The sequence below is a fragment of the Adlercreutzia muris genome (assembly GCF_008831045.1).
In the GTDB taxonomy this organism is placed as follows: domain Bacteria; phylum Actinomycetota; class Coriobacteriia; order Coriobacteriales; family Eggerthellaceae; genus Adlercreutzia; species Adlercreutzia muris.
This window is the reverse complement of sequence record NZ_WAJS01000018.1, coordinates 1-57,671: the sequence shown is the minus strand read 5'-3', so window position 1 is coordinate 57,671 and position 57,671 is coordinate 1. Positions and strand designations below refer to the sequence as shown.

At 65.3% G+C, this 57,671-nt stretch carries 46 protein-coding genes (1 of these 46 running past the window's edge); 39 read left to right on the top strand and 7 right to left on the bottom strand.

What is annotated here, in order from left to right:
* Both F8D48_RS11955 and F8D48_RS11950 read right to left on the bottom strand, forming a co-directional pair.
* On the bottom strand, positions 1-145 hold the beginning of the coding sequence (locus tag F8D48_RS11955) for a response regulator transcription factor (RefSeq protein WP_240806265.1). The gene continues 233 nt to the left of window position 1, outside the view; only the first 145 of its 378 coding nucleotides appear in the window; the start codon lies at positions 143-145; its stop codon lies off the left edge, out of view.
* Entirely contained in the window at positions 61-477 is a 417-nt protein-coding gene (locus F8D48_RS11950; RefSeq protein ID WP_240806264.1) for a hypothetical protein, read from the bottom strand. The genes F8D48_RS11955 and F8D48_RS11950 overlap by 85 nt, the downstream gene beginning before the upstream one ends.
* A gap of 206 nt (positions 478-683) precedes the next feature.
* On the opposite strand from F8D48_RS11950, the gene rpsB reads away from it, so the two are divergent.
* From rpsB to polA, 14 genes are all read left to right on the top strand, one after another.
* The gene (gene rpsB / locus F8D48_RS07045) at positions 684-1,493 is read left to right on the top strand and encodes a 30S ribosomal protein S2 (RefSeq protein WP_151430747.1); all 810 of its coding nucleotides are present in this window, start codon (positions 684-686) and stop codon (positions 1,491-1,493) included.
* Between the two features lie 31 nt (positions 1,494-1,524).
* Positions 1,525-2,385, top strand: coding sequence for a translation elongation factor Ts (gene tsf, locus F8D48_RS07040; RefSeq protein ID WP_135971187.1), 861 nt, complete (start codon positions 1,525-1,527; stop codon positions 2,383-2,385).
* A gap of 129 nt (positions 2,386-2,514) precedes the next feature.
* Complete coding sequence (gene murA, locus F8D48_RS07035) at positions 2,515-3,795, top strand: UDP-N-acetylglucosamine 1-carboxyvinyltransferase (protein ID WP_151430745.1); 1,281 nt, start codon at positions 2,515-2,517, stop codon at positions 3,793-3,795.
* Positions 3,796-3,807: 12 nt separating this feature from the next.
* Positions 3,808-5,322, top strand: a complete 1,515-nt coding sequence (locus F8D48_RS07030) for an LCP family protein (RefSeq protein ID WP_151430743.1) — start codon at positions 3,808-3,810, stop codon at positions 5,320-5,322.
* Between the two features lie 206 nt (positions 5,323-5,528).
* Complete coding sequence (locus F8D48_RS11945) at positions 5,529-10,241, top strand: hypothetical protein (protein ID WP_276490090.1); 4,713 nt, start codon at positions 5,529-5,531, stop codon at positions 10,239-10,241.
* A gap of 41 nt (positions 10,242-10,282) precedes the next feature.
* The gene (locus F8D48_RS07020) at positions 10,283-10,513 is read left to right on the top strand and encodes a NifU family protein (RefSeq protein WP_135971477.1); all 231 of its coding nucleotides are present in this window, start codon (positions 10,283-10,285) and stop codon (positions 10,511-10,513) included.
* A gap of 66 nt (positions 10,514-10,579) precedes the next feature.
* Positions 10,580-10,873, top strand: a complete 294-nt coding sequence (locus F8D48_RS07015; protein WP_135971476.1) for a hypothetical protein — start codon at positions 10,580-10,582, stop codon at positions 10,871-10,873.
* 131 nt (positions 10,874-11,004) lie between these two features.
* A complete protein-coding gene (locus tag F8D48_RS07010) occupies positions 11,005-11,235 on the top strand; it encodes a UDP-N-acetylmuramoylalanyl-D-glutamate--2,6-diaminopimelate ligase (protein ID WP_135971475.1) in 231 nt (76 codons plus the stop codon).
* The gene (lgt, locus tag F8D48_RS07005) at positions 11,235-12,086 is read left to right on the top strand and encodes a prolipoprotein diacylglyceryl transferase (protein ID WP_151430740.1); all 852 of its coding nucleotides are present in this window, start codon (positions 11,235-11,237) and stop codon (positions 12,084-12,086) included. Before F8D48_RS07010 ends, lgt begins: the two co-directional genes overlap by 1 nt.
* 253 nt (positions 12,087-12,339) lie before the next feature.
* Positions 12,340-12,720 (top strand): desulfoferrodoxin family protein, encoded by a 381-nt coding sequence (locus tag F8D48_RS07000; RefSeq protein ID WP_135971473.1) that lies wholly within the window; start codon positions 12,340-12,342, stop codon positions 12,718-12,720.
* 167 nt (positions 12,721-12,887) lie between these two features.
* On the top strand, positions 12,888-13,358 hold the full coding sequence (rpmE, locus tag F8D48_RS06995; RefSeq protein WP_135971472.1) for a 50S ribosomal protein L31: 471 nt from the start codon (positions 12,888-12,890) through the stop codon (positions 13,356-13,358).
* Between the two features lie 146 nt (positions 13,359-13,504).
* On the top strand, positions 13,505-14,848 hold the full coding sequence (locus tag F8D48_RS06990) for a glutamine synthetase family protein (RefSeq protein WP_151430738.1): 1,344 nt from the start codon (positions 13,505-13,507) through the stop codon (positions 14,846-14,848).
* Between the two features lies 1 nt (position 14,849).
* Positions 14,850-15,524, top strand: coding sequence for a winged helix-turn-helix domain-containing protein (locus tag F8D48_RS06985; protein ID WP_135971706.1), 675 nt, complete (start codon positions 14,850-14,852; stop codon positions 15,522-15,524).
* A 203-nt stretch (positions 15,525-15,727) separates the two neighbouring features.
* Complete coding sequence (gene polA / locus F8D48_RS06980; RefSeq protein ID WP_151430736.1) at positions 15,728-18,355, top strand: DNA polymerase I; 2,628 nt, start codon at positions 15,728-15,730, stop codon at positions 18,353-18,355.
* Positions 18,356-18,387: 32 nt separating this feature from the next.
* On the opposite strand, the gene F8D48_RS06975 is transcribed toward polA, so the two are convergent.
* Positions 18,388-19,353: a helix-turn-helix transcriptional regulator gene (locus F8D48_RS06975; RefSeq protein ID WP_151430734.1), complete on the bottom strand. Its 966-nt coding sequence runs from the start codon at positions 19,351-19,353 to the stop codon at positions 18,388-18,390.
* A gap of 395 nt (positions 19,354-19,748) precedes the next feature.
* Here F8D48_RS06975 and arcA point away from each other — a divergent pair, with 395 nt between their 5' ends.
* From arcA to F8D48_RS06895, 16 genes are all read left to right on the top strand, one after another.
* Positions 19,749-20,972 (top strand): arginine deiminase, encoded by a 1,224-nt coding sequence (gene arcA, locus F8D48_RS06970; protein WP_135971585.1) that lies wholly within the window; start codon positions 19,749-19,751, stop codon positions 20,970-20,972.
* A 116-nt stretch (positions 20,973-21,088) separates the two neighbouring features.
* Complete coding sequence (locus F8D48_RS06965; RefSeq protein ID WP_151430732.1) at positions 21,089-22,693, top strand: YfcC family protein; 1,605 nt, start codon at positions 21,089-21,091, stop codon at positions 22,691-22,693.
* Positions 22,694-22,985: 292 nt separating this feature from the next.
* Positions 22,986-23,306 (top strand): 50S ribosomal protein L21, encoded by a 321-nt coding sequence (rplU, locus tag F8D48_RS06960; RefSeq protein ID WP_016309052.1) that lies wholly within the window; start codon positions 22,986-22,988, stop codon positions 23,304-23,306.
* 21 nt (positions 23,307-23,327) lie between these two features.
* On the top strand, positions 23,328-23,588 hold the full coding sequence (rpmA, locus tag F8D48_RS06955; RefSeq protein WP_135970774.1) for a 50S ribosomal protein L27: 261 nt from the start codon (positions 23,328-23,330) through the stop codon (positions 23,586-23,588).
* Between the two features lie 145 nt (positions 23,589-23,733).
* Positions 23,734-25,131 carry a GTPase ObgE gene (obgE, locus tag F8D48_RS06950; protein ID WP_135970775.1) on the top strand — a complete coding sequence of 466 codons (1,398 nt, stop codon included), beginning with the start codon at positions 23,734-23,736 and terminating at the stop codon, positions 25,129-25,131.
* Complete coding sequence (proB, locus tag F8D48_RS06945) at positions 25,131-26,267, top strand: glutamate 5-kinase (protein WP_151430730.1); 1,137 nt, start codon at positions 25,131-25,133, stop codon at positions 26,265-26,267. Before obgE ends, proB begins: the two co-directional genes overlap by 1 nt.
* Positions 26,268-26,395: 128 nt before the next feature.
* Positions 26,396-27,697 (top strand): glutamate-5-semialdehyde dehydrogenase, encoded by a 1,302-nt coding sequence (locus F8D48_RS06940; protein WP_151430728.1) that lies wholly within the window; start codon positions 26,396-26,398, stop codon positions 27,695-27,697.
* A 3-nt stretch (positions 27,698-27,700) separates the two neighbouring features.
* Positions 27,701-28,492 carry a nicotinate-nucleotide adenylyltransferase gene (gene nadD, locus F8D48_RS06935; protein ID WP_240806263.1) on the top strand — a complete coding sequence of 264 codons (792 nt, stop codon included), beginning with the start codon at positions 27,701-27,703 and terminating at the stop codon, positions 28,490-28,492.
* The gene (gene yqeK / locus F8D48_RS06930) at positions 28,480-29,133 is read left to right on the top strand and encodes a bis(5'-nucleosyl)-tetraphosphatase (symmetrical) YqeK (RefSeq protein ID WP_151430725.1); all 654 of its coding nucleotides are present in this window, start codon (positions 28,480-28,482) and stop codon (positions 29,131-29,133) included. The genes nadD and yqeK overlap by 13 nt, the downstream gene beginning before the upstream one ends.
* Positions 29,134-29,228: 95 nt before the next feature.
* Positions 29,229-29,669, top strand: coding sequence for a ribosome silencing factor (rsfS, locus tag F8D48_RS06925; RefSeq protein ID WP_135970779.1), 441 nt, complete (start codon positions 29,229-29,231; stop codon positions 29,667-29,669).
* A 765-nt stretch (positions 29,670-30,434) separates the two neighbouring features.
* Positions 30,435-33,116 carry an AfsR/SARP family transcriptional regulator gene (locus F8D48_RS06920; protein ID WP_151430723.1) on the top strand — a complete coding sequence of 894 codons (2,682 nt, stop codon included), beginning with the start codon at positions 30,435-30,437 and terminating at the stop codon, positions 33,114-33,116.
* A 132-nt stretch (positions 33,117-33,248) separates the two neighbouring features.
* Positions 33,249-34,766, top strand: coding sequence for a cytochrome ubiquinol oxidase subunit I (locus F8D48_RS06915; protein ID WP_151430721.1), 1,518 nt, complete (start codon positions 33,249-33,251; stop codon positions 34,764-34,766).
* Positions 34,767-34,769: 3 nt separating this feature from the next.
* The gene (cydB, locus tag F8D48_RS06910) at positions 34,770-35,804 is read left to right on the top strand and encodes a cytochrome d ubiquinol oxidase subunit II (RefSeq protein WP_151430719.1); all 1,035 of its coding nucleotides are present in this window, start codon (positions 34,770-34,772) and stop codon (positions 35,802-35,804) included.
* A gap of 304 nt (positions 35,805-36,108) precedes the next feature.
* Positions 36,109-38,922 (top strand): preprotein translocase subunit SecA, encoded by a 2,814-nt coding sequence (secA, locus tag F8D48_RS06905; RefSeq protein ID WP_151430717.1) that lies wholly within the window; start codon positions 36,109-36,111, stop codon positions 38,920-38,922.
* Positions 38,923-39,104: 182 nt separating this feature from the next.
* Entirely contained in the window at positions 39,105-40,205 is a 1,101-nt protein-coding gene (gene prfB, locus F8D48_RS06900; protein ID WP_135970784.1) for a peptide chain release factor 2, read from the top strand.
* 30 nt (positions 40,206-40,235) lie between these two features.
* Positions 40,236-41,231, top strand: coding sequence for a PDDEXK nuclease domain-containing protein (locus tag F8D48_RS06895; protein WP_151430715.1), 996 nt, complete (start codon positions 40,236-40,238; stop codon positions 41,229-41,231).
* Positions 41,232-41,334: 103 nt separating this feature from the next.
* Here F8D48_RS06895 and F8D48_RS06890 read toward each other — a convergent pair whose 3' ends face one another.
* Together F8D48_RS06890 and F8D48_RS12270 are read right to left on the bottom strand one after the other, a co-directional pair.
* Entirely contained in the window at positions 41,335-42,678 is a 1,344-nt protein-coding gene (locus tag F8D48_RS06890) for a zinc-ribbon domain-containing protein (RefSeq protein WP_151430713.1), read from the bottom strand.
* Positions 42,679-42,868: 190 nt separating this feature from the next.
* Positions 42,869-43,291 (bottom strand): zinc-ribbon domain-containing protein, encoded by a 423-nt coding sequence (locus F8D48_RS12270; RefSeq protein ID WP_205717347.1) that lies wholly within the window; start codon positions 43,289-43,291, stop codon positions 42,869-42,871.
* Positions 43,292-43,935: 644 nt separating this feature from the next.
* Between F8D48_RS12270 and F8D48_RS06880 the strand changes: the two genes are divergently transcribed.
* The 6 genes from F8D48_RS06880 to F8D48_RS06855 all read left to right on the top strand — a co-directional run bounded on the left by F8D48_RS06880 (position 43,936) and on the right by F8D48_RS06855 (position 51,067).
* The gene (locus tag F8D48_RS06880; RefSeq protein ID WP_151430709.1) at positions 43,936-44,769 is read left to right on the top strand and encodes a transketolase; all 834 of its coding nucleotides are present in this window, start codon (positions 43,936-43,938) and stop codon (positions 44,767-44,769) included.
* 14 nt (positions 44,770-44,783) lie between these two features.
* The gene (locus tag F8D48_RS06875) at positions 44,784-45,761 is read left to right on the top strand and encodes a transketolase family protein (RefSeq protein WP_151430707.1); all 978 of its coding nucleotides are present in this window, start codon (positions 44,784-44,786) and stop codon (positions 45,759-45,761) included.
* A 43-nt stretch (positions 45,762-45,804) separates the two neighbouring features.
* Entirely contained in the window at positions 45,805-46,692 is an 888-nt protein-coding gene (ftsE, locus tag F8D48_RS06870; protein ID WP_440132288.1) for a cell division ATP-binding protein FtsE, read from the top strand.
* Positions 46,685-47,599 (top strand): permease-like cell division protein FtsX, encoded by a 915-nt coding sequence (gene ftsX / locus F8D48_RS06865; RefSeq protein WP_135970787.1) that lies wholly within the window; start codon positions 46,685-46,687, stop codon positions 47,597-47,599. Before ftsE ends, ftsX begins: the two co-directional genes overlap by 8 nt.
* Positions 47,600-47,680: 81 nt before the next feature.
* Positions 47,681-48,991: a S41 family peptidase gene (locus tag F8D48_RS06860; RefSeq protein WP_151430705.1), complete on the top strand. Its 1,311-nt coding sequence runs from the start codon at positions 47,681-47,683 to the stop codon at positions 48,989-48,991.
* Between the two features lie 21 nt (positions 48,992-49,012).
* Positions 49,013-51,067, top strand: a complete 2,055-nt coding sequence (locus F8D48_RS06855; protein ID WP_151430703.1) for a ribonuclease R family protein — start codon at positions 49,013-49,015, stop codon at positions 51,065-51,067.
* A gap of 109 nt (positions 51,068-51,176) precedes the next feature.
* Here the strand turns inward: F8D48_RS06855 and F8D48_RS06850 are convergent, their stop codons facing one another.
* Both F8D48_RS06850 and F8D48_RS06845 read right to left on the bottom strand, forming a co-directional pair.
* Complete coding sequence (locus F8D48_RS06850; protein ID WP_151430701.1) at positions 51,177-52,559, bottom strand: sodium-dependent transporter; 1,383 nt, start codon at positions 52,557-52,559, stop codon at positions 51,177-51,179.
* Between the two features lie 171 nt (positions 52,560-52,730).
* Positions 52,731-53,117, bottom strand: coding sequence for a YtxH domain-containing protein (locus tag F8D48_RS06845; protein ID WP_170272765.1), 387 nt, complete (start codon positions 53,115-53,117; stop codon positions 52,731-52,733).
* 257 nt (positions 53,118-53,374) lie between these two features.
* Between F8D48_RS06845 and ftsY the strand changes: the two genes are divergently transcribed.
* From ftsY to ffh, 3 genes are all read left to right on the top strand, one after another.
* Positions 53,375-54,868 (top strand): signal recognition particle-docking protein FtsY, encoded by a 1,494-nt coding sequence (gene ftsY / locus F8D48_RS11940; RefSeq protein WP_240806262.1) that lies wholly within the window; start codon positions 53,375-53,377, stop codon positions 54,866-54,868.
* A gap of 67 nt (positions 54,869-54,935) precedes the next feature.
* Entirely contained in the window at positions 54,936-55,586 is a 651-nt protein-coding gene (locus F8D48_RS06835) for a hypothetical protein (RefSeq protein WP_151430696.1), read from the top strand.
* Between the two features lie 23 nt (positions 55,587-55,609).
* The gene (gene ffh, locus F8D48_RS06830) at positions 55,610-57,028 is read left to right on the top strand and encodes a signal recognition particle protein (RefSeq protein WP_151430694.1); all 1,419 of its coding nucleotides are present in this window, start codon (positions 55,610-55,612) and stop codon (positions 57,026-57,028) included.
* Positions 57,029-57,671: the final 643 nt, after the last annotated feature.

The following is a 57,671-nucleotide window of genomic DNA, read 5'->3' as shown; positions in this document are numbered from 1 at the left end:
GGGCCGCCGCCGCGCCGCCGATGAGCTGTCCCGCCATGAGGCAGCAGGTGGGCCAGGCCATCACCCAGGGAGCCGGCAGGGCGAAGGACTTGGTGAGGTAGGAGCACAGGCTCCACATGATGAGGTGCACGTAGCAGAAGCCCACGAACTGGACGAACTCCCCGGGGGCCGGGGCGGCGGGGCGAGCGCGATGAGAAGGGCTCCGGTGGCCATGATGCTGAAGCCGACCTGGTAGATGAGGTGGTTGAAGTCCATCTTCACGAAAAGGGCCGTGAGGAGCAGCAGCACGGCGGCCGCGGTGAAGCTCAGGGCATTGAGGAGCGCCGTTCCCGCGTCCCCGGCCCGCAGCACGGCGCTGCCGAGCAGCACGCCGAGGGCCAGGCCGTGGAGACTCGCCGTCACGAGGAACTTGTAGGGCGTGCGCAGTACGGCGTTCATGCCGTGATCGAGCAGGGTCTCCCGGCTTTCCGCCCGCATTCGTTCCGCTTTCCCGATTTCTTCGCGCAATCCCTTGCATTAGCGGGGGATTGTGCTATTTTAGACAGGCTGTGTCCACCCACGGGACGGAACACGGCGGCAACTATCACACATGCTCGGGCGACCTGCCTCCGCGAGTGGCCACCGGAAAAAGGCTGCGGCAGACGGGGAAGACCTCGGGCAGAGGACTAACGAATGGAGCGATCATGACGAAAGTCAGCATCACCACGCTGCTCGATGCCGGTGCGCATTTCGGGCATCAGACCCGCCGCTGGAACCCGAAGATGAAGCCCTATATCTTCGGCAATCGCGGCGACATCTACATCATCGACCTCAAGCAGACCCTCTACGGCCTGGATGCGGCCTACACCTTCGTGAGCAACCTCACCCGCAAGGGCGGTACCGTGCTGTTCGTCGGTACCAAGAAGCAGGCCCAGGAGGCCGTGTCCGAGGCTGCCAACCGCTGCGGCATGCCCTATGTGAACGCCCGCTGGCTCGGCGGCATGCTCACTAACTTCACCACCATCCGCACTCGCGTGCGCCGCATGGAAGAGCTGGAGGCCATGGACGCCGACGGCCGCATGGCCCTGCTGCCGAAGAAGGAGCAGATCCTGCTGCACAAGGAGCTGGCCAAGCTCCAGACCAACCTCAACGGCATCCGCAACATGAAGAAGGTGCCCGACGCCATCTTCGTGATCGACACCAACCGCGAGGGCATCGCCATCCATGAGGCCCATCGCCTGCAGATTCCCGTGGTGGGCACCCTGGACACCAACTGCGATCCCGACGACGTGGATTACGGCATCCCGGCCAACGACGATGCCATCCGCTCCGTGCGCCTGCTCGCCGACTTCATGGCCGATGCCGTCATCGCCGGCACCGGCGCTGACGTGACCGCCGCTGAGATGGCCGGCGAGGCCGCTGCCGCCGAGGTCGCCACCGAGGCTGCCGCCGACGTGGCCGAGGGCGCTGCCGCCGAGGTCGTCGCCGACGTGGCCGCCGACGCCGCCGAGTAACTACCGATCCTGTTCCCCGAAGGAGGAATTCATGGCTAACATCACCGCCGCTATGGTGAAGGAGCTCCGCGAGATGACCGGCGCGGGCATGATGGAGTGCAAGAAGGCCCTGGCTGAGGCCGAGGGCGAGATGGAGAAGGCCGTCGACGTGCTGCGCACCCGCGGCCTGGCCGCCGTGGCCAAGAAGGCTGGGCGCGCCACCAACGAGGGTACCGTCATGGCGCTGGTCTCCGACGATTGCGCCACCGGTGCCGTGGTCGAGCTGAACTGCGAGACCGACTTCGTGGGCATGAACGAGAAGTTCAAGGCCTACGCTGAGAAGATCGCCCAGGCTGCTCTGGCCGCCAAGCCGGCCGACGTGGACGCTCTGGCCGCTGCCACCATCGACGGCGAGACCGTCGAGGAGGTTGTGACCGACTGCATCCACGTGATGGGCGAGAACACCCAGCTGGCCCGCGTGGCCGTGGTGGAGGCCCCGGCTGTGGCCGCCTACATCCACGGCGGTGGCAAGATCGGCGTGCTGGTGACCTTCGAGGTGGAGGGCATCGATCCGGCCGCCGAGGACTTCCAGAAGTGCGGTCGCGACATCGCCATGCAGGTGGCCGCCCTGAACCCGGTGGCCGCCACTCGCGCCGATGTGCCCGCCGATGTGGCCGCCCACGAGTTCGAGATCTACAAGGCCCAGGCCGCCGAGTCCGGCAAGCCCGAGAACATCCAGGAGAAGATGGCCGAGGGCCGCATGGACAAGTTCTACAAGGAGAACTGCCTTGCTGAGCAGGCCTTCGTGAAGAACCCGGACCTGACCGTGGCCGCCTACGCCGACGAGTGCGCCAAGGAGCTGGGCGGTTCCATCAAGATCACCGGCTTCGTCCGCTTTGCCCTGGGCGAGTAGCTGTCGCTGGAGTTTTTATTCCGATGAGAGAAAGGCCGCCTTACGGGGCGGCCTTTTTTCTATAATAATGGGACGTATGAACCCATGATGGACTACCGGGCGTTTCGGCGCCCGTACAAAGGACTAGAAATGAACCAGGAAGTCATCATCGTTCGGGGAAACCATGTCCTTTCCGGCGACGTGACCGTGGCCGGCGCCAAGAACTCGGCGCTCAAGCTCATGGCCGCCTCGTTGCTCGGCCAGGGCGTCTCCACTATTCACAACGTGCCCGTCATCTCCGATATCGAGATCATGGGCGAGGTGCTCGATCGCCTTGGGGCCGCGGTCGCGCGCGAGGGGCACACCCTTACCATCGATACCGCATCCGTCGACTCGTGCGAGACTCCCTACGAGCTCGTCTCGAAGATGCGCGCGTCCATTTCCGTGCTCGGCCCGCTTATCGGGCGATTCGGCGAGGCGCGGGTGGCCATGCCCGGCGGCTGCCAGATCGGTGCCCGCAAGATCGACATGCACCTGGTGGGCCTGGAGGCTCTGGGCGTGCACTTCGACGTGGATCACGGGGTGCTGCATGCCTTCACGCCCGACGGGCTGCACGGCGCCCACGTCTACCTGGAGTTTCCTTCGGTGGGGGCCACCGAGAATATGCTCATGGCCGCCGTGACCGCCGAGGGTCACACGGCCATCGAGAACGCTGCCTGCGAGCCGGAGATCGAGGATCTGGCGAACATGCTGAATGCCATGGGCGCAAAGGTGTCCGGCGCGGGCACCTCGCTCATCGAGGTCGAGGGCGTGGCCCTAGAGGCTCTGCACCCCTGCGATCACACCTGCGTGGGCGACCGCATCGAGGCGGGCACGTTCCTCGTGGGCGGGGCGCTCACGGGCGGCCCGGTCACCGTGCACGGTATCGATCCGGCCTTCTTGCGCATGGCCATCATGAAGCTGCGGGCCATGGGCTGTGCGGTGGAATGCGGCCTTGACTGGGTGCGCGTTACGCGCAGCGAGCCTTTGCGTTCGGTGGATATCCAGACGCTGCCGCATCCCGGTTTCCCCACTGATCTTCAGGCTCAGTTCATGCTGCTGGCGGCTCTGGCCGACGATGTGTCGGTTATCACCGAGAACGTTTTCGAGAACCGCTTCATGTTCGCCGCCGAGCTCATGCGCATGGGGGCCGATATCACCTTGGACGACCATCATGCCATCGTGCGCGGGGTGGCCGAGCTGGAAGGCGCCCCGGTATCCTCCACCGACCTGCGGGCCGGGGCGGCTCTCGTGCTCGCGGGCATCGTGGCCGACGGGGAGACGAGCGTCCACCATTTGGAGCATATCGATCGGGGCTATGAGGATTACGCGGGCAAGCTCGCCTCCCTCGGCGCCGATATCTGCCGCGTGCCCGTCTCCAGCCGGGGATAGGCGGTCGATTCCATGGCGATGCACAGCAAGAAGGGGCTCTCGGCCTCCCAGACCCGTCGCACGTCCCGCCGGGTGAACGATTCCGTGATCGGCTCCCATGTGGCCCGTCCTGCCGGCCGCCGCGGCCGCCGCGAGGACGATAGCCCCGTGGGCACCACCCGGGTTGACTTCTCCGACAGCCGCCGTTCCCGCCGCGCGACCCGCGGTATGGTGGAGCAGGTGGATGTTCAGGCCACAAGCGGGGAAAGCGATGCCGACTACGCTCGCCGCCGGGGCCGGCGCGGCTATGTGGAGGAGATCCAGGTCCGTTCCCGTCGGCGCCGCATCGCGGTTCTGACCGTTGCGGCCCTCGCGGTCGTGGCCGTGGCCGCGTTCGCGGGGGTGTCGGCCTTCTTCGCCCTGTCCGACTCCCAGCTGTCCCTGGGCGATTCCAACGCCACCGAGGCGCTGGTTGCCCCCGCCGAGGGGGAGCCCTACTTCGCCCTGTGCACCGCCCATCTGGGCTCGGCCACCCCGGCCGGTGCGGCCGAGGGCGACGCCTATCTGGCCGTGCGCATCGACGAGGCCACTCACACCCTCACCTTCATATCGGTGCCGGCCACGGTGTCGGTGGAATTGTCCGACGGCGCGCGCCACCCCCTGTCCGAGGCCACCTCCGTCGGGGGCGACGCCGAGCTCATCCGGGCGGTGGCGTCCCTGCTGGGCGTGGACATCGCGCACTTCGCCGCCACCGATGCCGCGGGCATCGAGCGGATCGTGGATATCGTGGGCGGCGTGGCCGTGGAACTGGATCAGGAGGTGGACGACCCCCGGGCCGGCATCCAGGTGCTGCAGGCGGGCCCCGTGACCCTGGACGGCCCCTCGGCCGTCACGCTTCTGCGGGCGTCGAACTATGCCGACTCTTATGCCACTCAGGCGAAGATGCGTGCTCTGTTCACGGTGAACCTTGCCGAGCGGGCGAGCTCCGGCGAGGGCCTGAGTTTCCCGACCGTGGTGGCGGACGGCGCCTCGGCCGTGAGCACCGACTGGTCGAGCGGCCAGATCATCGCCCTGGGCGAGGTGCTGCGGCCCCTGTCGGAGGTGACGGTGTACGCCGCCGTGGTGCCCGGTCGTGCCGTGGAGGGCGAGGGCGGCGCGCGCACCTACGAGGTGTCCGACGACGAGCTGGCCACCATGATGGAGGCCGTGCGCGCCGGCAATGCCCCGGAGAGCGCCGCGGGCAACGTGGCCAATGTGGATCGCAGCCTGCTCACCGTGGAGGTGCGCAACGGCTCCGGCATCCAGGGGGCGGCCGCCCGCTGCGGCGAGCTTTTGGAGTCCGACGGCTACCAGGTGGAGGCGGTGGGCAACGTGGACGACGGCACGGCCTATCCCGAGACCATGGTGATCTACAAGGATGCCGCCTTTGAGATAGCGGCCAAGGCCGTGGTGAGCGACCTATCCGCCGGTCGTGTGGTGAACGGCGGCGACTTCTACCAGTTCGATACCGACCTGCTCGTCATCATCGGCCAGGACTGGATCGGCTAGGGACTGCGCCGCCCGCGACGGCGGCCCGGACCTGCTCTTCGCTGACTTCGAGCCGTCTTCGGACGGCTCTCTTTGCGTCTGCGCGCGACCGATTCCGGCCGGTGGCCCTTCTGTTGCCTTTTCGTTGCTTTTGGAGTTTAATTGATAGATTAACTCCAAAATATTACGTTGCCTGGTCTGGGTGGAAGCGGAAGGAGCGATCTGACATGATGCAGCGGGATATTGCAGGAGGGGCGTCTCGGGCGCGCCGACAGCCGGTTTTGGCCATGGCCCTTTCGCTGATCCTGGCCTTTGGCATGGCGCCTGCGGCCGCTTGGGCCGATGGCGACGAGGTCTCGGTGGCTGAGTCCGCGACGACCCAGTCCTCGGCATCGGAAGAGGCCCATGGGGGGTCTTCTGGGAACGGAGCCCTCGCGACCCCGCTGGCCGATGGGGTGACAGCCGTCGCTCAAGCGACGGCTGCGGAGGCCACCGGGGACGGGGAGGAAGAGCTCTCAGTGGAAGAGGAGCGTGCGGTCTCTGTCCGGACGACGGGTATCGCACGGGTGCACGGCACGCCCGATAGCGCCTCGTTCCGCGACAACACCCTGGGCTTCTTCCAGGATGGCGCCATCGACGAGAACGGTCTGACCGTGGTGGGCAAGTTCCAATTCAACATTGCCGGCAACACGGTGACTACGGGCAAGTACGAGCCCTTGCTGGGTACTCCTTTCAATGTCGATCCCGAGGCGGAGGCGGCCGTGGGCTACAAGCTCTCGCCCATCGGCGGCGTTTCGGTGGGTCATGCCGGCACCGACTTCATGGGCAGCTACACCAATTCCAGCACGGCCAAGCTCGTGCAGACCAGCGACAGCACCAAGATCTTCAAGGCCTACCTGCTTGTGACGGCCAGCCAGCGGAACGTGGGCAACGTGGCCGCCAAAGCCCCCATGAGCCACTACGGCGTCTGCTTCAAGGGGCCCAAGGGCACCATTGAGCGCTATTACCCGGAGATCGTCTACCAGGACGGTGCCGGCCAGCGCGCCTCCTGCTACTTCGATGTGACCGACTTCGTGAAGGAGCAGGGCTACGGCACCTATACGGGCATCAACGTGCCGTTCTCAGACATCAACGGCACGGCCCAGGCGGCTGTGGGCAGCGACTGCTTCGGCGGTTGGAAGCTCATCGTCATCGAGGAGAACCCCGACCTGGAATCGACCCGCATGGTGCGGCTCAAGCTGGGCGGCACGGCGGTAAACCCCACGAACAAGCCCGAGGTGGTCATCAGCGGCGACGGCCTCATGGTGGCCCCCAATCCTACTGGCGAGCTGCTTGTTTCCATGGACGGCACCGACCTGGACAACGCCTACCAGGCTCTCCAATCGAGGGCCGGCGCCCAGGCCCTCGACCGAGTGCGGCTCGGTAACGTGCGTCCCTTCAGCAATTTCTTCTCCTTTACCATTGGGAACAAAGACCGTGATATGGAGCTCAACCCCGCATCGCGCACCGTGGCCGGCAAATACCCCAACTTTCCCGCGACCCATCAGACCTTCAATACCGATTTCTGTGTGGCGGGTCTCGAAGAACTTGAGCGCCAGGACGGACAGCCCATCCTCTCGGGCGGCGAGACGAGCTTCACGGTGAAGACGGACAGCTCCACCGACCCCACGCTCATGAGCGCCGTGGGACTTGTGGCCGATATCGTGGTGCCGGAGTTCGCCACCACCTTCACCATTGCGAACCAGACGCGCACCTTTGCGACGAGCGAGCCCGGCTACAGCCCGGTGTCCCGTTACGCCCAGGCCGGCGACGCGCTCCACGCCACCATGCGCTGCGAGAACGTCTCGGACGAGGATCACAAGCACTTGGGTCTGCACGATGCGACGATCACTGTGGAGCTGCCCGCCTTCGCCGCTATCGACGAGGGTAGCATCGTGGCTCGCTACAAGGCCGTCGACGGCTCCGAGCAGCAGCTGCGGGTGGTTAGCGTGAAGGGCACGACCATTACTGTGCAGGCGGTGGAAGATACGACCATCTCCCGCGGCGGCTACTTCGAGCTGATCGCGGACGGCACGGCCAAGGGAACGACGTCCTACACTGAGTACGAGAACCGCGTGGCCGTCGGCGGCGCCTTCGTCGACGACAATCAGCACATCTTCACCGATCTGCGCATGGACAGCCTCGGCGTGGCCTATGCCACGACGGCGTCGGACATTCCGCGCCACGAGGTGGAGACGTCGGTGTCGGGCAAGGGCGAGGTGACCGTGACTGGCAACGACCGCGAGGACAACAAGTTCGAGGCCGGCGAGGAGGCCACGGTGACCTGGGAGCCCGAGGAGGGCCAGGTGGTGAAGGGCGTCATCGTGGACGGTGTCATGCGCGACGACCTTATCGATGCTGGTTCTGTCAGCTTCCCCGTGGGAGAGGGCGGCCACAGCGTGCACGTGGTCTTCGGCGATCCCGATCCGGCCCCCGATCCCGATGACGAGCCAGCCAGCGACCGCTTCACCGTGAGTACGGCCGGCGACCGCGGCCTGGCCTCCCTTACCCCCACCCAGATGGTGAGGAAGGGAAGCGACCACGCGGTGACGTGGGAGACCAAGCCTGGCTTCGAGGTGGCCGAGATCTACCTCGACGGCTTCTCCTATCCTGCCAGTGACCGCGGCTCCATCGAGTTCACCAACGTAGGGGCCTCCCACCGGGTGGAGATTCTCACTGTGGAGGTGCTTCCGCCCGCGCGGTTCGCCTCGGTGCAGACCGTGGCTAAGGGCCCCGGCACTATCTCCCCCTCGGTCGTGGTGGCCGCTGGCACCGATCATAAGGTGACCTGGACTCCCGCTGCCGATGCGGAAGTTGCCCGGGTGTTTGTGGACGGCGCCCTCGTCTTTGACAAGTACAGTCAGGACCCGAATCCCGACCTGCGCGACCCGGCGCCCCTGGAGCGGCTCTTCTCCAAGCTTGCCGGCGATCACCAGGTGTCGGTGGAGTTCGTGGCGAAGACGCCCTCGGCCGACCCGACGCCCACCATCCTGCTGACCACGCAGATCCTCGGCGGCCCGGGTACCATCACGCCCTCCATGGAGCTGGAAGTGGGCGCGAGCCCCGAGGTGGCTTGGACCGTGACAAACGCTGCTGGCGACACCTACGCCGTGGAGCGGGTGGTGCTCTTCTCGGGCACGACGCGCCACGAGTTCTCGGCCGCCGATATCCAGGCAGGGAAGGTGTCGCTCGCGAATCTGACCGCCGACGCCACGCTGCAGGTAGTGCTCTCCTCCGAGGCTATCAAGGCCAAGCCCTCCTACCGCATTGAAACCGCGCTCGTCGGCGGGGCCGGCTCCATCTCCGGCAGCGCCACCGACGTGGTGGCAGGTGAGGATCGCGCGGTATCCTGGAGCGCCCCGGAGGGCTATCGGGTCACGTCGGTTATCGTGGACGGCGTGGTGCGCGACGACCTGCTCGCCGCTGGCGGCGTCACCTTTGAGAACGTTCAGGCCGACCATCGGGTGCTCGTTTCGGTGCAGGCCGACACGGGTTCGGATAAAGAGCAGTTCTATACCGTGACAGTGGTATGCGAGGGCGGCGGCACTGCCGGCCCCTCGGCTGTGGTACGGCCGGGCACGAGCCACGAGGTCACCTGGAAAAGCCTTGATGGCGATGATGTAGCGCCCCTGAGCGTGAAGGTGGACGGCATCAAACGGGACGATCTGCTCGCGGCCGGCGGTGTTACCTTCGCCTCCATTGGGGCGAATCACACCGTGGTCGTCGTTTTCCCCGAGGCTACGGGGGCCACCAACTACTTCACGGTGACCACGGAGCTGGCCGGTGGCCCGGGTTTCATTTCCGGCTCCACCAAGGTGCCCGCCGGGGTCGACCACCGCGTGGAATGGGAGCCGGCCGCGGGCTATTCCGTGGAGCGGGTGCTCATTGACGATGAGGCCGTCTCGCTGCCCCCGGCACGGCTGCGCACCGCCGGCATCGCGCTGTACGACCTGGCGCCGGCCGGCGATGCCTACACCTTCGAGGCCATCGACGCCGACCATGTGGTGCACATCGATCTGAAGGCCGAGATGTACACGGTGACGACGGCCGTGACGGAGGGCCAAGGCACTGTGTCTCCGACGGCCACGGTGGCGGCTCGCACCGACCATGAGGTGTCCTGGACACCGGCGGCCGGCTGGCGCGTGGCCCGTATTGTCGTGGACGGTGCCGATCGCGCCGATCTGCGGGACGCAGGCAAGGTGCTGTTCGCCGACGTGCTGGCCAATCATAGCGTGGAGGTGTACTTCGAGCTGGATCAGGAGCCGCCCTACGATCCGGACGACCACCTGGATCTGGATACCGACGGGGACGGCAAGCCGGACGTCAACATCGACACCGACGGCGACGGCAAGGCCGATGTGAACGTGGACACCGACGGTGATGGGAATCCGGACCTCAACATCGACACCGATGGCGACGGGAAGCCGGACGTGAATGTGGACACCGACGGTGATGGGAATCCGGACCTCAACATCGACACCGATGGCGACGGGAAGCCGGACGTGAATGTGGACACCGACGGGGACGGCAAACCAGACCTGTTCATCGACGTGGACGGCGACGGCATTCCCGACGTCAACATCGACACCGACGGGGACGGCAAGCCCGATGTGAACATCGACGTGGACGGCGACGGTGTTCCCGATTGGAACATCGATACCGATAGCACCGGCATCTGGAAGCCGAGCAGCCAGGGCGGCAATGCCGACGGCGTGTGGAAGGCCGACAAGAACCTCCTCGGCACCGGCAAGGGTCCGGGTTCCAAGACCCAGGTCACGCGTCTCGCCCAGACCGGCGACGAGACGACTTTGACAACCCTGGTTGTCTTCGGCTGCGCCCTGGCCGGTGCCGTTGTGGTGTTCGCGGCCCTGCGCGCCCGCCGCCGCGGCGCTGTGCTATGATGGCTTGCGAACGGAAGAACCTCTTTGAAAGGGAGTGCCTTATGGTTGAGAAGTCCGATGTGGCTGCCGTGCTCGAGCTGATCCGTCCGAGCCTCCAGGCCGACGGCGGCGACGTGTCGTTGGTGGACGTGTCCGAGGACGGCGTGGTCACCGTGGAGCTCCAGGGTGCCTGCAAGGGCTGCCCCATGTCCCAGATGACCCTGGCCAACGGCGTGGAGCGCATCCTGAAGGAGCGCGTCCCCGGCGTGACCAGCGTGGTGCCGGCCGCCTAAGGGCCCGGAACAATCCATGAGCCGAGCGGGCCCTTTGGGGCCCGCTTTCACGAGAGAGGGAAGGGAATGGAAGGCTGCTGGAGCCGTCGCGGCTGCGATGACGAGATGCAAGGGCGCTGCCCGCACAACGTGCCGGGTGAGCCGTGCCCGGCCGACTGCCACTACGCGGCGTGCCATCGGCCGACCCACGTGGTCTGCGACGACTTCGACGTGCTGCTGAACCCCAAGCGCGACTACGAGGCCGCCATCAAGCAGGTCTGCCGTTTCTGCGAGCACTTTCTCGTCCATGGCCCGGAGGTGGATCCCGAGGCCCCAAGCAGCCGCGACAAGTTCAGCGGCCGCAACCGCTTCATTCTTTAGGCACCCTCTCTCTGGCGCCTCGAGTCCGGGAAGGAGTCGGGTCGTTGCTCTCGTTGACGGCCCGTCGGCGACGGCCTCTGCTACAATGGGGGTCTGAAGCGGACTCCAAAATGGAAAGGCGGTGGCGCTCCATGGGAGCTATGGTAACGTGCCCGGCGTGCGGGGCGGGCGATCTGGATGTGCGCACCTACGAATCCATGATGGTGCTGCGCCCGAACCTGGCGCTGTTCTCCCTGGCGTGCCCCCATTGCGCGGCGACCGTCTCGGCCATCCAGCCCATTCCTTCCTCCCTGCGCGAGGAGGTTCAGTTCGCCGCTATCGAGCTGGGTGCCGGCATGGGCGCCCATGAGGGGAACCTATAATGTTGAACGATATTTACCAGAACCTCGATCCTGTCGCCTTGAGCCTGGGGCCCTTGGTCGTGCGCTGGTACGGCCTGGCCTACGTGGCCGGTTTCGCCCTGGCGGCCTTCATTATCTATCGCATCGCCCGTCGCTGGCGGCTCGGTCTGACCATGGACGACCTGCTCACGCTCATGATCTGCGCCATCGTCGGCGTGGTGGTGGGGGGTCGTCTCGGTTACGTGCTCTTCTACGGCGACGGTTACTACTTCGCCCATCCCCTCGAGATCCTCGCCTTCAATCAGGGGGGCATGAGCTTCCACGGGGGGCTCGTGGGCCTGCTCGCCGGCGGCGCTGTGGCGGCACGCCTGACTCGCGTACCCTATCTGACCTTAGCCGATTTGGGGGCCATTGCCGCCCCGCTGGGGCTCTTCTTCGGCCGCTGCGCCAACTTCGTGAACGGCGAATTGTGGGGCGCGCCCACCGATGGGCCCTGGGGCGTGGTGTTCGGCGGGGCTGCCGGCATGATGCCGCGTCATCCGAGCCAGCTCTACGAGGCGGTGCTCGAGGGGCTGGTCATCTTCTGCGTGCTGTTCGCCCTCTCGCGCCGGCTGCCCCCGCGCCCCCGCGGCACCTTCGTCGGTGCGTTCCTCGTGCTCTACGGCATCTTCCGCTTCCTCATCGAATTCGTGCGCGAGCCCGATGTGCAGCTGGGCTACTTATGGGGCGGCTGGCTGACCATGGGCCAGCTGCTCTCGGCCCCCCTCGTGGTGGCCGGCGTCGCCCTGCTGGTATATGCGGCCCGGCGCAAGCTGTCCCAGGAGGGCCCCCAGCGGCCTTCGGCGCCCGAGGCGGGGGATACGGCCTGCTAGAGGGTGCGCATCGGTGATGCGGCCTCATCGGCGCCCCTGCTGCCGATGCGCGCGGGTACCCCGGGCCCCGGCCGCTGACCATGGCGATGGCCGCGCGCCCGCCTGGGGCCGGCTTCGATAACGACGCGGTGTCGATTGTGCGCTCTTCCGGGAGCGCCGTTCTACTTCCCCTACAATAGGGAACGGTCGAAACTGCGCCATCGCGCGGACGGCCGCTGTCAATGAAAACGACTCAAGAGATACGAGGTGCAAGATGGACGTGAAGTTCTTCAAGTGCATGCACTGCGGCAACATCGCCGTGAAGGTGTTCGACGCCGGCGTGCCGCTGGTGTGCTGCGGTGAGAAGATGGTGGAGCTCGTGGCCGATTCCCAGGACGCTGCCCTGGAGAAGCACGTACCCGCCGTCGAGGTGGCCGGCGACAAGGTGATCGTGAACGTGGGATCAGTGGATCATCCCATGACCGAGGAGCACTGGATCCAGTTCATCTGCCTGGTGACCGACAAGGGCTATCAGATCAAGCCCCTGACTCCGGCCGATGCCCCCCACGCCGAGTTCACGGTGCCCGCCGGCGAGACCCCGGTGAAGGTGTACGAGCACTGCAACCTCCACGGGCTGTGGGTGACCGAGCTGTAGAACCCCGCCGTTCCCCGGCAATTCTTGAAAGACCCGTGCAGCACGGGTCTTTTTTCTTGCATTGGGGCGAATCGGTGCTAATATAAACAGGCTTGTCTCGGGCTTGGTCGGAAACCAAGCCTTATTCGGAACCCTTGGTCGGAAACCAAGGGAAGATAGGAGAACCCATGAAGCAAGGAATTCATCCGGAGTATGTGGACTGCGTTGTGAAGTGCAGCTGCGGCAACACCTTCACCACCCGCTCGACCAAGCCGGAGCTGAAGATCGACATCTGCAATGCCTGCCATCCGTTCTATACCGGCACCCAGAAGCTGATCGACACCGGTGGACGCGTGCAGCGCTTCGCCGATCGCTTCGGCGCCGCTAAGGACGTCGTTGCCGAGCGCGAGGCCGCCAAGAAGGCCGAGCGCGCCGCTCAGATCGCCGAGCGCGAGGCTGCCAAGAAGGCCGAGCGCGAGGCCAAGGCCGCCGCTAAGGCCGAGCGTGCCGCTGCCTTCGCCGCCAAGGCCGCTGAGGCTGCTGCTCGCGCCGAGGCCGAGGAAGAGGTTCAGAACATGGAGGATGCCGCCGCCGAGGCCACGACCGAGGAGGCTCCCGGCGTGGAGCTGACCGAGGCCGAGGTTGAGGCCGCCGAGTAGTTCCGCTGCTTCTCGCACCTTTGAGACCCGTCGCGCACCGCGGCGGGTCTTTTCTTTTGCAGTCCGGTAAATTCCCCCGAGGGCTCTTCTGGCTGCGAACTATAATGGGACAGATTAAGAACGCGACGGCCGAACGGAGCAGAGACGTGGTGGTAACCCCCGAGCAAGATTTCGTGCTGAAGACTATTGAGAGCCGTGACGTGCATTTCGTGCGCTTCTGGTTCACCGACGTACTGGGGAATATGAAGTCCTTCGCTGTGGTGCCCGGTGAGTTGGAGAGCGCCTTCGACGACGGCATGGGATTCGATGCCAGCTGCATCGAGGGCTTCTCGGAGAGGCGGGAATCCGATATGCTGGCCTTCCCCGACCCCTCTACCTTCCAGGTGCTGCCCTGGCGCCCCACATCCAATGCCGTGGCTCGCATGATCTGCAACATCCGCACTCCCGAGGGCAAGCCCTACGAGGGCGATTCGCGCCAGGTCCTCAAGAGCATGGTGCGCAAGGCCTCCGAGGCCGGATACTCGTTCATCGTGGGGCCGGAGCTGGAGTACTTCTACTTCAAGGACGCCGAGGGCACCGAGGTGCTCGACCGCGGCAGCTACTTCGACCTTACTTCTCTCGATTCCGCCTCCGACCTGCGGCGCGACACGGTGCTCACCCTGGAGAAGATGGGCATTCCCGTGGAGTACTCCCATCATGAGAAGGGTCCCTCCCAGCACGAGATCGACCTGCGCTATGCCGACGCCCTGTCCATGGCCGACGCGGTGATGACCTACAAGCAGGTGGTGAAGGAGATCGCCATGAAGCACGGGGTGTACGCCTCGCTCATGCCCAAGCCCCTGGCCGGGGCGCCGGGCAGCGGCATGCACGTGCACCAGAGCCTCATGGACCGGGCCGGCAACAACGTCTTCTTCGACGAGAGCGACCCGTCCGGCTACAACCTGTCGGCCACGGCGAAGGCCTACATTGCCGGCCTTCTGAAGTACGCGCCGGAATTCACCTTGGTCACGAACCAGTACGTGAACTCCTACAAGCGCCTGCAACCGGGCGGGGAGGCCCCCACCTGCATCAGCTGGGGCGCCCGCAACCGCTCCACCCTCGTGCGTATCCCGGGGTACCGGCCGCGCAGCGAATCGGCCTGCCGCGTGGAGCTGCGCAGCCCCGATCCGGCGGCGAACCCCTACCTGGCCTTCGCGGTCATGCTGGCCGCCGGTCTGGCGGGCATCGAGGAGGGCCTGGAGCTCATGGCCCCTGCCGACGAGGCCGCGCCCCTCGGGTGCAGCCGTCGGGAGCACCGCGAGCGCGGAGTGACGCCGTTGCCCGAGAGCCTGGGGGAGGCCGTGGAGCTGTTCGCTCAGAGCTCGCTCATGCGCGAGACGCTGGGGGAGCACATTCACGATTACCTCGTGCGGGCCAAGCGGGCAGAATGGGATGCCTACCAGGCCGTGGTGACCCCTTGGGAGCTCGAGCGCAATCTGGCGGTGCTGTAGCATGCAGCGCAAGACCGTTATCTTCATTGCCGACAGCCTCGACAACGCCCACAAGTTCCAGCAGGTGCTCTCGAAGCTGGACGTGGACGTGGCGGCCGGCTCCTCGGCCCAGTTCAAGAAGCTGCTGGCCGCCCATCCCTCCCGCGATCTGGTGATCTACGAGGCCCGCGGCGAGCGCCTGGCATCCCTGGCCTCGGCCGAGGCGGCCTTGGCCGAGGAGGGCTCGGTGGCCATGCTCGTCATCGTGAACGAGGCCGATCTGGCCCAGTTCCGCCTGCCGGTGTCCTGCAAGGCCGACTTCGTAGTCCACGGGGCCGGCGCTGCCGAGTGCGCCACCCGCATCCGCCAGCTGCTGTGGCCTGGCAACGAGACCTCCTCGGCCGATTACATAGTCGTAGACAACATGACCGTGAATCTGGCCACCTACCAGGTGAAGGTGGGCGGCGAGCCGGTGGATCTCACCTATCTGGAGTACGCGCTGCTGGCCTTCCTCGTGACCCATCCCGGGCGCACCTATTCCCGTGATGCCCTGCTGCGCCGCGTGTGGGGCTTCGACTACTACGGCGGCAGCCGCACCGTGGACGTGCATGTGCGCCGGGTTCGCGCGAAGCTCGGCCCCGAGCTGGCCCAACGCCTGGAAACGGTGCGCGGCGTCGGCTATTTGTGGAATGCGTAAGGCCGAGCGCATGAAAGGTATATCGAAAATGTAAGGGTGTAGAGGAAACGGCGGGTGTTCCAACCGAGCGAGTTCCGCAGCGACGAGAACAGCCCGGTGGGCTGTTCTCCAGAGCGAGGACTGTCTGAGCGAATTGGAATACCCGGCGGTTCCGACCGGCGATGAGCCGCTCGTTCGCTTGCGATTGACGCAAAGGAGTCAGAATGTCGAAGAAGATCGCCGTCATCGATGGCAACTCGCTGATGCACCGTGCCTACCATGCGGTGCAGACGCCCATGACCGCCAAGGACGGCACCCCCACCAACGCCGTGTTCGGCTTCCTCTCCATGTTGTGCAAGTTCATCGAGATCGCCGAGCCCGATGCCGTGGTGTGCGCCTTCGATGCCGGCAAGCCGGTGCACCGCATTAAGGCCCTCGAGCAGTACAAGGCCCAGCGGCCCCCCATGGACGAGGAGCTGCGCGTGCAGTTCCCCGTGATGGAGGAACTGCTGGCGGCCATGGCCATTCCCGTGGTGAAGGTGCCGGGCTGGGAGGGTGACGACATCTTGGGCACCATCGCCGCCCGGGACGAGGCCTTGGGCTTCGAGACGCTGCTCGTGACCGGCGACAAGGACGCCTACCAGCTGGCCGGCGAGCTCACCCGCATCGTCACCACGAAGAAGGGCATCACCGACATCACCGTGAACGGCCCGGCTGAGGTGGAGGAGCGCTACGGCGTGACTCCGGCCCAGTTCATCGATTACCTGGGACTGATGGGAGATTCCTCCGACAATATCCCCGGCGTGCCCGGCATCGGCCCGAAGACAGCCACGAAGCTTTTGCAGGCCTACGGCTCCATGGAGGGCATCTACGAGCATATCGGCGAGCTGAAGGGCAAGCAGAAGGAGAACCTGGAGAACAATCGCGACATGGCCTTCCTGTCCCGCGAGATCGCCACCATCGTGCGCGACCTGGACTTCCCTCTGGATCTGGAGAGCGCCGCCTTTCCGGCCTTCGACGCGGCCGATGTGGAGGAGGCCTTCGGGAAGTACCAGCTGGCGAGCCCCTTGGCCCGGGTGCTGTCCATGATCGACGCCGAGCCGCCCTCCCGCGAGATCGAATTCACCCTGGCCCCCGTTCTGGAAGGGGCCGAGGGCGCGGCCGAGGTCGAACGGGCCTGCGCGGCCGGCGAGGTCATCGGCGTGGCCTTCGTGGATCCCGAGCAGGTGTCGCTGTTCAACGACGGTGCCACGGCGGCCTTCGTCACGGGCTCGGCCCGGGTGATGGCCGAGGGGGAGCGCGCCCTCGATCTGTTCGCGTCCATCGTGCGCGGGGGAACCTTCTGCGCCCTGGATGTGAAGGCCGACGTGCGCCGGGTGTACCCGGCCGATACCGCCGAGGCGGCCCGCGTGACCGACGGGGAAGTGCTCGCCATGGCCGGCTTCGATTTGGGCCTGGCCGGCTACGTGCTGAACTCCTCCACGAGCGCCTACACTTACGACTCCCTGATGGAGTCGGTGGCCGGGGCCACGCTGCCTGCGGCCGAGACCGACGGCGAGCGCGCGGCCGTGCAGGCCACGGCGGCCCGCATGCTCCAGGGGCTTCTGGAGGAGGCCCTGAAGAAGGACGGCACCTGGGAGGCCTATGCCGACATCGACCTGCCGCTCGTGGGGGTGCTCTCCTGCATGGAGCGGGTGGGAGCTGCTATTGACGTGCCGCGACTGGAGGCCTTGGGCGCCGAGGCCCAGGTGGAGGTAGACGATCTCACGGCCCAGATCTATGAGCTGGCCGGCGAGACCTTCAACCTGAGCTCGCCTAAGCAGCTGGCCCGCATCCTCTTCGAGGTGCTGGAGCTGCCGGCCAAGAAGAAGAACCAGCGCGGCTACTCCACCGATGCGAAGGTGCTCACGGAGCTCTCGGCCATTCACCCGCTGCCCGATCTGGTCCTGCGCTACCGGGAGTTCTCGAAGATCAAGAACACCTACATCGACGCCCTGCCCCGTATGCGGGCGGGCGACGGACGCGTGCACACCCAGTTCAACGAGACAGTGACCACCACGGGGCGCCTGTCCTCCTCCGACCCGAACCTCCAGAACATTCCCGTGCGCACCGACTTCGGCCGCCAGATTCGCAGCTGTTTTGTGCCCCTGCGGGAGGGGGAGTTGTTCCTGTCGGCAGACTACTCCCAGATCGAGCTCAGGCTGCTCGCGCACTTGTCGGCCGACGAGCATCTGGTGGCCGCCTTCAACTCCGGGGCCGATCTGCACACCTCCACGGCGGCTCGCGTGTTCGGCGTGGCTCCCGAGGACGTGACGCCCGCTCTGCGCAGCCGTGCCAAGGCGGTGAACTTCGGCATCGTGTATGGGCAGCAGGCCTACGGTCTGGCCCAGTCGCTGGAGATTCCCATGGCCGAGGCGAAGGAGATGATCGACCGTTACTTCGAGGTGTATCCCGGTGTGCGCGCATACCTGGACGACACTGTGCGCGAGGCCAAGGCGAGCGGCTTCGCCACCACGATGTTCGGCCGCAAGCGCCATATTCCCGAGCTGCGCAGTTCCAACGGCCAGCAGCGCGGCTTCGGCGAGCGCACGGCCATGAACCATCCGATGCAGGGCACGGCCGCCGACATCATCAAGATGGCCATGAACGAGGTGCAGCGCCGGCTGCTTGCCGAGGGCTTCGAGGCCCAGCTCATGATCCAGGTCCACGACGAGCTTGATTTCTCGGTGCCGGTCGATGAGGTGGAACGCCTTTCGGCCATGGTGCGTGAGGTGATGGAGCACGTGGCGGAGCTGCGCGTGCCCCTCCTCGTGGATGTCAGCTGGGGCCCCACCTGGGCCGAAGCGCACTAACAGGTTCCGCTTGCCCTAACGCTGGGCGGGGCCTACACGGTCTTCCAGAAGTCTTGGATGAGTTCCTGGCGGTTGCCGTGGCCGGTCTTCTGGAGGATGTTGTGCACGTGCACCTTCACCGTGGAGGGGGCCAGGGACATGGCCGAGGCGATGTTCTGGTTGTCCTGGTCCCGCAGGATGTAGTCGAGCACCTCGCGCTCCCGGGCCGTCAGCGAGTGGCGCCGGGCGTAGACGAGCAGATCCTCGGCGGTCTGGTGGTAGCGCTCGGTGTCGTCGACGACCGGGGCGGTGTGAGAGCGGATATCCAGCTGGCGCAACGCGAAGTGGCACGTCATGAGGGCGCAGACGAGCATGAGCAGGTTCTCGGCATAGTTGCGCTCGGCCGTCAGCGTGAACGGTCCCACGGTGATGGCCTCGGTGGACAGCACCAGGAAGAACATGACGTCCTCGAAGATCATGAGCACACCGAGGAGGGCCAGGGCCACGCAGTGGGGGAGATAGCGGGCCAGACGCTGGCGCTCCACCTCGTCGCGGGTACGCAGGTAGTAGATGCCGCCATAGAGGAGGATCCAGAACATGAAGCAGGCGCGGCAATTATAGAAGCAGAAGCGCAGCACCTTGTTCTCGCCTGAGATAGCCAGAAGCAGGAAGGCTATGACGCAGAAGACGATGATGGGCAGCGCGCGCACGCGGCGGTTGCGCTCGCCGATGTACTCGCAGACCATGAGCCAGAAAGAGCCGAGGAATCCCGCACCGGTGACGAGCGTGTAGACGGAGCGGAAGAACATATATTCCGGGGAAAGCTCGGGCCCGAGGATTTGGGCCGCGTAATCGTCCTGCAAGATGGAGGCCACGTCCAGGAAGTAGAACAAAAAGGCCGCGCAGGCGTACAGCATGGTCTTGCGGTGGGTCACCAAATATGATGAGAGGCAGACGGCGGCCGTGAGAACGGAGACGAGAATCACGAGAAGCGTCTCATAGAAGATGGCAAGTTCCATGGATCCCCTTCATCCTGGCCAGCCCATCGGGCGTTGAACTTTGCTGCCATTATATACCAATTCGCCAGCGCCCCCCTCGGTGCCCGAAGCCTTCAGAAATTTTTGATCGAGTTAGGTAACGTAACGGTAACAGCGCACAATTAGATGAGGAAACGACGCAGATTAGAATTTGAAAAATCCAATTATGACCTGCGGTTTATGGAGGTTGTAGGGAAATGCTTCTTCACATAGTCTCAACATACATACGCACCTACACCTGGTTTAGACCTTTCGCAAAATGTGACTATCCTGCACATTGGAGCCATGAAACATCGCGGATTTGCGATGGGCCGTGGAGGGAAACCACGGCAGCCGGCACATCGACAGGCGCCGCGGGCGCCAGATCGGAGAGTCACATGCAAGGAGTAAACGTCAAGAGCGAGATCGGGAACCTCAAGAAGGTCATCCTCCATCGCCCGGGCAACGAGCTGCTCAACCTCACCCCGAACACCCTGGAGGAGCTGCTGTTCGACGACATCCCGTTCTTGGAGGTTGCCCAGGCCGAGCACGATGCCTTCGCCGACATCCTGCGCAACGAGGGCGTGGAGGTCGTCTACCTCGAGGACCTCATGGCCGAGGCTCTGGACACTGATCCGGCCCTGCGCGAGCAGTTCCTGAACCAGTGGATCTACGAGGCGGGCATCCGCACCGATCTGTACACCGACATCATCAAGGACTACATCAACTCCGAGTACGCCGCCACCAAGGACATGGTCATGAAGACTATGGCGGGCATCAACCTCCAGGAGCTCCCGCAGCAGCACACCAACCTGCTCGTGGACATGGTGTCCGACCGTACCAAGCTCGTGTGCGCCCCCATGCCGAACCTCTACTTCACCCGCGACCCGTTCAATATGATCGGCAACGGCGTGGGCATCAACCGCATGTACAGCACCACCCGTAACCGCGAGACCATCTACGGCTCCTACATCTTCAACTACCACCCCGACTTCAAGGATGTGCCGCAGTACTACAGCCGCGAGAACACCTTCCACATCGAGGGCGGCGATGTGCTGAACATCAACGAGCACGTGCTGGCCATCGGCATCTCCCAGCGCACCGAGCCCGACGCCATCGACCAGCTGGCCCACAACGTGTTCAGCGATGAGACGTCCACTATCGACACCATCCTGGCCTTCAACATCCCGGTGTCCCGCGCCTTCATGCACCTGGATACGGTGTTCACCCAGATCGACTACGACAAGTTCACCATCCACCCCGGCATCATGGGCCCGCTGACGGTCTTCGAGATCACCCCCGACGGCAACGGCGGCACCAAGATTCGCGAGCGCGACGAGGACCTGGAGTCCATCCTGACCGAGTACGTCGGCCAGCCGGTGCAGCTCATCCCCTGCGGCGGCGGCGACCGCATCGCCGCGGAGCGCGAGCAGTGGAACGACGGAAGCAACACGCTGTGCGTCCGCCCCGGCACCGTGGTCGTGTACCAGCGCAACAACGTCACCAACGACGTGCTCTACAAGAACGGCATCAACTGCCTGGTCATGCCGTCCGCGGAGCTCTCCCGCGGCCGCGGCGGCCCGCGCTGCATGTCCATGCCGGCCTGGCGCGAGGCCCTGTAGGCTTTAAGAAGTGCCCTGCGAGGGCGGAGACGGCAAGCTCCGCCCTCCTTGCAATGTTCATCGGACGCCCGAATCGGGGGAGGGGTCGGGCGCCACTCCCATAAGGAGTTCATCTCATGGCAGAGACAAAGAAGAAGAAGCGTGCGAGCCTTTCTTCGTTTACCATTTTGCTGATCATTCTCGTGGCGCTGGCCATCGTGACCGTTGTCATGGCCGCGATGGGCGTTGAGGGCATCGAGGGAGCGACGCTCTCCGGCGTGCTCACCGCCCCGGTGTTCGGCTTCCAGGACGCCATCGGCGTGTGCCTGTTCGTCATGATCCTCGGCGGCTTTTTGGGCATCATCACCGAGACCGGGGCGCTCGACGCGGGCATCGCGGCGCTGGTGCACAAGCTCAAGGGCAACGAGCTGGTGCTCATCCCGATCCTCATGATCATCTTCTCCATCGGCGGCACCACCTACGGCATGTGCGAGGAGACGGTGCCCTTCTACCTGCTGCTGGCCGCCACCATGGTAGCGGCTGGCTTCGACAGCCTCACCGGCGCGGCCGTGGTGCTCCTCGGCGCCGGCTGCGGCGTGCTCGGCTCCACGGTGAACCCGTTCGCCGTGGGCGTGGCCGTCGACGCGCTCTCGGGCGTGGGCATCGCCGTGAACCAGGCCACCATCATCGGCCTTGGTGCCCTTCTGTGGATCGTGACCCTGGCCATCTCTATCGTGTTCGTGATGCGCTACGCCAAGAAGGTCATGAACGACAAGGGCTCCACGTTCCTGTCCCTGCAGGAGCAGCAGGATATGATGAACGAGTGGGGCATGAAGGAGTCCGAGGCCGAGGCCGCCGACGGCCAGGCCGCCGCGACCCCGAAGATGACCGGCCGCCAGAAGGCCTCCCTGGTTGTCTTTGCCCTCACCTTCGTCGTCATGATCGTGTCGTTCATCCCCTGGGAGGATCTGGGCTTCGACGGCTTTGTCGCCGGCCAGTCCTACGAGGAGGTTGCCACTACCGTGACCGGCGAGGAAATGGTAGCTGTCTACGACGAGGCCAACGGCACCGCTACCGAGCTGTCCGGTCCCGTTGAGGCCACCTCCGTCTCCGAGGAGGAGGTCACCCCGGCCTGGTCGAGCTTCCTGACCGGCGTTCCGCTGGGCCAGTGGTACTTCGACGAGGCCTCCACCTGGTTCCTCTTGATGGCGCTGGTCATCGGCCTCATCGGCGGCGTGTCCGAGAGCCGCTTCGTGAAGGCCTTCATCAACGGCGCCGCCGACATGATGTCGGTCGTGCTCATCATCGCGCTGGCCCGCTCCATCACCGTGCTCATGGCTTCCACCGGCCTGGACATGTGGATCTTGAACAACGCGGCCAACGCACTGGCGGGCATGTCGGCCATCATATTCGCGCCGCTGTCCTTCCTGCTCTACGTGGTGCTGTCGTTCCTGATCCCGTCCTCCTCTGGCATGGCCACCGTGTCCATGCCCATCATGGGCGGTCTGGCCAGCCAGCTCAACTTCTCCGTTGAGACCATGGTCATGATCTACTCCGCCGGCAACGGCCTCGTGAACCTGTTCACGCCCACCTCCGGCGCCATCATGGGCGGTCTGGCCCTGGCCAAGATCGAGTACTCCACCTGGCTGAAGTTCGGCGCGAAGCTGTTCGTCGTGCTCGGCGTGGTATGCATGGTCATCCTGACTGCGGCCATGATGATCCTGCCCGGCGGCGCTGCCTAAGGGCATCCGCCAACGCGATCGATAACAGCCTGCCGGCTGTCATCCTTCCGGGAGAGCGCCCCTTGTGCCGGGGCGCTCTCTCCGTTTGGGGCGCTTCTCGCGTTGTCACGTCGCATCCTCTCGGCGATTCCCGACGGCTCCTCCCTCTGGGATGGATCACGTGTTCCGCTGCCTTACTAATATATAGAGCGTCGGTGAACGGTGGGAAAATGGGGGAGAAAATTGTTGACGCGGGGGAGGTGCGCTGGTAGGATACTACCTTGCGTTTAGTCACATTCAAGGAGATACATACATGTACGCAATCGTGAAAACGGGCGGCAAGCAGTACAAGGTCGCCCCCGGAGACAAGATCAACATCGAGAAGCTCGACGTCGAGCCCGGCGACAAGGTGGAGCTCGAGGCCATCTGCGTCGTCGACGGCGACAAGGTGGAGGCCGACCCCGCGAAGGCCGCCAAGACCAAGGTCGTCGCCACCGTGCTTGAGCAGTTCAAGGGCGACAAGCAGTTGGTCTTCAAGTTCAAGAAGCGCAAGAACTACAAGAAGCTGCGCGGTCATCGTCAGAACCTGACCCGCGTGAAGATCGAATCCGTCGGTACGGCCAAGGCCGAGTAAACGGGTTAGGAGGAACATCTCATGGCACACAAGAAAGGCTTGGGCTCTACCCGTAACGGTCGTGACTCCCACGCACAGCGACTCGGCGTGAAGAAGTTCGCCGGCGAGGTCGTGAAGACCGGCAACGTGATCGTTCGCCAGCGCGGCACCCATTTCCACCCCGGTGAGAACGTGGGCCGCGGCAAGGACGACACTCTGTTTGCCCTCTGCGACGGCACGCTGAAGTTCACCCGTGGCGTCAAGCGCAAGATCCACGTGATCCCCGCTGAGCAGACCGCCTAAACGCTTAAGTTTCAACGACTGCGTAACATCGAACGGTTAGCCAATGCCCTCTGAGAAATCAGGGGGCATTGTTGTATAGTTTGCACAGAGAACGGCGCCCCGCTACGGGGGCGGCGATTCGCGACGACCCAGTGGGAAGGTTCCTATGTTTATCGATAAGGTTCGCATTAACGTGAAGGGGGGCAACGGCGGGGCCGGCTGCATGTCGTTCCGCCGCGAGGCCCATGTGCCCAAGGGCGGCCCCGACGGCGGCGACGGCGGCCATGGCGGCAACGTGGTGGTCCAGGCCGACGCCGGTGTGTCCTCGCTCATCGAGTACCGCTTCAAGCACCACTTCAAGGCCGAGCGCGGCACCCACGGCAAGGGTAGCCGCATGCACGGCGCCACAGGCGAGGACCTCGTGCTGAAGGTGCCCGTGGGCACGGTGGTGCGCGAGTACTTCGAGGAGAGCGGGGAGGTGGGCGAGACGATCGCCGATCTGACCCACGACGGCGAGACGGTGGTGGTGGCCCGGGGCGGCATGGGCGGCCGCGGCAACATCCACTTTGTCACCTCCACTCGTCGCGCCCCGGCCTTCGCCGAGCTCGGCGAGCCTTCCGAGGAGCGCTGGATCGAGCTGGAGATGAAGCTCATGGCTGACGCGGCCCTAGTGGGCATGCCCTCGGCGGGCAAGAGCTCCCTCATCGCGAAGATGAGCGCCGCCCGGCCCAAGATCGCCGACTACCCGTTCACCACCCTCGTGCCGAACCTGGGTGTGGCCACCTCGGGGGACTTGTCCTTCGTCGTGGCCGACATCCCCGGCCTCATCGAGGGGGCTCACGAGGGTCGCGGCCTGGGCCATGAGTTCCTGCGGCACATCGAGCGCACGGCCCTCATCGTGCAGATCGTGGACCTCACGGGCGATTGGGAGGGGCGCGATCCTTTGGACGACTACGAGGTCATCAAGAACGAGCTGGCCGAGTACGCCGCCGACCTGGCCGCTCGGCCCCGCATCGTCGTGGCGAACAAGATCGATGCCCCGGGCACTGAGGAAGTCTGCGACGCCCTGGCCGAGCGGGTGCGGGCCGATTCCATCGCCGCTGCCGGCGGCAACGAGTTCGCCCCGAGCCCCATCGACCCGAAGCTCTACCGCATCAGCGCGCTCACGGGGGCCGGCGTCGATTCCCTGAAGGCGGCCATTGCCACGAAGGTGCACGACCTGCGTGAGGCGGCCCGGGCGGCTGCGGCGGCCGATATCCAGTACGACCACGTATGGGAGCTGCGCCGCGAGGCCCGCGAGAAGCGCTTCGATATCATGCCCGAGGGCGCCGGCGTTTGGCGCGTGCGCGGTGTGCAGGTGGAGCGCATGGTGGTGCAGACCGATTGGGAGAACGAGGAGGCCGTGGCCTTCTTCCAGCACCGCTTCAAGAGGCTGGGCGTGGACACGGCCCTGGAGAAGGCCGGAGCCCTGGACGGAGACGAGGTGCGCATCCTCGGCTACTCCTTCGCCTTCGAATCGCCCCACGGCCACGGGGTGGACATGTACCAGGAGCTGGATCTGTAATGGGCGAGACGACGACCGCGGCGCGCCGCCGCCTGGTGGTGAAGATTGGCTCGGCCACTCTGACCACCTCCGAGAGCTCCATCGACTACGGCTTCCTGGATGACCTGGCGGCCCAGCTGGACACGGTGCGCCGCGCGGGCTGGGACGTGGTGGTGGTCACCTCGGCTGCCATCGCCTGCGGCCTGGAGGCCCTCGGCATCGCCAAGCGCCCCACGGACATGCCGAGCCTGCAGGCGGCCGCGTCGGTGGGGCAGAGCGCCCTGTCCACGGCCTACGCCGAGGCCTTCGGGAGGTGGGATATGCTCACGAGCGTGGTGCTGCTCACCCGTCGCGATACGGCCGACCGCACGGCCTACCTGCACGCTCGGGACACCCTGCGCCGCCTCATGGAGCTCGATGTGGTGCCCATTGTGAACGAGAACGACACGGTGAGCGTCGAGCAGATCCGCTTCGGCGACAATGACACCCTGGCCGCGCTCGTGGCCTGCCTCATCGACGCCGACCTCATGGTCATCCTGTCGGACATCGATGGACTGTACACGGCCAATCCGCTCATCGATCCGGCGGCCGAGCTGATACCTCGGGTGGACCGGGTGGGCCGCGAGATCTTGGCTGCGGCCGGGGGCGCGGTGTCGGGGGTGGGCTCCGGCGGTATGATCACGAAGATCAAGGCCGCCCGGGTGCTCATGGCCGCGGGCATTCCCATGGTCATCTGCCAGGGGCGCCGCCCCGATTGCGTGGTGGATGCGGCGGCCGGGGTGCCGGTGGGCACGCTGTTCACGGCCCCGGAGCGCCCCCACGAGATCACCCCGAAGAAGCTGTGGATCGCCCTGGGCGATGCCGTCCACGGTACGCTCGTGGTGGACGAGGGGGCCCGCGCGGCCCTCGTGGAACGCGGCAAGTCGCTCTTGTCCGTGGGCATTCGCGAGGTGCGCGGGTCCTTCGACTACGACGACATCGTGGATGTGGCCGACGAGACGGGCCACGTGTTCGCTCGGGGCCGAGCGGCCGCGGGCAGCGATCTGGTGGCCCTGGCGGTGGGGAAGAGCCGCGAGGCGGTGGCGGCCAACGGCATCCTGTCGGTTCTGGCCGACCGCCCCGTCGTCCACCGCGACGAGCTGGTGCTGTTCGAGTAGGCGGGTTTTCGTTCGCCCTGTGGGAGGAGCGGGCCGGCCGATGCTGCGGTTTGGGCGGGCGCTTGCCGAAGCCTCGCTGGCAGTGCCCGCCCCCGCGAGAAGGTGCAGGAAGCAGAGAAAGGTTCAACATGGATATACGAGACGAAGTGGTTCTGCTTGCGAAGAGGGCCAAGGAGGCGAGCGCGAGGCTGGCAGTGACGACGGCCGAGGAGCGCAACGGCGCCCTGGCCGCCATGGCCGCAGCCCTGCGGGAGCACGCATCCGAGATCGTGGAGGCCAACGGGGGCGATATGGACGCGGCCCGGGCGGCCGGCACGAGCGAGGCCCTGCTGGACCGGCTCATGCTGGACGAGGCCCGGGTGGGCGCCATGGCCGATGCCCTCGACGAGCTGCGGAAGCTGCCCGACCCCCTCGGCGTGGTGTCTCTGGAATCCACCTTGTACAACGGCATCCGCCTGCGCCGCGTGTCGGTGCCCCTCGGCGTGGTGGCCATGGTCTACGAGGCGCGGCCCAACGTGACCGCCGATGCCGCCGGCGTCTGCGTGAAGTCGGGCAACGCCTGCGTGCTGCGGGGCGGAAGCCTCGCGGCCCGCTCCAACGAGGCCATCGCCGACATTCTGGCGGCCGCCGCCGTGGGGGCCGGCCTGCCCGAGGGTTCCATCTGTGCCATCACCACCACCGATCGGGCCGCCACCGACATGCTCATGGAGCTGCATGGCCTGGTGGACGTGCTCATCCCCCGCGGGGGCGCCGGGCTTATCCGCCACTGCGTCGAGCACGCGAAGGTGCCGGTCATCGAGACGGGCACGGGCAACTGCCACGTGTACGTGCACGCCTCGGCCGACCCCGCCATGGCCCGCGATATCATCATGAACGCGAAGTGCCGCCGCCTCGGCGTGTGCAACGCCGCCGAGACCCTGCTGGTGGACGCGGTCGCCGCCCCCTCGGTGCTGCCGCCGATTCTGGGCGAGCTGCTGGAGGCGGGCATCACGGTGCACGGCGACGAGATGGTGTGCGCCCTGGCCCGGCAGGCCGGTCTGCCCGTGGCCGATGGGGCCGACGAGGCGTCCCCGGCCGTGGTACCGGGGGGCGAGGCGGACTGGGAGACCGAGTATTTGGGACCGCATCTGGCGGTGCGCGTAGTGGAAGGTCCTGATGAGGCCATTGCCCATGTGAACCGCTACGGCACCAAGCATTCCGAGGCCATCGTGGCCACCGACGAAGCGGTCATCGACACCTTCCTCGCCGCGGTGGACGCCGCCGCCGTATACGCCAACGCCTCGACGGCCTTCACCGACGGGGGCCAGTTCGGTCTTGGGGCCGAGATCGGTATCTCCACCCAGAAGATCCACGCCCGCGGCCCCTTCGCTGCCGATGCGCTCACGTCCTACAAGTACGTGCTGCGCGGCGACGGCCAGGTGAGGGCCTAGGCCGTGACCGGGCGCGAACAGGAGGGCTGGGGCCGCCGTGCCGAGCTGGACGCGGCCAGCACCCCCGCGGCTGCTCGGGAAGGGCGCCCGGCGGTGGTCTGCCCCCGCTTCGACGGGGTGGGCGCCGACGGTGCCCCGGTGCGTCTGGGCATCATGGGGGGCACCTTCGACCCCATCCACCAGGGGCACCTGGCCTGCGCCGAGCAGGCGCGGGAGGCTTTCGGCCTGGCCGGCGTGGTGTTCGTTCCCACGGGGCGCCCGGCATTCAAGCGCGATCGGGCGGTGACCGATGGGGCGGTGCGCCTCGAGATGTGCCGTGCCGCCGTGGCGGGCAACCCCGCCTTCGCGGTGAGCCCCCTGGAGGTGGATCGGCCCGGCATCACCTACGCCGTGGACACGCTGCGCGCGCTGCGGCACCATTACCCTGCCAACGTCGAGCTGTTCTTCATCGCCGGGGCCGATGCCATCCTGTCCATCGCCCGCTGGCGCGAGAGCGCCGAGGTGGCCCGTCTTGCCCGCTTCGCCGCCGCCACGCGCCCCGGCTTTGAGGTCACCGAGTCCTTCAAGGAGGAACTCGCCTCCCGCGGGGCGTTTCGGGTGGACTACTTCGAGGTGACGGCCCTGGCCATCTCGTCGAGCTATCTGCGCGAGCGGGCCGCCCGGGGGCTCTCGCTGCGCTACCTGACCCCCGATCCCGTGCGCGAGATCATCGAGGCGCGCGGGCTCTATCGCTTGGAGGCCCCCACCACGGCTGCGGCGGTGGGCGGCGGAAAGGAGGCGCCATGGACGCCATGACCGTGACCGATCCCGCAGACCCCGCCTTCGTCGAGGCGCGCCGGGCCGAGTTGGCCGAGCGCGTGGGGCCGCGCCGCTACCAGCACAGCCTGGGGGTGGCCGACACTGCCCGGGAACTGGCGCGCACTTACGGGGTCGATGGGGAAGCCGCCTATCTCGCAGGCCTGCTGCACGATTGGGACAAGGGCTACGACGACCCGGGTATCTTGGCCCGTGCGGACGAGCTGGGCCTTGACCTGCCCGAGGAACTGCGGGCTATGCCCCGGGTGCTCCATGGGATGACGGCGGCGGTGGCGCTGGCCCGGGAATTCCCCGCCCTCGACCCGGCGGTGCTCCAGGCCATTGCCCGGCACACGGTGGGGGAGAAGGCCATGACCTCCCTGGACAAGGTGGTCTACATAGCCGACGCCCTGGAACCGGGGCGGAGCGGCAAGACCGTGGAGAGGCTGCGGGCCCGGGTGGGCGAGGCGGCGCTGGACGAGCTGTTCCTGGACGTGTACGCCTACTGGGTGCGGCTCATCCTGGAGCGGCGCCACCCGCTGTACTCGCGCACGACCGAGATATGGAACTCCTACATGCCGGTCCAGGAGGTGTTCCGGGCCGCGCCCGGGGCCGACCCCATGCCTTACGGGCGGCCGTAGAATCCGCGGAGGTTTCTGCGAAAGGGCAAGCGGCCCTTTCCTTGTGCTATGGTAAGCAGATTCGTTTTTTGATTCGTACTGGATGGGAGGACAGCATGACCGACGCTGTTGCCGAGCAGGCCGCATTCTCGCGGAAGTGCGCCATCATCGCGGCGCAGGCGGCCGATGAGAAGAAGGCCACCGATATCATGGTGCAGGAGGTGCGCGAGCTCATCGGTGTGACCGACTACTTCGTCATCGCCACGGCGGCCAACTCCCGCCAGGTGGACGCCATCATCGACGAGATCGAGGACAAGCTGCGGGAGGATGCGGACATCAAGCCCACCCATCGGGAGGTGTCGCCGGACGGAAGCTGGTCGCTGCTGGACTACGGCAACATCGTGGTGCACGTGTTCATGCCCGAGACGCGCGAGTACTATCGCCTCGAGGCGCTGTGGAACGACGCGCCCACCATTGATTTGGCCATGGAGGCGGGGCTCGAGAACCTCGAGTACTCTGAGCGCATCGCCAAGCTGCTGGGCCGCAAGCCGGCCTAAGGGCATCTGCCGCCCGCGCAGCCCGCGGCGAGCGGAACCGAACGAAAAGGACCCCTCGGGGTCCTTTTTCTTTGTGCCCGATGGCGAAGGGAGAGAGAAAGGGAAAGAAGGGGGGAGTGATTCGCTGCCCGTTCTTCCTCTCGGGAAGGGGAATTCGCGGCGCTTTCCCGTTGCGAGGAGGGTCGATTCGCCGCCCGGTCCCCGTTTCGGAGCGGCCAGCTCGCCGCGCAACCCCGTTGCGGGAGGGGCCGGTTCTCCGCCCGGTCCCGTTGCGGGAGGGGCCGGTTCGTGGAGGAACTGTGGGGAACGGGGCGAAATGTCGTTGCGAAGGACGGAAAAGTGGGGGCGCGCTCCCTTGAGGATCCTGATGCCGGCCTCGCATCGGGCCTGCGATAAACCTGGAGCGCTCCTGTAGCGGCCCTGCCGCGCGCCTCGCGGCGGGGCTGGGTGACGCGCGAGTTCCTGGAAGGCGCCTGTATTTTGAGTGCCGCTCCATCGGCTCGGGGGCTTCCCGTGATTGCCCAGGGCCGAGGGGGTTGTGCGGCGGCCGGGTGGGGCCGCCGTGGCCAGAAGGGGCGAAAGAGGGGTTGAAGCGGGGCGGATCGGAAACCGACAGGGTGCCTGACGGCGGCCTGAACCCTATCTGGTGGTCGTCGGCAGCTGAGCGCGACGGGCCGGGGGCGCCGGCCTGCCCCTTGCGCTCGACAACGGAGAGGCCTAGGGTGCGTCGGGCTGTTTTTCAACCGTGAGAGTGAAAGGAACTCTATGACCCGTTTCATCCAGCAATGCGCCTGCCGCGGCATCCGTCCCGCCTCAGTGGTCCCCGAGCGGTTCGCAAGCCGGCCGCATCTCGTGTCGCAGCTGCTGCGCAACCGCCGCGTCGCCCGCTTCCTTGTGGCGCCGACGGGGTTCGGCAAGGCGACGGTGGCCTACGAGTACGCCGAGGTGGTATTCGGTTTCCAACACGTATTCTGGATCAGCGGCACCTCCCCTTGCTTCCTGCGCGATCTGGATGCTGGCGTGCTCGCTTCCGCCGTGGTGGCGTGCGATCCCGAGGCGTCTCTGGCCGTGCTCGCCGATGTGCCCGTCCTCGACGAAGAGCGGGAGGCGGTCTTCTCGATGGCCATCGACCGGCTTCTGGAGAGTGGTTGCGAGGTGATTGTCACCTGCGCTCCCGCCGCGGACGGCTGGGCGGCCCTCCAGCGCGACCGCGTGGCGGTTGGGGCGAGAGACCTGCTCGTCGATGAGGAGGAGGCGCGGGTTGACGATCTGGCGCCCTTCCGGCCTGCGGTGGGCCTGCCCCTGGCGATGCGCGTGCCCTGCCTGCGGTGGGGCGAGGAGGGGCAGGCGGCTTTGGTGCGGGGCCTCGCCGCCGAGGAGCTGCCGGCTGAGACGCGCATCGCTCTGTGGGCCGTTCTTGCCATGGGCTGTGGCAGCCGGTCAGACCTGGCCCTGCTCGTGGGCAGCGTCCGAGCGGGGGAGATCTGGGGCTTTCTGGCACAGCACTATCCCTACGCCGGCATCGAGGCGGACGAGGATACCTTCAATGCCGTAGCGGTGCCCCTGCCGATACTGCGGGCCGCTCTGGCTCCCAGCCTCGATGCCCTTGCCCGCATTCAGGGGCGCTTCGAGCGCGACGAGATGGTGCGTCTGGTGGCCGACCGCATGGTGGCCCGGGGAGCTGGCCGTCGGGCTGCGATGGTGATGGGGGCCTTCGCCAGCCGTGAGGCGGTGTCCGCATGGCTCGGCCAGGCCGGATGGCATCTCTTGTGGGCCGACGGCGGGGCCGAGCTCGAGGAGCTCTATCGGACGGTCTGCCGCATCCGAGTGGAGGAGCGGGCCGGGGTGAACGCGATGATGGCCTGGGCTCGTGCTTTAGCCGGGGATGGCCGCCGTGCCATCGAGTTCGCCCGAAAGGCCCTCGGCTCGCCCCAGGCCTCCGACACGTTGCGGGCCGCCGCGGCCCTGGCCGCCTACGGCCAGGGCAACGCTGCGGCGCGACGGGCCATGGCCGAGCCCGTGGAATCGTGGCTTGCCCGCATCGCCCAGGAGTCAACGCTCAACGCTCACGAGGGGGCGCTGCGTGCGCTTGCCTCCGTGGCCCTGGCCGATCGGAGCGGGGAGGATCCCCTCGCTCGCTGGCACGGAGTGGCTCGTGAGCTGCTCGGCGCCGCCCCGGTGGAGGGGGACCTGGAGCAGGCCTTGCTCCTGGCTGCCGCCTGGGCCCTGGATGCCGCGGCGTCCACCGGGGCCTTCGAGCCCGGCCGCGAGGACGCCTCTCTGCTTGCGGGGGCCGATCTGGCGGCCCTGGCCTCCTTCGTGGCCGAATGCGCCGAGCGCGCCGCCGCAGGCGGCAGCTTGGGCCTTGGCGGACGAGAGGCGGCCGCGGCCCTGGAGCGCATCGAGGGCGCCCTTGCCCTCGCGGGCCTGCCCGGCCTGGGAGAGCGGGCCCAAGCAGCCCTCGACGAGGCCCGTATCTCCATGGCCCGCGGTGGCCGAGAGGCCGCGGCTTCGTCCCGCTCTCGCCGCAGTTCTGCCCCGGCGGGTCCTGGCGCAGACCCCTTCGCCGCCCCCGGCGCCCCCGCCGCATTCCCGGCCGTCAGTCGCGGGGATGCCCTGGACGTCTCGTCCCGCGCCGCCGCTGTGCCCCTGGCACCGCCCCTGCTGCACGTGCGGCTCTTCGGAGCCATGACGGTGTCGGTGGGGGAGACCGATGTGACCGCGGCCCTCAAGTCGCGCCGCCGGGCTCGCCTTCTGCTGGCCCTGCTCGTGCTTCACCGCGGCCGCGAGCTGACGCGGGAGCGCATCGTGGCCATGATGTGGCCCGCCGCCGACCAGCGCACCGGGGCTAAGAGCTTCTATCGGGTGTGGAGCGAGCTGTCCCGCATCTTGGCCGTGGGCGGCCGGTGTCCCTATCTGGTGCGCGACCGCTACGGCTGTCGCCTCGATCCGGCCCTGCTCGTTAGCGACGTGGTCGACTTCGAATCGCTGACCCGGCGTCTTCTGTTCGGGCCCGCGACAGGCTCTCTCGCTTGGGAGCAGGTCATTCTCCAGCTCCAAGAGACCTTCGATGCGCCGCTGCTGCCGGCGGAGGGGGGCTGCGAGACCGTGGGACAGTTCCGCGAGCGATTCGCCACTGAGATGGTGGACGGCCTCGTGGCCGCCTCGTGCCGCCTGCGCCGGGATGGGGAGCCCCAGGGCGCCCTCTGGTTCGCCCGCGAGGCCCTGCGTCGGGATGGCACGCGGGAGGATGTCTACGCCGCCCTCATGCGGGCCCAGATGGTCTCGGACCAGCGCAGCGCCGCCCTGGACACTTTCTTCGCCTGCCGCGACTTTCTCGGCGACTCCCTCGGCCTGGATCCCTCCCCGTCGCTGCAGGCGCTCTACCAATCGCTTCTTGAGGGCGATACGGCCGTGGGGGAGCGGGACGCGATTTCCCGTTGTTGACGCAGATGCGGCCCGCGAAAGCGTATACTATGTTCCCGAGTCGATTCCCGTCTGGGAATCGACCGCGTATACGGAAGCGTCCGGCCGCTCGATGGGGTTATGGGCCGGGCCCGATTTGAAAGGGGGTGTGCCATGGAGGCCTTCGCTGATGTGGCCCTGCTGTCGCGCGTGCAATTCGCGCTGACAGTGGCCTACCATTTCCTGTTCGTGCCCTTATCCATCGGGCTCGGGCTCATTCTGGCCATCAACGAGACACGCTACTATCGCACACGCAGACCTGAGGATGCGGCGGCGACGAAGTTCTGGGTGAAGATCTTCACCGCGACCTTCGCCATCGGCGTAGCCACGGGTATCACCATGGAGTTCTCCTTCGGTACGAACTGGGCGAACTATTCGCGCTTCGTCGGCGACATCTTCGGGGCGCCCTTGGCTGCCGAGGCCCTGCTCGCCTTCTTCCTGGAGTCTATGTTCCTGGGGGTGCTGCTGTTCGGCCGCAAGCGCGTGTCACCGCGGTTCTATATGGTGTCCGCCTGGCTCGTGTGGGTCGGTTCGTGCCTGTCGGCCCTGTGGATCCTCATCGCGAACTCGTGGATGCAGACGCCCGCCGGCGGCGAGCTGAACGCCGATGGCACCGAGGCGGTCATCACCGACTTCTTTGCGGCTGCCTTCAATCCGTCCATCTTCGCCCGCTACACCCATACGGTGGACGCCCTGCTCATCATGGGCGCCTTCGTGGCTATGGCCGTGGCCGGCTGGTACATGCTGAAGAAGCGCCACAGCGACTTCGCCATGAAGACCATGCGCATCGCCGCGGTGGTGGGCATCGTCACCTCCTGCGCCATGATCGTGTTCGCCCACGCCTCGGCCGTGGTGGTGTGGGAGGAGCAGCCCACCAAGCTCGCCATGATGGAGGGCATGTACGATTCCGAGGTGCCGCCGCTGTACGCCGTGGGCATCGTGGATGAGGAAACCCAGGAGGTCATCGCCCCCTTCGCCATTCCCGGCGGCACGAGCTTTCTGGCCACGGGCAACTTCGACACGGAGTACCCGGGCCTCAACGAGCTGGCCCAGACCGAGGAGTACGGCGCCATGGTGGTGGAGGACATGCCGGTGAACCTCGTGTTCCAGAGCTACCACCTCATGGTGGCCATGTACGGCCTCATCATGGTGACGAGCATCCTCGTGCTCGTGTTCACGTTCCGCGGCGGCCGCATCGCGCGTATGCGCTGGCTGCAGTGGCTGGCGGTACTCTCGCCGCTATGGCCTTTCATCGCCATCCAGACCGGCTGGATCACCGCCGAGGTGGGCCGCCAGCCCTGGGTCGTGTACCCTTCCGTCTCCGGCCCCGAGGGCGTGTCGCTGCTTACCGCCGACGGCATCTCGATGTCGGTGTCGGCGCCCGAGCTATGGCTGACCATCGGCCTGTTTATCGTGGTGTACCTAGTGCTGCTCGTCGGCTGGGCCCGCGTGGTGGGTCGCTTCATTAAGGAGGGCCCGGTGGCCGAGGATGGCGATCGCTCCGAGGGCTCGCCGGCTTTGGCGGCGGCCGCGGTTGCCGACAGGGTCGTGTCCGCTGAGGGCGCCGTCGCCGTTGAAGTGACCGAGGCGGCCGTTGCGGAAGACGGCACGGCTGCGAAGGGAGGTGAATAGGCCATGTTCGAGTTTCTGAGCGTGCTGTGGTTCTTCCTCATCTTCGTGCTCATCGCCGGCTACTTCGTGCTGGACGGCTTCGATCTGGGCGTGGGGGCGCTCTCGCCCTTCATCGCCAAGAACGACGAGGAGCGCGCGGTGCTGCGCCGGGCCATCGGGCCGGTGTGGGATGGCAACGAGGTGTGGCTGCTCACGGCCGGCGGCGCCCTGTTCGCGGCGTTCCCCAACGCCTATGCCACCACCTTCTCCGGGTTCTACCTGGCCGTGATGCTCGTGCTGTTCGGTCTCATCGTGCGCGCGGTGTCCTTCGAGTTCCGCGCCGGCGACCCCGGTTGGGCGAAGCTGTGGGATGGCTGCTTCTTCGTGGGATCGCTGCTGCCGGCCCTGCTGTTGGGCGTGGCTGTGGGCAACATCTTCGCCGGCATCCCCATGGACGAGGCCGGCAACTACGCCGGGGTGCCGCTGCTGGGGCTCATTACGCCCTTCACGCTGCTCACGGGTCTGCTCGGCCTGGCTATGTTCCTGGCCGCCGGCGCAGCGTGGGCGGCGCTCAAGGCCCCGCTGCCCTCGGAGCTGCGCGAGCGGGCGGTTCGCCTGCGCCTGCCGCTCCAGGTGATCGCGCTTGCGCTGTTCGTCGTGGTGTCGGTGTTCGCCCTGGCTCTTGTGGGTACCGAGATGGACCCGGCCCTGGCGCCGGCGCGCTGGCTGTGCGCCGCCCTTGTGGTGGCGGCCCTGGGCGCCTCCATCGTCTTCGGCCGCAGCCCGAGCGGCGACTTGAGGGCCTTTCTGGCCCAGTCCGCGGCCATGATCGCCCTGGTGGTGCTCCTGGCCTGCTCGATGTTCCCGGTGCTCGTGAACGCGACCCCCGATTCGGTGGGCCCGGCCATCACCCTGGCCAATGCCGCCTCCTCGGAGCTGTCGCTGTTCTGGATGACTGTCATCACCGCCGTGGGCCTGCCCTTGGTGCTGGCCTACCACGTCATCATCTACCGTACCTTCCGCGGTCGCGTGAAGCCGGAGGATCTGGCGCACTCCTAGGCTCTTCGGCCCAAGGCCGCTCGGGCGCGCTCGGCGAACCCGAGGGCCCTCGCAGAGCCGGGCATTTTCCAGGGGCCGGAACCGCTCGAAGGTTCCGGCCCCCTCTTATCGCCGTCAGGCGGTGACGGGCTCCCTGCAAACCCTGTGGAATCGGGGGCGGGCGCGGGCCCTTGTGGTAGAGTGGAACGGATTTACGCGCGGGGCGCTCGGCCTCGGTGGCGCGGCCCGCAGGGGGCCGCGGGCGCACTGGGACGGGCGACCCGAAGAGACCGATCCGATACCGCAGAGAAAGAAGATGCCACCCATGGGATTTCTCTCCAAACTGCTCACGATGGGCGAGGGCAAGCAGCTGAAGCGCTACCAGGCTACCGTTGACAAGATCAACGGGCTGGAGCCGGCCTTCCAGGCCCTGACCGATGAGGAGCTGGCCGCCAAGACGGTCGAGTTCCGCGAGCGCTACGCCGCCGGCGAGACGCTGGACGACCTGCTGCCCGAGGCCTTCGCCGCTGTTCGCGAGGCATCGGTGCGCACCATCGGCCTGCGCCACTTCGACGTGCAGCTCATCGGCGGCATGGCCCTAAACGAAGGGCAGATCGCCGAGATGAAGACCGGCGAGGGCAAGACGCTCGTGTCCACCTTGGCCGGCTATTTGAACGCCATTCCAGGCCACAACGTGCACATCGTCACCGTGAACGACTACCTGGCCCGTCGCGACTGCGAGTGGATGGGCCAGATCTACCGCTTCCTCGGCATGAAGACCGGCCTCATCCAGAACGGTATGGCCCCGGCGGCGAAGAAGCCCGCCTACGAGGCCGACGTCACCTACGGCACCAACTCCGAGTTCGGCTTCGACTACCTGCGCGACAACATGGTCACCCGCGGCAGCTCGCGCGTGCAGCGCGGCCACCACTTCGCCATCGTGGACGAGGTGGACTCCATCCTCATCGACGAGGCGCGCACGCCGCTCATCATCTCGGGCGCCGGCACTCAGGCCGCCGACACCTACAAGAAGTTCGCCCGGGTCATGCCCGGCCTCAAGCAGGGCGTCGACTTCGACATGGACGAGGCCAAGCGCACCATCAACGCCACGGAGAGCGGTCTGGAGAAGATCGAGGCCATGCTCGGCATCGAGAACATCTACGCCGACCCCTCCGGCCAGTTGGCGAACCATCTGCAGCAGGCCTTAAAGGCGCAGTTCCTGTTCCATCGCGACGTAGACTACGTGGTGATGGACGGCGAGGTGAAGATCGTCGACGAGTTCACCGGCCGCATCATGGAGGGACGTCGCTACTCCGAGGGCCTGCACCAGGCCTTGGAGGCCAAAGAGCACGTGCTCGTGCGCGAGGAGAACCAGACGCTCGCCACCATCACGCTGCAGAACTACTTCCGCCTCTACGACAAGCTCTCGGGCATGACCGGCACGGCCATGACCGAGGATGCCGAGTTCCGCCAGATCTACAAGCTGCCGGTCATGGCCATCCCGCCGAACAAGCCGGTGGCCCGCAAGGACGAGAACGACCTGGTGTACCGCACGGTGGAGGGGAAGTTCGCCGCCGTGGCCAACGACATCGCCGCCCGCCACGCCGCCGGCCAGCCCTGCCTCATCGGCACCGTGTCCATCGAGAACTCCGAGAAGCTCTCGCGCCTGCTGGACAAGCGCGGCATTCCGCACGAGACCCTGAACGCCAAGCACCATGAGCGCGAGGCCCATATCGTGGCCCAGGCCGGCCGCCTCGGCGCCGTGACCATCGCCACCAACATGGCCGGCCGCGGTACCGATATCCGCCTTGGCGGCGATCCGGACGTGCTCGCCGAGGATATGCTGCGCCAGCGCGGCCTGGATCCGGATGCCGCCCCCCTGACCGAGGAGGGGGCCAAGAACCCGGCCTGGCCCACGGCCGAGCAGCGGGCCGCGGCCCTGGCGGCGGCGCAGGCCATCTGCGACGAGGAGCAGAAGAAGGTGCGGGCCGCCGGCGGCCTGTGCGTCATCGGCACCGAGCGCCACGAGTCCCGCCGTATCGACAACCAGCTGCGCGGCCGTTCCGGCCGTCAGGGCGATCCGGGTGTGACCCAGTTCTACCTGTCCTTGGAAGACGACCTCATGCGCCTGTTCGGCGGCTCGAAGATGGACTCCATCGCTCACATGATGGAGAAGACCAACCAGGAAGACGACATGCCCATTCAGGCGGGCATGGTGTCGAAGTCCATCGAGAGCGCCCAGCGCCAGGTGGAGTCCATGCACTTCGCCGCCCGTAAGAACGTGCTGGAGTACGACGACGTCATGAACCTCCAGCGTAAGGCCATCTATGAGGAGCGAAACGCCATCTTGGACGGCAAGTCCATGACCGATCGCATTCCCGGCATTATCCGCGATGCCGTGGACGCCATCGTGGGGGAGTGCTGCCCGGAGCGGTCGGCCTCTGACGATTGGGACCTGAAGGCCATCGACCTGTGGGCCGCCAACATGTCCGGCTGCAGCGACTTCGCCGTGGCCAAGGTGAACCACGAGGACGACCCCGGGGTCCTGGCCGACGCCCTTTACGAGTTCTTGGAGTGGATCTACGAGCAGAAGACCCAGCAGCTGGGCAGCGATCTTATGGAGAACCTCTCGGCCCAGGTCATGTTGCGCATCATCGACACCCGCTGGATGGCCCACCTCCAGGAGATGGACTACCTGAAGACCGGCATCGGCCTGCGGGCCTTCGGCCAGCGCGACCCCCTCGTGGAGTACAAGAACGAGGCCTACAACGCCTTCCAGAACCTCACGAGCTCCATGTACGACGACTACCTGCGCACCCTGCTGCGCCTGGAGATCGCCGCGAAGCCCGCTGCCGCGCCCGGCGCCCCGGCTGCCGGCTCGAGCCCGTTGGGGGAGGCCGAGGACCCGCTCGCCCGCAAGATGAGCTACTCCTCGCCCGAGGAGGCCCTGGCCACCTCCGGGGTGCGCGGCCGTCACGCTGCCGCCAACATGCCGGCGGGTGCCCCGCGCCCGGCCCCGAGCAAGCCCCAGACCTTCGTGAAGGACAAGGAGGACCCCTACGCTAACGTGGGCCGCAACGATCCGTGCCCCTGCGGGTCCGGCAAGAAGTTCAAGAAGTGCCACGGCCGGGACGCCTAGCCAGCCCGCGCCTGCTCAGCCAAGGTTGAGCGAAGCGGAAACGGCGGGTGACTCGACCGAGCGAGTTCCGCAGCGATTGAAACAGCCCGGTGGGCTGTTTCACAAAGCGAGGACTGTCTGAGCGAATCGAGGTACCGGGCGGTTCCGCTCCCAGAGAGTTTCAAGGAGACACAGGGCAAGGTATGGAACTGAAGGACATACAGAAGGAACTGGAAGGGGCGCGGGGGCGCTTGTCCGATGCGCGGGCCTTCCTGCATATCGATGAGAAGGCCGCCGATTTGGCCGCCCTCGACGAGCAGGCGGCGGCACCGGACTTCTGGAACGACGCGGCGGCGGCCCAGGCCGTGAGCAAGCGGGCCTCGAGCCTGCGGGCCACCATCGCCGACTACGAGCGGGCCTGTTCCCTGGCCGACGATGCCGCGACCGCCTGCGAGCTGGCCGGCGACGACGGGGCCTTCGCCGAGGAGGCCGCCCAGGCTGCCGCCGAGCTGACCGCCCTGCTTGATCAGCTGGAGATCGAGTCCTGGTTCGCCGGGGAGTTCGACGAGGGCGATGCCATCCTGACGGTGAACCCGGGCCAAGGGGGTCTCGAGGCCCAGGACTGGACCGAGATGCTCTACCAGATGTACGTCCATTACGCCGAGGACAAGGGCTGGAAGGTCACGGTGCTCGATCTGGTGCCCGGCGAGGGTATCGGGCTCGACCGTGCCACGATCCAGATCGAGGGCCGCTACGCCTACGGCATGCTGCGCAGCGAGATCGGCATCCACCGCCTCGTGCGCATTTCTCCCACCGATGCCAAGAAACGCCGCCAGACCACCTTCGCCTCCGTGGAGGTGCTGCCGGTCATCGCCGACGACATCGAGGTGGACTTGAACCCCGCCGACGTGCGCGTGGACGTGTACCGCTCCTCGGGCCCCGGCGGCCAGTGCGTGAACACCACCGATTCGGCCGTGCGGCTGACCCATGAGCCCACGGGCATCGTGGTCACCTGCCAGAACGAGAAGAGCCAGCTGCAGAACAAGGAGGCGGCCTTCCGGGTGCTGCGCGCCAAGCTCTACGAGCTTGAGGAGCGCCGTCGCCAAGCCGAGATCGACGAGCTGCGCGGCGAGCGCATGGAGAACTCCTTCGGCAGCCAGATCCGCAACTACGTGCTGTTCCCCTATCAGCTGGTGAAGGACCTGCGCAGCGGCGTTGAGACGGGAAATGTGGACGCAGTGCTCGGCGGCGCCCTGGAGCCCTTCGTCATCGGCTATCATACGTGGCGGGTATCGAACCAATAGAGCCCGTGGCCGATGAATTGGGGGTACGGCATGTTGGTTAACGATAGCGCGTATCAAAGCGCTCTGCATGAAGTAGTAGATGTGATCGCTCGTTCGCGTGCGGAAGCGGTACGGAAAACATCTGCTGTTGTGGTGCGTATGTACTGGGAGACAGGACGCATTCTCAATCGGAATAAGGATTATGGAACGGCGTTCATCGATACTCTTGCCAAGGATATTCGCGCAGCTTTTCCCGGCATCAAGGGGTTTTCGGCTCGCAGTCTAAGGTATATGGCGAAATTTGCCCGAGAGGTTGGCGAGGAATATTGCAATAGCTATTGCAATATTCCCTGGGGACACGTCGTGAGACTCCTTGACAAGACCGAGCCGGGGGATAAGCGCGATTGGTATGTTGGCGCCGTTGTCGAAAACGGATGGTCGCAGGTGGTTCTCGAGCATCAGCTTGACGTGCACGCTTACGAGCGACAAATGAAGGAGGGCAAGGTCAGCAACTTTGCGAAAACCCTGCCAGATCCGCAAAGTGAGCTTGTGCAGCAGGCGCTCAAGGATCCGTATATCTTTGATTTCATAACAACCGAGCAAGGGCGGGAAGAGCGTGATATTGAACAGGCGATGACGGATAACGTCCAGGCTCTGCTTCTAGAGCTAGGAACGGGGTTTGCCCTCGTCGGCCGTCAATATCACCTTGTGGTTGGCGGAGACGATTTCTATATTGATCTGCTCTTCTACAATATAAAACTGCATTGTTATGTGGTTATCGAGCTTAAGAACCAAGACTTCAAGCCGGCGTTCAACGGTCAACTCGGGTTTTATGTGGCGGCTGTAGACGGAGAGTTGCGCGGCGAGCTGGACAATCCCACCATAGGACTGTTGCTCTGCAAAACCAAGAACGACGCTGTGGCCGAGTACTCGCTGCAATCGACCAACGCCCCTATCGGCATCAGCGAATATCGATTGGGAGACGAGCTGCCCGAAGAGTATGCGAAAGTGCTCCCGTCCCCCGAGGATCTTATGGCGCGTATGTGAGAATTGTATCTCTCGGCGGCGCTGAGACGCTATTTGAGCAAGCTCGCGTCCCGGGTTGCAAGTGACAAAGCTTTCCTTGCTGAGACGTTACTCGTGCGTTTGATTATGGTTGCGATTGAGTGGCGTATTCCCATCGGTATCCTCCTGCGCTCTTCCGTCGTCCCTTGCAAGCTGCGCTGATTGTGTCGCCTGAAGACAGTCCAACTGCTGATGCTGCTGCAGCCAGACTGCTATATACTTCATCAGTTTCAATGCATCTGACGGCAGTTTTCATCTTTCCGGCGCATTTAGGACAGCCTTGGCCAGCAAGAAGCTTGCTTGGGCGCGGATGCCAGATGTGTCCGCACTTCTTGCATCTGGTCTCGATTGGCTTCGAGCTCTTCTCGTAAGAACCGAGTATTTCAACATGAGGATTGACGTCTAGGAGTTCTTCCAAAAATCTCTCAGGTGGTTTTCTCCGAATGTTGTTCGCACAAATCGGGCAGCCGTTGCCACGTATGACGGACTCTGCTCTGGGTGACCATTTGTGCCCGCACACATCGCATCTAACACTTACGCGATTGAGAGATCCGGCGTATTTACTCAAAAGAGTAAGCGTGGGATTGGCAGTCTTAAAATCTTCTGCGTATTCTTCTGGGTTCTTTCGAATAGCCGCAGTGGCAATAGCGATTGCTTTTTTCTTTCCACACCTAGGACACCCTTGACCCCGCAGTAGCTGACCGGCTGTTGGTGTCCACTCGTTGTTGCATGTTTTGCATCGACAAGATATTTTCGTGTGCGATCCTCGGTATTCGCCTAACACTTCAACAGTTGAGCTGGTGACGCTAATGTTCTTCTTAAATTCTTCGGTTGTCATGGGAAGTGATCTCCTGGAAGCTCCCGTCACAACCCGATCCCAGCTATTGAAATCGTTGATGTTGATGCCGATCATTGACGCTGCTTCTAGAGCAATTTTTCTCAGCGTTTTGTGGCTCTTTTCCTCTCTGAGCGAATAAGAGAACAGTCGGCTGTTTTTAGGAATCTCTGCATCTATGTTTTCAGGGCAGCAATCATAGATGGTGATGAGCTCTATGCCTCTCTCTCTGCATAATGATTCCTTCTCGATATCGCTTTCAAGTCTGTTTTTGTGCCAATGCCATGAGCCTATTTCAATAGCTAGTTTATACTTGGATATGAGAATATCCAGTTCGCGTCCTATTGCTTTTTTGTCGCGTGAGAGGACCGAGTCCTCGCCAATTGCCTCTTCTAGAAAAACACAAAGGAACTGCTCCATGAACGAAGTGCCCGTTTTCGCGCATCTAGGGCATCCGTAGCCATTGAGCAGATTGCTCGGCGCAGCTGTCCATTCGTTTCCGCATATCCGACATTGGCAGGCGACCTTTTCTTTGCTGCTCTTGTATTCTCCAGCAATCTCTATGTTTGGATTCACCTTCTTGAGACTATTCACCAACCAGTTAGTGTCCTTGCGCCGCTTTTCGGATGCCCGTTTGCGTGCACAAATGGGGCATCCCTGCCCCGTGTTTACGATAGATGCTGCTATCGGTGACCATTCGTGTCCGCATTGCCTGCATTTTACGGAAATGTGAGAAGAACTTGTCTCATAGCGACCAACAACTTCTATGTTGGGATTTATTTTCTTAAGCTCGGACACGAACTGCTCGTGGCTCTTCCGCCTTTGGGCACCACGCTTTTTTTTTCGCGCACGCTGGGCATCCATGACCGCGGAGGAGACTGTTTGGGATCGCCTGCCATTCATATCCGCATATCTGGCATCGACACATAACTTTTTGATTTGATTTGACATAACTACTTAAGACCTCGACACATGGAAGGGCTAATGCTAGTTTATCGACGAAGTTGCTCGCATTTGTTCTGCCTTCTCTGAAACAGAGGGGGCAACCTCTGCCGCGTAACAAGTCGGCTGCTACGGGAGACCACACGTGTGCGCATTTGTTGCATCGAACAAGAACTGGTGCTCCAGAGCCCGTGTATTCGCCTATCACGGTCACGGGAAGCTTTTTGTCGGCAACCAGTTCGATAAATTGTTCGGGCGTTCTCATTCTAGACATATATTTTCAGCAATCTCTCGGCGTCGCAACTATAGTACCCGATAAGAGTCGGACCAAGCTGGCAATGAAGCCATATCTTCGTAAAGAGGTCGTAGCCCTTTCTCTGCTTTTGCGGTCGGTCAATTCGGCTCCTCTCTGTCTTGTCCGGTTTTATTGAGGCTTCCGGCGTAATAGCATGGTCATTTAGAATTGCCTTGAGGGTTTGATGGCACCGAGCTGTGCGAATGTCCGAGATTATTTTGTGACTTCATTTTATCGATGTTCATCTTATAGATTGCGGGATACCGCCATCTTGCAAGAAGTCTATGTCGGCAGGTAATGGGTGGCTTGTTGTTTGTGAGAAAAGTTTTGCGAGATAGAACAGTTCGAAACGCGGAGAGCCGTCGGGGTCGCTAATTAAGGTAAGCCTCATGGATATCCCAGACGGTGTTATCTGAAAGATATGTTTACGCACGCAGATGAGATTGACAGCTCGCGCTACACTCAATCTTGGCCATTTCAGAAAGGTTGGAGGATGATCGCGTCTAGTCGCTCGCTCGTCGGGGAATATGTGCGCGGGTCGCTTGGGGAAACCGCGAGGGCCGTTCATGGGTTACAATGGAGCGCAACCAATAGCTTACGGGAAAGGTGGCTGCATGGAAGCGTCGCAACTGGCCGAGAAGGCCAACGACATCCGCAAGGACATCCTGGTTATGATCACGGAGGCGGGCAGCGGGCATCCCGGCGGCTCGCTCTCCTGCACCGATATGCTCACGGCGCTGTACTTCGGCGGCGTGCTGGACCACGATCCCGCCGATCCGGCCAAGGTTGGCCGCGACCGCTTCATCTTGGCCAAGGGCCACGCGGCTCCGGCCCTCTACGCCACCTTGGCCCATGCCGGCTATTTCCCCATCGAGGAGCTCGCGACCCTGCGCAAGCTGGGCACGCGCCTGCAGGGGCACCCCGATTCCAACCTGCTGCCCGGCGTGGAGGTGTCCACCGGCTCCCTCGGCCAGGGGCTCTCCGTGGCCGCAGGGCTCGCCGCCGGCCTGCGCCTGACCGGCGAGGCGGGCTGCGTCTTCACGATCCTCGGCGACGGCGAGTGCGAGGAGGGCCAGGTTTGGGAGGCCGCCATGTTCGCCGCCCACCAGCGCCTGGGTCGCCTCATCGCCATCATCGACAACAACGAGCTGCAGATCGACGGCTGCATTCACGACGTATGCGACCCGGGCGATCTCGGCGAGAAGTTCGCCGCCTTCGGCTGGGACGTGGTGCGCGTCGACGGCCATGACATCGATGCCCTGGTAGCCACCCTCGGCCGCTTGAAGGCCGCGGCCGCCGACGAGGCCGCGCCCGTGGCCGTCATCGCCGCCACGGTGAAGGGCAAGGGCGTCTCCTTCATGGAGAACCAGGCCGGCTGGCACGGCAAGGCGCCCAAGGCAGAGGAGTTGGAAATCGCCCTGGCGGAGCTGTCCGCTGCGGTAGCATAGGAGGTAGGGTACCCATGGTGAAACTCGCAAGCGCTGAGGCCGCGACTCAGAAGAAGGCCACCCGCGCCGCCCTCGGCGCCACCCTGGCGGAGCTGGCCGATGCCGGCGTGCCCGTCGTGGCGGTGGATGCCGACCTGACCGGCTCCACGACCACTAAGAAGCTGGCCGACGCGGGCCACGGCGACCGCCTGTTCAACTGCGGCATCGCCGAGCAGAACATGGTGGACGTGGCCGCGGGCCTGTCCCTGGCCGGCAACGTGGCCTTCACCGGCTCCTTCGCCGTGTTCGGCACGGGCCGCGCCTACGACCAGATTCGCAACACCGTGTGCTACTCCAACCTGAACGTGAAGATCGCCCCCACCCACGCCGGCATCTCCGTGGGTCCCGACGGCGGCTCCCACCAGATGCTCGAGGACGTGTCCCTCATGCGCGGCCTTCCCGGCATGCGCGTGCTCGTGCCCGCCGACTACGCCGCGGCCCGAGCCGCCATCAAGCTGGCCGCCGCCACGCCGGGCCCCGTCTACGTGCGCATGGGCCGCGCCGCCGTGCCCTGCGTCTACGACGACGATGTAGAGCTTCAGATCGGCCGCGCCTACGTGCTGCGCGAGGGCGCCGATGTGACCATCGTGGCCAACGGCGTGGAGATCCGCGAGGCGCTGGCTGCCGCCGACATGCTGGCCGAGCGCGGGGTGTCCGCCGAGGTCGTCGATGCCTTCTCTGTGAAGCCCCTCGACGGCGAGACCATCGCGGCCTCCCTCGCGAAGACCCGTTGCGCCGTGGTGGCCGAGGAGCACTCTGTCGTGGGGGGGCTGGGCTCGGCTGTCTGCGAGCTGGCCGCCCAGGTGTGCCCGGTGCCCGTGGAACTGGTGGGCATGCGCGACCGCTTCGGCAAGTCCGGCGAGTTCGACGAGCTGCTGGCCTACTTCGGCCTTGATGCCGCGGCCATTGTTGAAGCTGTGGAAAAGGCGCGGTCGCGAGCGGGCCTCTGCTAGAATTATTCAGTCTCAGTACCTATCAACCTGAACGGAGCAAGCTGTGGCGAATGAACGGAACCAGGCGAGTCCTGGCCGCACCGGTCGTCACGCCGGGGTCTCCGGCCAGGGCAACCCCCGCACCCGCGCGGTCTCTGCCCACAGCGCCGGCAATCCCAAGGCATCGATGACCTCGCAGTTGTCCCAGTCCCTTCCCGTGCTGGAAGTGGACGAGATGGCCGCCCCCATGGGGGCCCCGGTCATCACCTTCGACCATGTGACGAAGACCTACCCGGCCCAGCCCAGCAAGCCGGCCCTGTACGACATCACTCTGCAGATCTTCGCCGGGGAGTTCATCTTCCTCGTGGGCCATTCCGGGTCCGGCAAGTCCACCTTCATCCGTCTGCTCACCCGCGAGATCAAGCCCTCCTCGGGCAAGATCTACGTGGCGGACGAGGATTTGACCACCATGCGCAATTGGCGCGTGCCCTACCTGCGTCGCAACATCGGCTGCGTGTTCCAGGACTTCAAGCTCCTGCCGAACAAGACCGTCTTCGAGAACGTGGCCTTCGCCCTGGAGGTAATCGGGAAGAGCCGTCATGTCATCAAGACCCAGGTGCCCGAGGTGCTGCGCCTCGTGGGCCTGTCCGACAAGCTCAACAGCTATCCCGACCAGCTCTCCGGCGGCCAGCAGCAGCGCGTGTCCATCGCCCGCGCCATCGTGAACCGCCCGCCGCTGCTCATCTGCGACGAGCCCACGGGAAACCTGGACCCGCAGACCTCCCGCGGCATCATGGACCTGCTCGAGCGCATCAACCGCACGGGCACGACCGTGCTCGTGGCCACCCACGACCGCGAGATGGTGGACAACATGCGCCGTCGCGTTATCGCGCTCGACCGCGGGCATCTGACCCGCGACCAGGATCGGGGGGTGTACGGTTTCGATGTCTAGCCTGTTCTACTTCTTCAAGGAATCGCTCCAGGGCTTCGCGCGGAACCTTTCTACGACCCTGGGCTCCATCATCACCATCTTCCTGTCGCTGCTCATCATCGGTGTGTTCCTCGTGGGCGGCACTATCGTCGAGCGCCTCGTCTCCTCCATCGAGAGCGAGGTGTCCATCACCGCCTATATCGCCGACGACGCGCCCCAGGAGTCCATCGACGCCGTCATGAATTCCGTGCGCTCCATGGGCGGCGTGGAGAGCGTCGGGTTCACCACCAAGGACCAGGCCCTCGAGAACTTCAAGAGCTCCATGACCACCAACCCGGAGATCATCGAGCAGCTCGACGGCACGAACCCCCTGCCCGCCTCCATCGACGTGAGCCTGTCCGACCCCCAGAAGGTGGATGAGATCGCCGGCGCCATCGAGGGCGACGAGACCTTCCGCTCCATCTGCGACAACCCCGAGGATCCGGCCGACTCGCTCAAGTACGGCCAGAAGACCGTGGATCGCCTGTTCTCGGTGACGAAGTACGTGCGCTACCTCGGCGTGGCCCTGGTGCTGCTGCTCGTGTTCATCGCGCTCGTGTTCATCAACAATACCATCCGCCTGGCCATCATGGCCCGGCGCAAGGAGATCGCCATCATGCGCCTGGTGGGCGCGTCCAACGGTTTCATCCGCGGGCCCTTCCTCATGGAGGGCGCCCTCCATGCGCTCATCGGCTCGCTGCTGGCCGTCGGCGTGCTGCAGGTGCTGCGCGTCTACGCCATCCCGAAGCTCCAGAGCGCCCTGTCGTTCCTCTCGCTCGATGTGGGCGGCCAGACCTATGCGATGATCTACATCGTGCTCGTGGTGGCCGGCCTCGTCATCGGCCTCTTCGGCTCCGCCCTCGCCATGAGGCGCTACCTGAAGGTGTAGCCCGTCCGCCACAACCGCGATCGCCCGCGCGATCCTCCGGCAGAGCCTGGGGATCGCGCTTCGGTTTTTAAGGAGATGTCCATGGCCCGAGAAGACAACGGCCGCCACATTGCCCAAAGCGCCCGGTTCCGGGGCGAGCAGCGCATGGAGCGTGCCACCAACCACTTGATGTTCCGCGTGTTCATCACCGTGATCCTCGTGGCCGTGGCCTTCTGCGCCGGCTTCGTGCTGCGTAGCCAGACGGCGCTCGTGGCCAGCTGGGGCATTCCCGTGACTGAGGAGGAGGCCGCGAGCCTCTCCCAGGCCGCCGCCCAGGACACCTACGAGTCCGTGAGCGCGCGCGTGGCCGACGTGGAGGACATCCTGGGCACCTACAGCCTGGACAAGGTGGATCTCACCGGGGCCACCTATTCCATGCTGGCCGACATGATGAAGTCCACGGGCGACCCCTACGCCTCCTACTACAACCCCGATCTGTACAACAACTACATCAAGGAATCCACGAGTCGCAGCTACGCCGGCATCGGCGTCATCTTCGCCGACTACAACGGTCGCGCCTATGTGGCCGGGGTCTTCGAGGGCTCTGAGGCCGAGGCCAAGGGCGTGCAGCAGGGCGACTTCGTGAACGCCATCGCCGGGGAGGACACCACGGCCTGGTCCATGACCGAGGTGGTGAACGCCCTGTCCCAGCGCGAGGGGGAGAACGTGTCCGTCACCTGGCTGCGCCCCGCCTCCATCGACGCCCAGACGGGCAGCGAGTTCTCCACGACCCTGGAGTGCAAGGTCTACGAGGAGGCGAACCTCTCCACGGATTTGGTGGGCACCGTGGGCGTCGTGAAGATGCGCCAGGTGACCCAGAACGCCGCCGACCTGGTGCGCCAGGCCATCGAGGGGCTCACGGCTCAGGGGGCCACCTCCTTCGTGCTGGACCTGCGGGACAACCCCGGCGGGTATCTGACCCAGGCCGTGGACGTGGCGGCCCTGTTCGTGCCCTCGGGCGTGCTCGTGCAGATCCAGACCAACGACGGCATCACCCCCAAGTCGGTGCCCTCGGGCAGCAAGGTGGTCACCGAGGCGCCGGTGGTGGTGCTCGTGAACCAGTACACCGCCGCGGCCGCCGAGGTGCTGGCCGCCGCCCTCCAGGACAACCAGCGGGCCCAGGTGGTGGGGGAGACCTCCCTCGGCAAGGGCTCGGTCCAGGTGGTGCGCGAGCTCGACTTCGGCGGCGCGGTGCGCTATACGGCCGCCTACTACCTCTCGCCCCAGGGGCAGGCCATCGACGGCGTGGGCGTGGTGCCCCAGGTGGGGGTGGCCAACGGCAGCACCGAGGGGGAGGACACCCAGATGCTCGTGGCCGTGGACACCGCCCGTTCCCTCGTGCCGGCCGTCTAGGGGCCGGGAAGGGAGGCTGGCATGGGCAGGCAGAAGAGCCGCGGGCGGCGCCCCACTCGACGCAAGCCCCAGGCGAATCCCACCGGCGTGCTCCTGTCGCGGGCCGAGGGCTACGGCTTCGTGCGCACGGCTGAGGGGGAGTACTTCATTCCCGCCACGGCCATGGGCGGCGCCTTCGACGGCGATTTGGTGGAAGTGGCGCCCATGGCCCGCAAGGGGGCCGAGAAGGGCCGGCGGGGCGAGGGCCGCAGCGAGGGCGATGGGGGCGCGGGGCTGCCCGCGGCGCGGGTGCTCCGGGTGATCGACCGGGCCCACGACACGGTGGTGGGCCGCTACGAGGTGGCCGAGCCCTTCGGCGTGGTGGTGCCGGCCGACCCGCGCATCCCCTACGACGTGTTCACCCTGCGCGCCGATTACCCGGAGGTGCCCGACGGGGCCCTCGTGCGGGTGCGCATCGCCCAGTTCCCCACCCGCCGCACGGCGGCCACGGGCCACATCGAGGAAGTCATCGCCGATAAGGCCCAGGGGCCCCGGGCCGGCATCGACCTCATCATCGGCCGCCACAAGCTGGAGACCGTCTTCTCGGAAGGGGCTCTTGCCGAGGCAGACGCGGCCGTGCTGGACGAGACCGGGGCGCTCGCAGCCGGCTACCGCGACCTGCGGGACCGTTTCGTGTTCACCATCGATCCGGCCGACGCCAAGGACTTCGACGACGCCCTGTCGGTGGACTACCTAAGGGACGAGGGCCTGTGGCGGCTCGGGGTGCACATCGCCGACGTGTCCCACTATGTGCCCTGGAACTCCTCGGTGGATCTGGATGCCCGGCGCCGGGCCACGAGCGTGTATCTGGCCGACCGGGTGATCCCCATGCTGCCCGAGACCCTCTCCAACGGCCTGTGCTCCCTGGCGCCGGATGAGGATCGCCGGGCCGTGACCTGCGACCTGTTTCTGGACGAGCGGGGGGACGTGGTGCGCTTCGAGCTGTACCCGGCCCTCATCCGCTCCCGGGCGCGGCTGTCCTACGGCGAGGCCGACGAGCTGTTGGCCGCTGCGGGCGCAGCGGCCGGGGAGGCGGCTGCGGGCGGCGGCCCGGCATCCGAGGACGGCGCCCTCGTGGCGCGGCTCGCGGCCGCCTCGAGGATCGCGAAGCGGCGGGAGGCGGCCCGGGCGGCGGCCGGCGGCATCGACTTCGCCACGACTGAGGCCAAGGTGGTGCTCGACGACGCGGGGGTGCCCGTGGATATCGTCGTGCGCCGCAAGACCGACGCGACCCGCCTCATAGAGGAGGCCATGATCCTGGCCAACGAGACCGTGGCGGCCTTCCTGGAGGCGCGGGGCTTTCCCTGCCTGTACCGGGTGCACGAGGCCCCTGCGGCCGATGCGCTGGGCTCCCTCATCCCCATCTTCCAGGAGTTTCCCTGGTTCGAGCGATCTTTGGAAGGGCGGCTCCTGGCGGCCGACCCGAGGGCCATCCAGGGGATCCTGGCGGCCAGTGCGGGGCGCAGCGAGGGCGAGCTGGCAAGCTCCCTGCTTCTGCGGGCTATGAAGCGGGCCGTGTACCGGCCCGTCAACGACGGCCACTACGGCCTGGCCAGCGAGGCCTACTGCCACTTCACGAGCCCCATTCGCCGCTATCCCGACCTGGTGGTGCATCGCATGCTGCGCGCGGCTCTCACGCGGCGTCCCGAGCGCTTCGACCAGGAGGTGGCGGCCCTGCCCTGGATCGCCGAGCACTCCTCGGACATGGAGCGGGTGGCCGACACGGCGGCCCGGGAATCCCAGGAGCTGAAGATGGTGGAGTACCTGCGGGCCTTTACGGGTCAGGCCTTCTCGGCCGTGGTGAGCGGGGTGGCCAATTGGTGCCTCTACGTGCGCCTCGACTGCACGGCCGAGGGGGTGCTGCCGGTGCGGGCCCTCGGCGAGGAGTACTTCGCCTTCGACCCGGTGCGCCATACGCTCACCGGGGAGGAGAGCGGCCGGTCGTGGCGCTTGGGCCAGCGCATTCCCGTGGTGCTGAAGACGGCCGATCCGGCCACGCGGACCCTGGAGTTTGCCCTGGCCGCAGGGAGGTCCTGAGAGTTGCACGGTCCACGGGGCCTATCGCCGTGTTCTCCGCGAGAATAAGGCGATAGGCGGCTGTGCGAGCGCAGTGGCCCTCCTCGCAGGGAGCTGTCGGTGGGGCGTTCTACGCCATCCAGCTCGTGACGATGGGGATCCAGCCCATGATGAGGATGATGACCACGAGCACCGGCACGCCGAAGCGCATCCAGTTATGCAGCCAGCTGGGGAATTTGAGCCCCGTGCCCTCGTTGGCCTCGGCGAGGAAGTTCTTCCAGCCCCAGCCCCGGCGGCTCACGCAGAACAGAACGAAGACCAGCGAGCCTAAGGGCATGATGTTGCTTGACACGAGGAAGTCCTCCACGGTCTGGATGTCGCCCACGCCGGGCATGACCACGTCCGAGAGCACGTTGAAGCCCAGCGCGCAGGGCAGGGACAAAAGCGGGATGGCGATGAGGTTCACGATGACCGCCCGTTTGCGCGACCAGCCCCACTGGTCCATGGAGAAGCGCAGGATGCCCTCGAACACGGCGATGACCGTGGAGAGCGCCGCGAAGCTCATGAACACGAAGAAGAGCGTGCCCCAGACCTGGCCGAGCCACATCTGCTCGAAGACGCTCGGCAGGGTGATGAACACCAGGCCCGGGCCCGAATCGGGGGCCACGCCGAAGGCGAAGCAGGCAGGGAAGATGATGAGACCCGTGGCGAGCGCCACGCCGGTGTCCAAGGCACCGATGGTGGCCGCCTCGCCCATGAGCGAGCGGTGCTTGTCGATGTAGCTGCCGAAAATGGTCATGGAGCCCATGCCGATGGACAGGGTGAAGAACGCCTGGCCCATGGCCGCGTAGGCTGCCTCGAAGAAGGTGTCGGGGGTGGCGAAGATCTTCGAGAAGTCGGGCAGCAGGTAGAAGGACACGCCCTCGCCCGCGCCGGGCAGGGTGAGGGCCCGCACCACAAGCACGCCGAGGATGGCCAGAAGCGCGAGCATCATCACCTTCGTGACCCGCTCCACGCCCTTCTGCACGCCCATGGAGCAGATGAGGATGGCGATGGCACAGGTGAGCACCATCCAGAACACCACTTCTACCGGATCGGCCAGCATGGCGTTGAAGATGGCCTGGGTCTGGGCGGCATCGGCGCCGACGAACTGGCCGGTGGCCATCTTCGGCACGTAGGCGAGCATCCAGCCGGCCACGGTGGTGTAGAACATCATGAGCAGGTAGCAGCCGGCCCCGCCGACCCACTTGTACTTGTGCCAGTGGGTGCCGGCCGGCTCCAGCTCGTTGAAGGCCCGGGCGATGGAGCGCTGGGAACCGCGGCCCACGGCGAACTCCATGACGAGGATGGGCAGGCCCAGCACGAGCAGGAAGGCAAGGTAGAGCACGAGGAAGGCCGCGCCGCCGTACTCGCCGGTGATGTAGGGGAAGCGCCAGACGTTGCCTAGGCCGATGGCGCAGCCGGCCGAGATGAGGATGAAGCCGAGGCGGCTGCCGAAGCGCTCGCGTTCCATGGGGTCTCCTTCAGGGGTGGGACGCCGGCGCAGCGGCCAGACGTCGGAGCATGCGGTAATTTGGCTATGCTACCAGAAAGAAGGGCCCCGAGACCCGACAAAATGTCGCGATCTCGGGGCCCTGGGGCCTCAGGTGGGGAAGCCGTTTCCCGGTCGGGGCGGCCCGGGGCGCTATTTGGCGGCGTCCTTGGCCTTCTCGGCTGCATCCTCGGCAGCCTGCTTGGCCTCGCCGGCCTTCTCGGCCACAGCGGCCTTGGCATCGGCCGCCGCGTCCTTGGCCTTGTCGGCGGCATCGCCCGCGGCCTTCTTCAGGTCGTCGGCCTTGTCGGCTGCGGCCTCTTTCGCCTCGCCGGCCTTCTCGGCGGCGGCTTCCTTCAGGTCGGCTGCCTTCTCGGCTGCCGCATCCTTCATCTCGCCGGCTTTGTCGGCCACTTCGCCGGCCTTCTCGGCCACGGCGTCCTTCAAGTCTTCTGCCTTTTCGGCCAGGTCGTGGGCGCCTTCGGCGAACGCGTCCTTGATATCCTCGCCGGCATCCTTGATTTTGTCGATGAAGCTCATGGTGAATCTCCCTTCGGGGGTGGTGAAATAACCTAGTGGAATCATAGAGTTTGACGGGGCGCGAAGAAGTGGGGAGCACGCGACTGATGACGGCCCTTTGATGATCCGTTGGCGGCCCGTTGGAATGGCGGGCGCGGGACTCAGGTTTGTGACCAAAATAGGGGGAAGGGCCGCAGCCGCGCCGGGGGACAGGCCCGATGGCGTACACTATAAGGAATTGTGATTTCAACGGCATCCAAAGCGTGAAGGAGTGCCCCATGGGCTTGTTCGATCGTATCAGCGATGGCTTGAGCCGCTCGCGTCATAAATTCAAGGAGTCGATGAACGTCCTGCTCGACCGCGGCCCCGATCTGGACGAGGAGTTCTGGGACGGCCTGGAGGAGACGCTCATCCTGTCGGACGTGGGCGGGGTTGCGGCGGCCGACATCGTGGAGCGCCTGCGCGATTTGGCCACCCGCCGGGCCCTGCCCGATGCCTACGCGGTGCTCGATCTGCTGAACGACGAGATCGCCGCCACCTTCACCGAGGGCGGCGCCGACATCCTCGGCGGTGGCCCGGCCGTGGTGCTGTTCGTGGGCATCAACGGCACGGGCAAGACCACCACCGTGGGCAAGCTGGCCAAGGCCGCCACCGACGAGGGCCGCGCGGTCATCCTGGGCTCGGCCGACACCTTCCGCGCCGCCGCCATCGAGCAGCTGGAGGTGTGGGCCCGCCGGGCCGGGGTGGAAATGGTCACCCGGGAGCGCGGCGCCGACCCCGCGAGCGTGTGCTACGACACCCTGGAGCGGGCCGAGGCCACAGGCGCCGATCTGGTGTTCATCGACACGGCCGGGCGCCTGCACACCTCCGCCGATCTTATGCGCGAGCTGGAGAAAGTGGTGAACGTGGTGCGGAAGCGCTCGAAGCTGCCGGTGCACACGGTGCTCGTCATCGATGCCACCACGGGCCAGAACGGCCTCACCCAGGCCCGCGAGTTCGACCGCGCCCTCGATTTGGACGGCCTGGTGGTCACAAAGCTCGACGGCACCGCCAAGGGGGGCATCGCCCTGGCCGTGAGCCATGATTTGGACCTGCCCATCTTAAAGATCGGCGTGGGCGAGGGCATCGACGACCTGCGCGACTTCGATCCCCATGAGTTCGCCGCCGCCCTTGTGGGCACCTTCGACGAGCGCTTCGAAGTCGCCGAGGATGGCCTGCGCGGCGAGAACGCCAAGGAGGCGGCCGTCACGGCCGGCGAGCGTCGCCGCGACGTGCTGGAAGGGGTTCCGACCGAAGTTGTGGCGGAGGCTGCCGAGGACCCTGCGACGGAGGCCGATGGCGTTGAGCCCGAGGCTGGGGCTGAGACTCCCGAGGCGGCTGCACCCGAGGCGGCCGCGGTGCTCGACGAGCAGGGCGACGTGGAAGAGGCGCTTGTGGAGGCGGCCGACGAGATCGAGGCCGAGCCCGCCGACGGCGACCTCGTGGAGGCGGCGCTCGGGCGGCGCACCCACGAAACCATCGTAGCCGAGGAAGCCGAGGACACGCCCACGGGCCTCGAGGCCGCAGAGCTGGCCGAGCTCGACCGCGACGCCGAGGCCCTGGCCGAGGCTGCCGATGAGCCTGCCGCCGAAGAGGGGCACGACGCCCCCTTCACCGATGACGAGCTGGCTGAGCTCGCCCTGGCCGCCGGCGAGACGACCGAGGAAGCCGGGGGTGTCGAGGGGGCCGCCCCCGAGGCCGAGAAGAAGAGCTTCTGGAAGCGCTGGTTTTAATTGCGTTTCTTTTGGAATTAGAAACATTAGCAGGGAAAATGGAGATCTTTGGTGAGGGAGGGATTGCGTGATACATTTTGGGTGTAGTTTCAAAAAGGACGAGGCGGATTTATTGTTATCTAGGGAAAACTATTTATACAAGAAAAGAAATGGAGAATATCCATTAAGGTTTGGTGGCATCTGGACGGCAGATGATATTGCCGAACATGAACAAATATGCCTCGATAATTTTGATCTAAACATGCTTTTCTACGATCAATTGGATGGAGTACAGTTTGACAATCAAATCGAAAGACTGAAATTCGAGTTTCCTGACTTTGTCGAGATAACCGATCTCACTCAGGAAAAAGAGCGGTACGGTATTTATGCAATGATTCTTGATGAATATAAACAAATATATATTGGAAAGACTCGTAAGAATTTCTTCTATAGGATAAAGAAACACTGGTCCGATAATGTTGAATTTGACAGATTGATTTTTGGCGATTGGAGAAAGTCGAAACTGCCCATTGATTCTTTCAAGGCATTGGACACAACAAGAATTCTCGTTATGCCACTTGAGGGGTATTCCGAAGAAGATATCCTCATCGTTGAGCAGGTCCTTGTTGAATCAATAGATGAAGTTTTTTTGGCCAATAGATTGAGCGGCGGATCGATTCAGTGGTCCAATCGTTTGACACCATACATGTGCAGTAAAGTGAAATTTAGAAATCTGTAACAGTTGTACAGGAGTCGGTGCTTATGCTTGAAAATCTCTCCGAACGCCTTCAGGGCATCTTCTCCGGCCTGCGGTCGAAGGGCCGTCTGACCGAGGACGACATTAACGCTGCCATGCGCGAGATTCGCCTGGCCCTTCTGGAGGCCGACGTGAACTTCAAGGTGGTGAAGGCCTTCGTGGCCCGCACCAAGGAGCGCTGTCTGGCCGCCGAGGTGCTCGATTCGCTCACGCCGGCCCAAAACGTCGTGAAGATCGTGCTGGACGAGCTGACCGAGCTTTTGGGCCGCACCGATTCGCGGCTCGTGCTGGGCAGCCGCATTCCCAACGTCATCATGCTCGTGGGCCTGCAGGGCTCCGGCAAGACCACGGCCGCGGCCAAGCTGGCCTACCGTTTGAAGCAGGAGAGCCATTCCCCGCTGCTCATTGCCGGCGACGTGTACCGCCCCGCCGCCGCCGACCAGCTGCAGACCTTGGGCGACGAGATCGGCGTGCGCGTGTACCGCGGCGACGGCAAGGATCCCGTGGCCATTGCCAGGGAGGGCATCCAAGACGCCATCGACAACCTGCGCGACGTGGTCATCATCGACACGGCCGGCCGCCTGCACGTGGACGACGACATGATGGCCGAGGCCCAGGCCATCAAGGAGGCCGTGAAGCCCGACCAGATCCTCATGGTGGTGGACGCCATGACCGGCCAGGACGTGGTGAACGTCGTGGAGGCCTTCGCCAGCGCCGTGGACTTCGATGGCGTCATCATGTCGAAGATGGACGGCGACGCCCGCGGCGGCGGCGCCCTGTCCGTGCGCGAGGTGACCGGCAAGCCCATCAAGTTCATCTCCTCGGGCGAGAAGCCCGATTCCCTGGAGGTGTTCCACCCCGACCGCATGGCCAAGCGCATCCTGGGCATGGGAGACGTGGTGTCCCTCATCGAGAATGCCGTGCGCGTGCAGCAGGCCGAGGAAGAGGAGCTGGAGGCCGAGCGCATGATGCGCGGCCACATCACCTTAGACGACTTCGTGATGATGAACGCCCAGATGCGCAAGATGGGCGGCGTGCAGAAGCTCGTGAGCGCCTTGCCCGGCGGTGACAAGGCCCTGGCCTCGGGCCAGGTGGACGAGGGGGCGCTCGATGCCATGGAGGTCATCATCAATTCCATGACCCGCGAGGAGCGCGCGCACCCCGAGCTGCTCAACGGCAGCCGCCGTGCCCGCATCGCCAAGGGAGCCGGTGTGAGCGTGACGGCGGTGAACCAGATGATGAAGAAGTTCAACGAGACCAAGAAGATGGTGAGGCAGGCCACCGCCGGCATGGATATGGAGGGTGGCCGCGGCAAGAAGGGGAAGAAGGGCAAGGGGCGTCGCCGCCGCGGCTTGGGGCTGCCCGGCATGGGCGGCATGTCCATGAAGGACCTGAAGAAGATCCAGGACATGATGGGGCAGTAACTTCCGGGGTGGACTCGGCGTGGGCCTTCTCCGCGGCGGCGTCGATTTGCCCATGGCTTTCCCGTATCTCGCGGGTTTTAGTCGGTACGGACGTAGTCGCCGCGTTCGACATGCTGGAGTGAGCAGCCTCGGCGAGCGCGGCGGTCGAGTGCGCTGTGGGGAGGCCGTAGAGTCAGAGAAAAAAAAGGGGGGGTGTCGGATTGAACTGAGCCCCGATAGTGGGACTGGAAACAAAAGTTTCCAGTCCCACTTGTTTCGGGAAGGGGGGCGATGAGGCATTCGATGGAAATCCGCAGCGAGACTGCGAGGTGTTTCGGGATGGACTACGGGAAGGCGTTCTCGCGGGCGGCAGTGTCCTCGGCGCCCCGAAATGACGGTGTGCACGGGCAGACCGTTGATTTCTGGCGAAGGGAGCCGCCGATGGGTCCAGTCTGTGCGTTTTTCTGCCGCAAAATGACGGTGTGCCCGGGCGGATCGTCATTTTGGGTCGGAAAAGGCCGCTATCGGCGCCACTTCGAGGAGAAATGTGCCCCGAAATGACGGTGTGCACGGGCAGATCGACATTTTGCGCCGGAAAAGGACAGCGCTGGCTTTGGCGGGGGCAGGAGGGTAGGCGAAAAAGCGAAGGGGGCAGGGGACGAAG

Bases quoted from the DNA above. Each gene is read 5' to 3' on its own strand.
- F8D48_RS11950 (WP_240806264.1), bottom strand. From the start codon at position 477: ATGCGGGCGGAAAGCCGGGAGACCCTGCTCGATCACGGCATGAACGCC.
- rpsB (WP_151430747.1), top strand. From the start codon at position 684: ATGACGAAAGTCAGCATCACCACGCTGCTCGATGCCGGTGCGCATTTC.
- tsf (WP_135971187.1), top strand. From the start codon at position 1,525: ATGGCTAACATCACCGCCGCTATGGTGAAGGAGCTCCGCGAGATGACC.
- murA (WP_151430745.1), top strand. From the start codon at position 2,515: ATGAACCAGGAAGTCATCATCGTTCGGGGAAACCATGTCCTTTCCGGC.
- F8D48_RS07030 (WP_151430743.1), top strand. From the start codon at position 3,808: ATGGCGATGCACAGCAAGAAGGGGCTCTCGGCCTCCCAGACCCGTCGC.
- F8D48_RS11945 (WP_276490090.1), top strand. From the start codon at position 5,529: ATGATGCAGCGGGATATTGCAGGAGGGGCGTCTCGGGCGCGCCGACAG.
- F8D48_RS07020 (WP_135971477.1), top strand. From the start codon at position 10,283: ATGGTTGAGAAGTCCGATGTGGCTGCCGTGCTCGAGCTGATCCGTCCG.
- F8D48_RS07015 (WP_135971476.1), top strand. From the start codon at position 10,580: ATGGAAGGCTGCTGGAGCCGTCGCGGCTGCGATGACGAGATGCAAGGG.
- F8D48_RS07010 (WP_135971475.1), top strand. From the start codon at position 11,005: ATGGGAGCTATGGTAACGTGCCCGGCGTGCGGGGCGGGCGATCTGGAT.
- lgt (WP_151430740.1), top strand. From the start codon at position 11,235: ATGTTGAACGATATTTACCAGAACCTCGATCCTGTCGCCTTGAGCCTG.
- F8D48_RS07000 (WP_135971473.1), top strand. From the start codon at position 12,340: ATGGACGTGAAGTTCTTCAAGTGCATGCACTGCGGCAACATCGCCGTG.
- rpmE (WP_135971472.1), top strand. From the start codon at position 12,888: ATGAAGCAAGGAATTCATCCGGAGTATGTGGACTGCGTTGTGAAGTGC.
- F8D48_RS06985 (WP_135971706.1), top strand. From the start codon at position 14,850: ATGCAGCGCAAGACCGTTATCTTCATTGCCGACAGCCTCGACAACGCC.
- polA (WP_151430736.1), top strand. From the start codon at position 15,728: ATGTCGAAGAAGATCGCCGTCATCGATGGCAACTCGCTGATGCACCGT.
- F8D48_RS06975 (WP_151430734.1), bottom strand. From the start codon at position 19,353: ATGGAACTTGCCATCTTCTATGAGACGCTTCTCGTGATTCTCGTCTCC.
- arcA (WP_135971585.1), top strand. From the start codon at position 19,749: ATGCAAGGAGTAAACGTCAAGAGCGAGATCGGGAACCTCAAGAAGGTC.
- F8D48_RS06965 (WP_151430732.1), top strand. From the start codon at position 21,089: ATGGCAGAGACAAAGAAGAAGAAGCGTGCGAGCCTTTCTTCGTTTACC.
- rplU (WP_016309052.1), top strand. From the start codon at position 22,986: ATGTACGCAATCGTGAAAACGGGCGGCAAGCAGTACAAGGTCGCCCCC.
- rpmA (WP_135970774.1), top strand. From the start codon at position 23,328: ATGGCACACAAGAAAGGCTTGGGCTCTACCCGTAACGGTCGTGACTCC.
- obgE (WP_135970775.1), top strand. From the start codon at position 23,734: ATGTTTATCGATAAGGTTCGCATTAACGTGAAGGGGGGCAACGGCGGG.
- proB (WP_151430730.1), top strand. From the start codon at position 25,131: ATGGGCGAGACGACGACCGCGGCGCGCCGCCGCCTGGTGGTGAAGATT.
- F8D48_RS06940 (WP_151430728.1), top strand. From the start codon at position 26,396: ATGGATATACGAGACGAAGTGGTTCTGCTTGCGAAGAGGGCCAAGGAG.
- yqeK (WP_151430725.1), top strand. From the start codon at position 28,480: ATGGACGCCATGACCGTGACCGATCCCGCAGACCCCGCCTTCGTCGAG.
- rsfS (WP_135970779.1), top strand. From the start codon at position 29,229: ATGACCGACGCTGTTGCCGAGCAGGCCGCATTCTCGCGGAAGTGCGCC.
- F8D48_RS06920 (WP_151430723.1), top strand. From the start codon at position 30,435: ATGACCCGTTTCATCCAGCAATGCGCCTGCCGCGGCATCCGTCCCGCC.
- F8D48_RS06915 (WP_151430721.1), top strand. From the start codon at position 33,249: ATGGAGGCCTTCGCTGATGTGGCCCTGCTGTCGCGCGTGCAATTCGCG.
- cydB (WP_151430719.1), top strand. From the start codon at position 34,770: ATGTTCGAGTTTCTGAGCGTGCTGTGGTTCTTCCTCATCTTCGTGCTC.
- secA (WP_151430717.1), top strand. From the start codon at position 36,109: ATGGGATTTCTCTCCAAACTGCTCACGATGGGCGAGGGCAAGCAGCTG.
- prfB (WP_135970784.1), top strand. From the start codon at position 39,105: ATGGAACTGAAGGACATACAGAAGGAACTGGAAGGGGCGCGGGGGCGC.
- F8D48_RS06895 (WP_151430715.1), top strand. From the start codon at position 40,236: ATGTTGGTTAACGATAGCGCGTATCAAAGCGCTCTGCATGAAGTAGTA.
- F8D48_RS12270 (WP_205717347.1), bottom strand. From the start codon at position 43,291: ATGAGAACGCCCGAACAATTTATCGAACTGGTTGCCGACAAAAAGCTT.
- F8D48_RS06880 (WP_151430709.1), top strand. From the start codon at position 43,936: ATGGAAGCGTCGCAACTGGCCGAGAAGGCCAACGACATCCGCAAGGAC.
- F8D48_RS06875 (WP_151430707.1), top strand. From the start codon at position 44,784: ATGGTGAAACTCGCAAGCGCTGAGGCCGCGACTCAGAAGAAGGCCACC.
- ftsX (WP_135970787.1), top strand. From the start codon at position 46,685: ATGTCTAGCCTGTTCTACTTCTTCAAGGAATCGCTCCAGGGCTTCGCG.
- F8D48_RS06860 (WP_151430705.1), top strand. From the start codon at position 47,681: ATGGCCCGAGAAGACAACGGCCGCCACATTGCCCAAAGCGCCCGGTTC.
- F8D48_RS06855 (WP_151430703.1), top strand. From the start codon at position 49,013: ATGGGCAGGCAGAAGAGCCGCGGGCGGCGCCCCACTCGACGCAAGCCC.
- F8D48_RS06850 (WP_151430701.1), bottom strand. From the start codon at position 52,559: ATGGAACGCGAGCGCTTCGGCAGCCGCCTCGGCTTCATCCTCATCTCG.
- F8D48_RS06845 (WP_170272765.1), bottom strand. From the start codon at position 53,117: ATGAGCTTCATCGACAAAATCAAGGATGCCGGCGAGGATATCAAGGAC.
- ftsY (WP_240806262.1), top strand. From the start codon at position 53,375: ATGGGCTTGTTCGATCGTATCAGCGATGGCTTGAGCCGCTCGCGTCAT.
- ffh (WP_151430694.1), top strand. From the start codon at position 55,610: ATGCTTGAAAATCTCTCCGAACGCCTTCAGGGCATCTTCTCCGGCCTG.